Origin of the sequence: Planobispora longispora, from assembly GCF_016863135.1 — a bacterium.
Classification (GTDB): Bacteria; Actinomycetota; Actinomycetes; order Streptosporangiales; family Streptosporangiaceae; genus Planobispora; species Planobispora longispora.
In genome coordinates, this window is record NZ_BOOH01000001.1 from 1 (window position 1) to 57,671 (window position 57,671).

The following is a 57,671-nucleotide window of genomic DNA, read 5'->3' on the forward strand; positions in this document are numbered from 1 at the left end:
GGGAAGAAGGCATTGTCCGGAGAACGCGAAGCTCCTCATTTCGCCGATGGGGCCGCTGCCGGCGTGGAGAGGACGGAATCGGCTCCTTGCCCCTCCATTCGTCGGCGTGATGGAGGAAGAGCCCGGGAGTCGAGTCCATTCGGCCGGTGGCCGGCAACCGGCGGGTGCCGGTGATCCCCTCGATTTGGAGGAGACCGGCGAAGGAGGCGTCACCCTTGCCCGCCTCCTCTTGGAGAAGCCGGAAGCCTCCGCTTGACGGTGCGGCCCGCTCAGGGCAGCAGTGCCAGCTTGCCCACGGTGGCCCGCGCCTCCAGCTCCGCGAGTGCTTTCGGCCCCTCGGCCAGCTCGTAGCCGGTGGGCCGGCCGGGGCCGAGCACTCCGGCCGCCAGGAGGCCGGACATCTCACCCATGACCTCGCCGAAGACCTGCGGTGCGGACTGGATCAGGATGCCGATGTTCAGTCCGATGACGTGGATCTGGTGCTTGTAGACCAGTTCCCAGTTGGTGATCATCGCTTCGCCGCCGGCCATGCCGTAGACGACGACCCGGCCGGTGACCCGCCTGGCCGCGGCGAGGCTGGCGGCGAGGCCGGCGCCGCCGACCGATTCCAGCACCAGGTCGGCGCCCGCGCCGTCGGTCATCCGCAGGACCTCGGCGGCGAGGCCGGGGCTGCGGGAGTCGATGACGTGGTCGGCGCCCAGCATCCGTACCACCTCGTGCTTGCCGGGCGAGGCTGCGGCGATCACCGTCGCGCCGTAGTGCTTGGCCATCCTCACCGCGGCCTGGCCGGTCCCGCCGGCCGCGGCGTGGATCAGCACGGTCTGCCCCGCGGCGAGGCCGCCCAGCGGCTTGAGCGCCGCCAGCGCGGTCGGCCAGTTCACCGCCAGGCCCAGCGCCTGCTCGTCGGCCCAGCCCGCCGGGACCGGCAGCGCGCCGGCCGCGGGCAGCGCCATGTACTCGGCGAAGGCGCCGCCTGCGATGCCGACGCCGACGACGTGGGCGCCCGGCTCCAGATCGGTCACCCCCTCACCGAGGGCGACGACTTCACCGGCGCCCTCGATGCCTGCCAGGTACGGCGGCCGCGGCCCACCCGCGAACACGCCGCGGGCCTGCGAGATGTCGGCGAAGTTGACACCGGCGGCGGTGACCCGGATCAGGACCTCGCCCGGGCCCGGTCGCGGTACCGGCGCGTCGGTGATCAGACGCAGGTCCTGCGGGCCGTTCAGGGACGTCTGCTGCAGGGCGCGCATGGTCGCGGGAACGCTCATGACGGTCGGGCTCCTTTGTTTATCGAACGACAAACAAACCGTGGCACGGCTGTACGACGCAGGTCAAGGTAAACTTGATCGAACGGTAAACAAATGGGGAGACGCATCCCGATGGCTACTCGCGGCAGGCCTCGCACATTCGACCCGGACACCGCCCTGCGCCAGGCGCTGGACCTGTTCTGGGAACGGGGTTACGAGGGCACCTCGCTCAGCGACCTGGCCCAGGCCCTGGGGATCGCCTCGGCCAGCATCTACGCCTGCTTCGGCAGCAAGGAGGACCTGTTCCGCAAGGTCATGGCGCTCTACGGCACGACCTCGGGCGAGCCGCCCAGGCGCGCGCTGCGCGAACAACCGACCGCACGCGCCGCGATCCACGCCATGCTGCGCGCCACCGCCGACGAGATCACCCGCCCCGACGCCCCGCACTACTGCATGCTCGTCCTGGCCGCGCCGACCGGCGCCGTGGAGAACCACGCGGTCCGGGAGTTCCTGGCCGGCCTCCGGCACGACCAGCTCACCGCCATCGGAGACCGGCTCGCCCGCGGCCTCGCCGACGGCGACCTCACCGCGCCGCCCGCCGGCCTCGACGCCGTCGCCCGCTACTACACGACCGTGGTGCAGGGCCTGTCCGTACAAGCCCGCGACGGCGCCACCCGCGCCGAGCTGGAAGAGGTCATCACCTGCGCGATGGCCGCCTGGGACACGCTCACCTGCGCCCCGGCCCGACCGGTCTTCATGGAGGACTCGGCCGAGTCGCCCCGGTGAAGGAGGCCTGGAGCGGGCTCTTCGGCCGGTCGGCCGGAGCCGTCACTCCCCCACCGGAACTTTCGCATGGATTTTCGCCCGCCCCGATGTCGAGAAGCCCTCGGCCGCTCCGACCGACCGGTGAAACGCCGAGAGAGAAGAGGGCTTCGGATATGCGGATCAACCGGGCGTGGCTGGGAGCGGCCCTTCTCATGCTGCCGACATTGATCGTCGCGATGGACGTGACGGCGCTGCTCCTCGCGCTCCCACAGTTGAGCGCCGATCTGGGCGCCACCGGCGTCCAGCAGTTGTGGATCAGTGACGGCTACGGGTTCCTGGTGGCGGGCTTCGTCATCACGATGGGCACTCTCGCCGACCGGATCGGCCACCGGCGGCTGCTGGTCACCGGCGCGGCGGCGTTCGCGGCGCTGTCGGCCGTGGCCGCCTTCGCGACCGACCCGCTGATGCTGATCGTCGCGCGGGCGCTGCTGGGCGTCGCCGGCGCGACCCTGGCGCCGTCCACCCTCGCCCTGCTCACCAACATGTTCCGCGACGAACGACAGCGCGGAAAGGCCATCGCGATCTGGGCGACCTGCCAGTTCACCGGCGGCGCGCTCGGGCCCGTACTCGCCGGACTGCTGCTGCAGCACTTCTGGTGGGGATCGGTGTTCCTGGCCGCCGTACCGGCGATGGCGTTGCTGGCGCTGGCCGGGCCGTTCCTGCTGCCGGAGTTCCGCGGCGACCGGACCGGCCGGCTGGACCCGGCCAGCGTCGGGCTGTCGCTCGCGGCGGTGCTCCTGATGGTGTACGGCATCAAGCAACTGACCGTCGAAAGCGCGCGGGCCGTGCCCACGGCGGCCCTCGTCGCCGGCGCCGTCATCGGCATGCTGTTCGTCCGCCGGCAGCTGCGGCTGGAGACGCCGCTGCTGGACCTGCGGCTGTTCCGCAGCCGGCCGTTCACCGCCGTGATCGTCGCGCTGGTCTGCGCCGGCATCGCCATGGCCGGCACGGGCCTGCTGGTGACCCAGTACCTGCAGAGCGTGCTGGGCTTCTCGCCGGTCGCGTCGGCGGTGCTGTTCGCGCCGATGGGACTGGGAGTGGCGGTCGGCACCATGGCCGCGCCGGCTCTGGCCCGGCGGACGAAGCAGACGACCGCGATCGCCGGCGGGATGGCGGCGTCGGCGCTGGGCAGCCTGCTGCTGGTCGGCGTCGACGGTGCGGGCGCCCTGCCGCTGGTGATGACCGGCATCGCCGTACTGGCGCTGGGCACCGGCCCGCTGTTCGCGCTGGGCACCGGGCTGGTCGTCGGATCCGTGCCCCCGGAGCGCGCCGGCTCGGCGGCGTCGATGTCGGAGACCGGCAACTACTTCGGCGGTTCGCTCGGCTTCGCGCTGCTCGGCGTGGTGGCCGCGGTGGTCTATCGCAGCCGGATGGACGGCAGGTCCGACTCGCTGGCCGACGCGGTCGCCGCCGGCCGGCACCTCCCCGCCGACCAGGGCGCGGAACTGCTGCACACCGCGCGGGAGGCGTTCACCACCAGTCTGCACGTCACCGGGATCATCTCCGCGGTCATCTTCACCGGACTGGCCGTACTCCTCCTGACCGTGCGCCCGGCGACCGCGACCGCCCCGGCCGCGCTCCCCGGCCACGAGACGGCCCGCTCATAGAGCCCTGCCGAAGCCGACGTCGCAGTCGTCGCATCCGGGGTGGATCCGCAACGGATCTCGGCACGTCCATCGCCTGCCGACCGGCGAGCGCATCGCGCGCTCGCCGCGTCATCCGCTCCCCCATGAGTCAGCGGACGGGCAGGCCGGTGACGGCGCGGCCGATGATGAGGCGCTGGATCTCGGAGGTGCCCTCGAAGATGGTGTAGTTCATCGATCCACCCCTGCTCACCTGCGACAACACAGCGATTAGCACTCTGACCAGCGTTTCCGCCTTCGATCGCCGCCCATCGATATGCAGCGTCTTTCACCCTCTGGCGGAACAGCGACGGAATGGAAAGCAACGACGATCTCCGTTCTGGATCCACAGAGGCGGTTACGTAGCGTGATAGTCGGCTACGCTCCACGCGGATCCCCGAGACTTCAGTCTCGCCAGTCACGGTCGCCAAGGTGTTCAGCGCAACTTGAGTGCACAAGCACTATCGGTACCGCAGCTCTCTCAACTTTCGCGCACAAGTGCTTGCACGCGAAAGTTAGTTCGCCTACGGTTGGAGCCTCATCGCCCGTCCGCATCGACGGAACGAGCGACGCGGGAGGAGAGGGTATCTCTGATCATCTGGACCCCAAAGCGCCATGGCCGCGCGCGCCCGCTATGGAAGACCCTCGCCCCCGAGGTCGTCATCGGTCTGGCCCCCTTCGAATCCACCTGAGCGGCATGGCAGCCGTGCTTGCGGTGAAGGAACTCTTCGACCGGCTCAACGTCTCGCCGCTCATCACCACCGAGCCGTGGTTGGCGGTGGACCTGTCCACCGTCCCGCCTGCCGCCGTGGACGAGGCGGCGATGACACTACTGGCCGAACGCACGCAGGTGATCATTGGAGTGCTTCCCGAGGCTCCTACCGAAGCGGCGGTGTCGCTGGCACGTGCCTGCACCGTGACGCTCTCCGCCCAGCCGTTGGCCGAGCGGCAGATCGTGGCCGTTCATGACATCACCACCGCGCTCCGAGCGCTGACGACCGCAGTACACGCAAGCCCAGTCGCAGCCATCAGCTTGAGCCGGCTCCTCCGCCTGCAATCCCGGTTACCCGTCCGGGACGCACTCGTGGCCGAGTCCGCCCTCTACTCAGTCCTGCTCGCGGGCGGAGAGTTCACCAGCTGGCTGGAGAGCAGGAGGGGCCGCCGGCCGCAGGAGACGGCCGATCCGGTCGAGGTGAAGCTCGAGACGCGCACGCTGCGCATCACGCTTTCCCGCCCGGCCCGGCGCAACGCCTTCAACGCCGCCATGCGGGAGGCACTGTGCGATGCGCTGGCGGTAGCGGCCGGAGATCCATCGCTCCGCGTGGAGCTGCGCGGCGGCGGGCCGGACTTCTGCGCGGGCGGCGACCTGGACGAGTTCGGCACGAGCCTGGATCCCGCCTCGGCTCATCTCCTCCGTACGGCCCGCTCGGCAGGGCTCGCGCTGCATCGAGTCGCCGATCGCACCACCGCCTACCTTCAGGGCAACTGCATCGGCGCCGGAATCGAGCTTCCCGCCTTCGCCGGGCGGGTCGTGGCCCGGCCCGATGTGCGCATCCGGCTGCCCGAACTGAGCATGGGGCTCATCCCCGGCGCTGGCGGCACCGTGAGCCTGACGCGCCGCATCGGCCCGTGGCGTACCGCCTGGCTGGCTCTGACGGGGGCAACCCTCACCGCCTCCGAAGCCCTCGGCTGGGGTCTGGTGGACGAGGTGCGGCCATGACGTCCGCCTGGGTCTCGTCGGGGCTGGCCGCGCTGAGCGGGCGCGCAAGCGGCCCGCCGCTCGACCCCGGGCACCGTACGGCGGAAGCCGCCGCGGAGTGGGGAGACCTGCTGGGCGTGGACGGCACCGTCCTGCTCACCGAACGAGCAGCCCTCACCGGGCGCACGCGCGGCGGCAGGATCTCCGTCGGTGGTTCATGCCGCCTGCTGGACACCCACGACGGATGGGTGGCGCTCTCCTGCGCCCGCCCCGACGATCCCGACCTTATCACCGCCCTGATCGGCGAGCCGATGAGCTGGGACAGGCTGGCCCGGTGGTGCCGGGGCCGCGGCGCGGCCGAGGTGAGCGAGCGCGCCCGGCTGCTGGGACTCGCGGCGGCGAGTGTGGGTGAATGGTCCCGGCCCTCTGCGCCACCGGCTCGGGTGCGGGTTCCCGACCTGCGTCACGTGCTCGTCGTCGACTTCAGCGCGCTGTGGGCCGGGCCGCTCTGCGCCCACCTGCTGGGCCTGGCGGGGGCACGGGTCGTGAAGGTCGAGACCCCGGGACGGCCGGACGGCGCACGATCCGGCCATCGGGGCTTCTTCGATCTGCTCCACGCCGGGCACCGGTCCGTCGTGCTGGAGCCGCACGACCCCGCCCTGCACGCGCTGGTCGAGGCGGCCGACGTCGTCATCGAGGCTTCCCGTCCCCGGGCGCTGGCCCGGTGGGGCCTGGACGCCGAGGTCGCGGCGGCGTCGGGGACCGTGTGGCTGTCCATCACCGCCTATGGCCGCGATCACGACCGGGTGGGTTTCGGTGACGATGTGGCCGCCGCGGCAGGCCTGGTGGCCTGGGATGGTGACACCGGAGAGCCGCTGTTCTGCGGTGACGCCATCGCCGATCCGCTCACCGGCCTGTACGCCGCCTGCCGCGTGGTGGCGAGCCTGGAAGCAAGCGGCGGTGAGCTGCTGGACGTCGCCATGGCGGCGGTCGCGGCGAGCACGGTCTCCGGGCGGTCTCCGGCCAAGCCGGTCCAGCACGCTCCGGGCCCCCGATCCCGGGTGGTTCCCACCGCCGCCGGATCGGGACACGGCGGCAATGCGGGCTGACCTGGACCATGCTGATCCGTGACGTCGAGGTCCGCGGGCGACGGACCGATGTACGGCTGGCCGCCGGACGAGTCGGCGAGATCGGCTCGCTGAGCCCTCGTCTCCGGGAGGAAGTGCTGGACGGAGGTGGCGGCGTCCTGCTGCCCGGCCTGACCGATCACCACGTCCACCTGCATGCCTGGGCGGCGGCCATGAGCTCGGTGACATGCGGTCCGCCTGCCGTACGGAACGAACAAGACCTGCGCGAGGTGCTGGCACGGGCGGTGCCTGATGCGGCGGGATGGATCCGGGGCGTCGGCTGCACGTGGTCGCTGGACGCTGGGGCGCTGGACCAGCTGCATCCTCATCGCCCAGTACGGCTGCAGCATCGCGGTGGCTCCCTGTGGATGCTCAACACAGTCGCGATCAAGCTGCTGGGGCTGGATCACCAGGATGACCCGAGCATCGAGAAAGCAGCGGACGGCTCCCCCACCGGACGGCTCTGGCGAGGCGACCACCTGCTCGGCAGGCTCCGGCGTCCGCCCGACCTGAGCCCTGTCGCCGCCATGCTGGCACGCTGGGGCATCACGGCCGTCACCGACGCGACCCCCGGACTGGACGAGGTCAGCGTCCTTCAGCGAGTCCTGCTCTTGGGCTCCTCCCGAGGAAGCGCGCCCAGGAAGATCGTCATCCGCGACGACGCGCTCCCCAGTCTCGGTGATCTCATCGCGGACATCGCCGCCGCCCACGCCAACCGGCGGCCCGTCGCCATGCACTGCCTGACCACGGAGGCGCTGCTGCTGGCCCTGGCCGCGCTCGACGAGGCCGGCTCGCTCGACGGTGATCGGCTGGAACACGCCGCCGTCGTGCCCGCCTGGGGCATCGAACGCATCCACGCGCACGGGTTGCGCGTGGTGACCCAGCCGGGTTTCCTGGCCGATCGCGGCGAGGAGATGGCCCGCGACACGGCACCCGGTGACCTGTACCGCTATGGCAGCCTGCTCAAGGCAGGAGTGATGACCGTGCCGTCCAGCGACGCCCCGTACGGACCGGCCGATCCGTGGCAGGTGATGGCCGCCGCCCGCGACCGGGTCATCGGCCGCCGGGAGCGGGTGAGCGTCCGGGTTGCGCTGGACGGCTATCTCACCCCCGGACACCTGCCCCGATCAGGGCCGGCGGAGGTACGGCCCGGCGCGGCCGGTGATCTGGTGCTCCTGGAGGATTCTCTGCGGGACCTCCTTGAGGAGCCGGACGCCGGGCGGGTCCGCAACACGATCATCGGTGGCCGGATCGTCTACTGACTCGCCGACAGTGCGCTCTCCAGGTCGCTCTTCAGTTCCTCCGACGAGCCTGGGATCAGGTCGACGATCAGGTTGAGGGTGTACGTGGCCGCCTCGGGGGCGGTGCCGTCGAGGGGAATGCCGGGGAAGTGCTTGGCGAACACCTCCGTCAGTGCCCGCCACACCGTCAGGTCGCTGGCGAGCGTCTTCAGCGGAGTGTCCATCGTGTACGGCTCGCGCGAGCCGTACACGGGAGGCAGTGCACACGTGTAGGAGTGGCTGCCGCCGCCCACTTCGGCGCTCTGGCCGTCGGGCAGTTCGACCAGGGCGCAAGTGCCATCGGGGATGGTCACATCGAGGGTGAACCGGTCGGTGATGCGCCAGTTGATGCGAACCTCCCCGTGGACGGTCGAGCGGGTGAGGGTGGCGTGGGTGAGGCCGCCACCGGGCTCGGGGGCGATGCGCATGCGCCGGTAGCCGGGTTCGAGGGAGGTCAGGCCGCCGACGGTCTTGTGCAGCCAGTCGCAGACCGCGCCCAGAGCGTAGTGGTTGAGCGAGGTCATGCCGGTGGAGTTAAGCGTGCCGTCGGGACGGACGGCGTCCCAGCGTTCCCAGATCGTGGTGGCGCCCATGGTGATCGGGTACAGGAAGGAGGGACAGCCGGTCTCCAGAAGCAGGAGATACGCCTCCTCCAGGTGACCGGTCCTGCTGAGCGCCGGCAGGATGAGCGGGGTTCCCGCGAAGCCGGTCGAGATATTGAATCCGGCCCTGGCGACCAGCGCGGCCAGGCGCTGGCCGGCGTGCACCTCTTGCCCGGGGTCCAGCAGATCGAAGCAGATGGCCAGCGCGTAGGCGGTGGCGGTCTCTCCTGCGACCCGCCCGTTGTTGGTCACATATTCGGCCCGGAAGGCTTCTCGCACCTTATCGGCCAACGCCCGGAAATGGTCGGATTCATGGCCGAGGATGTGGGCGGTGTCAGCCATCTCGCGGGTGGTCTTGGCCAGGTAGGCGGTGGCCACCAGATGCCGGTCGGTCTTACCGCCTCCGGCGTTGTCCGGAGGCGCGTCGGGGTCGAGCCAGTCGCCGAACTGGAAGCCGCTGCTCCACAGCCCGTCCTCGTCGAGCCGGGTCTCGACGTCGCGGATGAAGGCGGCCATGGAGTCGTAACAGCGCCTGAGGATCTCCTCGTCGCCGTATTCCTGGTACAGGAGCCACGGCAGGCTGACCGCCACGTCACTCCAGAGCGCGGTGGGGGCAGAGGGGGTGGACAGGATGTCCGGCACCACCCAGGGGACGTAGCCCTTCTCGCGCTGCTCGGCGGCGAGGTCTTCCAGCCAGGAGCCGAGAATGCCGCGCACGTCGTACAGGAAGGCGGCGGTGGGGGCGAAGGCGTTGAGGTCGCCGGTCCAGCCCAGGCGCTCGTCGCGTTGCGGGCAGTCGGTGGGCACGCCGACGAAGTTGCCGCGCATCGACCAGACGGTGTTCGCATGCAGGCGGTTGAGCAGGTCGTGAGAGGTGTCGAACCAGCCGGTGCGGCGCATGTCGCTGTGCACCACCACCGCTCTGACCTCGTCGAAGGGGCCGTCGATCTCGGCGTAGCGGAAGCCGTGGACGGTGAAGCGCGGCTCCCAGACCTCCTGGCCGCCGCCGCGCAGGGTGTAGCGATCGGTGGAGCGGGCTGTGCGCAGGGTCTCGGTGTCGAGTGCGCCGTCCCGCAGGATCTCCGCGTGCCGGATCCTCACGCTCTGCCCGGCCTCGCCGGTGACGGCGAGCCGTACCCAGCCGGAGATGTTCTGCCCGAAGTCGACGATCGTCTTGCCGCCCTCGACGACGGTCGCCACCGGGGTCAGCTCTTCGATCCGGCGGATCGGGGTGTCCATCGTGGGCACCAAGGTCCGCAGATCCCAGTCCAAGGGCTCCACCGGCGACCAGACACCGGTGAAACCGGGCAGATTCCAGCCGTCCGGCTCGAGCCGCGCGTCGTAGGTCTCGCCGTCGTACAGGCCCGCGGCCAGCACGGCACCGGTGCCCGCCGTCCACTGTTCGTCGGTGACGACGATCTCGCTTTGCTCTCCGTACGTGAGCTCCAGCCGCATGTACAAGGCGGGCCGCCGGGTGTAGTGGTGCCGCTTGCCCTCGTAGCCCAGGCGCCCGGCTGCCCAGCCCTCGCCGACGATCGCGCCCAGGGCGTTGGCGCCCGAGCGAATCAGATGGGTGACGTCATACGTGCTGACCTGAATCCGATGCCGATAGGAGGTCCATCCAGGCGCCAGCACCTCATCGCCCACCCGGGCGCCGTTCAGGTACGGCTCGACGATGCCCAGGGCGGTCACCTGGAGCCGGGCACGGTCAGGCGGCGCGTCAGAGGTGAACTCGCGGCGGAAGTAGGGCGCCTCGGCAGGGAACGACGCGGTGACGAACGACATGAAGGCAAGCTCCTCAGCGGGCAGGGTGGGTGCGGTAGGAGACCTGGCGAACCACGGCTTCGCCGGCGATCGGCTCGACGCCGAACGTGCGGCCGGTGAAGCCGCCGGCCACCTCCGTCGACAGATAGCGTCCGTCGAACGCGCCGAGAACCTGGGGCGCGCCGTCGGCGGCGAGGACGGCCAGTTCCACGATGTCGGGCTCCGGCGGCGGCATGGGACCGGACGCGACAGGCTCTCGAACCGAGATGCGCAGCCTCACACCGTCGCCCGGCGGAATCGGCACCCGCGCGGCGATCGTGCTCGCAGGTCCGATGACCACAGTCGCCTCCACTGTCTCGGCGTCGGCCGTCAGCCCGTACCAGTGGGAACCGTCGAGCCGGACGAGGAAGCACCCGGTCCCCCCGGTGGTGTCGAGCTCGACCTCCGCCGTCCACTCGAGGTCTCGTGCCCGCGTTGACAACACATGCCTCGGCTCGCCCAGGGCGGGTGCTGTCAGCACCAGGCGGCCGGGCGCCCCACGCCTGGCGAACGTGTGCGGGAACACGTTGGGCGACATCCAGCGCGGGTCGAGGTCCAGGGAGTCGAACCGATCGACGAACGAGTGGTCCGGCGGGCTGGGGGCGAAGCGTTCCTCATCGACCACAGGCCAGTCGTCGACCCAGTCGACGCCCGCGATGAACGTCTCACGGCCGTTGACATGGAACATCGGGCTCTGGCCACGGGGACGCACCCCGAGATACACCATCGCCCAGGAGCCGTCGGCCAGCTGGACCAGGTCGGCATGGCCGGTGTTCTGCACGCGATGGCTTGAGCTGCGATGAGTGAAGATCGGATTGGTGGGCGCCGCCTCGAAAGGCCCGTGAAATGAGCGGGAACGCGCGATGGTGACCGCGTGCCCCCGCTCCGTGCCGCCTTCCGCGAGCATGAGGTACCACCAGCCGTCGCGCCGGTAAAGGTGAGGGCCCTCCGGAAAGGCCAGCCCCGTCCCGTTCCAGAGCAACCGTGGCGGAGCGAGCATCTTGCCCGTCGCGGGATCGATCGGTGCGCTGGCGATGCCGGTCAGCTCGGGCGCGGCCGACACCCAGGTGAGGTGGCACGTCCCGTCCTCGTCCCAGACCAGGTCGGGATCGATCCCGATAGCGCCGTCCACATGGACCGCCTCGGACCATGGGCCCGCGGGGTCGTCGGCCGAGACGATCAGCTGACCACGATGGAACTCCACCACGTTCGTCGTGACAAGCCAGAACTTCTCCCCGTGGTAGCGGAGCGTCGGTGCGTACACCCCCGTGCTCTCCGGGGCGGCATGGACGTCCAGCTGGTCGGGACGTTGCAGCGCGTTGGTCACCAACGTCCAGGTCACCAGGTCAGTGCTGCGGTGGATCGGCACCCCTGGCGCGAACTCGAAGCTGGAGTTGGCGATGTAGTAGATGTCTCCCACCCGGCAGATGGTCGGGTCGGGGTGGAACCCGGCGATGATGGGTGTCGTCATGCTGCAGCTCCTCTGCTGGCCCTCAGCCGCGAGGTCCGACTGTAGACACCATCACTTTCGCGCGCAAGTACTTGTGCGCGAAAGTTCCGGAAGCTGCGATAACGGCAAGTTTGTAGTCGGAAGTGACGAATCCCCTGGAGCGGCCAGGATGACCTGTCCAAGCCACAGCCAGCCGGCGGCGTCGGCGAGGCCGGCGGCCTGCGCCGCCGTACCCGCCCCTACACGCCGTACTCAGCGGCTGGAAGGTGCCGCGATTCTCCGACTCAGATCTTGTTGGCCTTCGCGACGGCGCCGAGCCAGCTCAGGCTGGGCTTGGGTTGGCGTGCGAAGGTCTGGTGATCGACGGCTACGAGCCCGAAGGTGGGTTCCCAGCGGCCCCATTCATAGTTGTCGAGAAGACTCCAGTGCAGGTATCCGCGGACGTCGATGCCCTCCTCGATGGCATCTCGGAGGTGACCGAGAGCCGCTCGGGTGTAAGCGATTCGGCGTTCGTCATCGTCGGTGGCGAGGCCGTTCTCGGTGATGAGGATGGGCACGTCGCCCACGACCTCGCGGGTGTGGCGTACGGCGATGCCGATGGCGTCAGGCCGGTACGCCCACCCCATCAGGGTGTTGTCGGGATGGTCAGGATGCGGCCGGATTCCGTGCTCGTCGACGACCTGGCTCGTGTAGGTCTGGACGCCGACGAAGTCGTCATGACGGGCGGGTTCGAGGTACATGTCCTCCCAGATCCACTGCACCTCGGCCAGCTTGGCCTCGCCGCCCGGGGCCGCCTGGAACGCCTGGTTGCCGATCGTCCAGCCGACCTTGGCCCCTACCCGGTCACGGATCAGCGGCGCGACTGTCTTGTGTGCGCCGACCAGGGCGGCGCCGATCTCCTCGTCGGGCAACATGCCAGGGGGGAACTCCTGGCCCGCGCCGACTCGCCGGGCGCCGTGCATGAGCGCCACGACGTTGGGCTCGTTGAAGGTGCAGACCCACTCCACACCGTCGAGAATTGAACAGACCTGTTCGGCATAGCGCGCGAACAGATCGGTCGCGTCGGCGGCTAGCCAACCTCCTGCTTCGCCGAACCAGGCCGGGTGCGTGAAGTGATGCAGCGTGACGATCGGTGTCAGGCCCAACCCGCGAGCGGTGTCGATCATCCGCCGATAGTGGGCGAGCAGAGCCCGGGAGAAGTGTCCGCGCGCGGGTTCGATCCTGGCCCACTCGATGCCGAACCGGTAGGCGTTGAACCCGGCCTGCGCGAGCAGGCGCATGTCTTCCTCGAAGCGGTGGTAGCTGTCGAGCGCGTCGCCGCTGGGTTGCATGCCGGGCCGGGAGTGTTCGAGCTGCCACCAGTCGCTGTTGACGTTGTTTCCCTCGATCTGGTGGGCTGCGGTCGAGGCTCCCCACAGGAAATCGGCTGGGAACGGACGCGGCGTGTGCATAGGTGTCTCATTCTTTGTCGGCGGAGTTCACGGAACTCCTGATGCGGTCAGCCCTTGACGCCGGACGCGACGACGCTCCGGACGAAGTAGCGCTGGGCGAACAGGAAGATCAGCATTACGGGAACGACGTAGAGGGCGGCGGCCGCCGCCTGCACGGTCGGCAGGGGGTTGCCGCGGGGGTCCTGGTACCAGGCGGTGATGGCGACGGACAGCGTCGTGTGGTCGACGTCGAGGAGCAGGGCCGGTGCGATGTAGTCGCCCCAGCTCCAGGTGAAGGAGAGCAGGAACGCTGTGATCAGCACCGGGCGGGACAGCGGCAGGAAGATCCCGACGAAGATCCGTCCCCAGCCACAGCCGTCGATGATCGCGGCGTCCTCCAATTCGCGCGGGATCGCCGCGAAGAACTGCCGGAACAGGAACACCAGGAAGGGTGAGGCGGCCAGTCCCCACAGGACCCACGGCCAGTAGGTGTTGACAAGCCCGAGCCGGGCGAACAGTACATACGTCGGCAGGAGCGTCAGCACCTGCGGCAGCATCATCGTCGAGAGCAGCACGAGGAACATGGCCCGTTTGCCGGGGGCTCGCAGCCGCGCGAAGCCGAACCCGACCATCGCACTGGAGATGGTGATGAGCACCGCGTAGACGGTGGCCAGGAACAGCGAGTTCATCGCGTAGGCGGGGAAGTTGATGTCGGTGAGCGCGTGAACGAAGTTGCTCCACTGCGCCTGCTCAGGCAGGACCTTGGTGGGCACCGCCACCCACTCCTCGCGGGTTTTGAGCGCCGCCAGCAGCAGCCAGAGAATCGGGCCGACGAAGACCACGGCCAGCGTCAGGAGGAGGACGTAGACCCCGCCGGCGCTTCGGCGTTTGCGCTTTGACCTGCTGCGATGCGGGTGGGCGCGGTCGGCGTGAGCGGGACGGCGCCTAACGGTCTGCGTCACTGTTCACCTCGTAGTGGACCCACCAGCGGCTAGACCGCTGGACCAGCAGCGTGAAGGCGAGAATGATGACGAAGAAGACCCACAACATCGCCGAGCCGTACCCGAAGCGGTTGCCGAGGAAGAACTCCTCCCACACCTGCACCATGTACAGGTGCGTGCTCTGTGGCACTCCGGCGACGCCCGAGATGCTGTTGGTCTCGGTCAGCAGCATCGGCTGGACGACGATCTGCAGCGTCGCGATGATGCCGGTGACCACCTGGAAGTACAGGACCGGTGAGATCATGGGGATCGTCACGTGGCGGAAGGCCTTCCAGCGGCCGGCGCCGTCCACCCGGGCCGCGTCCTCCAACTCCTTGGGGACTCCCTGGAGCGCGGCGAGCATGATGACCATGCCGCCACCGAGACCCCACAGGGTCAGGATGATGAGCGCGTAGAAGGCCATCGGGTCGATCAGCCAGGCGATCGCGTCCACGCCGAAAGGTTCGAGGATGGTGTTGAGGATCCCGGCGTCACGGTTGAGGACGAGCTTCCACATGATGGCCGTCGCTACGACCGGCACGACTGATGGCAGGTAGAAGACGGTGCGCCAGAGACCCACCGCCTTCAGCCGGCGATTGAGGAGCACGGCCAGACCGAGCGCGCCGGCGACGCTGAGCGGCACCACGATCGCGGTGTAGCCGATCGTCCTGAACAGGGCCGCCCAGGCGTATTCGTCGCCGAGCAGTTCGGTGTAATTGCGGAAGCCGACCCAGCGCCAGCGTGGCGAACTGCCGTCGAAGTTGGTCAGGCTCATGGCGAACGCGTACACCAGCGGTGCGGCGGTCAGGAGCAGGAAGCCCGCTACCCACGGGCCCACGAACAGATAGAAGGTTCTCCTGGGGTAGCGGGACCAGGTGCGTCGAGCCATGTCGGACTCAGCCGATCCGCTCTTTGCCCTGCTTCAGCAGCTTGTTGATCTCGACGGTCACCGCCGCGCAGGCGGCGTCGACGGTCAGCTCCTTCTTGATCGCGCGCTGCAACTGCTTGTCGATCGCGGCGTTGCACGCGTCGGTCGTGATGTACGGCGATTCGGGCAGGGGTGCGGCGTACTGGAGTTCGTTCTGCGCGACGGCGTAGGCCTGCTTCTGGTAGGGCAGGTCCTGCGGCAGTTTGGAGGCCAGTGACTTCAGCCCCGGGATCCCCCACCCGCTCTTGGCTCGTCCCTCGGCGGGCGGGCCGGCCATGAAGTACTCCATCAGCTTCCAGGCGGCGTCCTTGTGCTTGGCCTCCGCCGGGATCCACGCTCCCTGGCCGCCGTAGCTGGGGCTGACCCGCTTGTCTCCCATGATCGGGGCGGGCGCCATCCGGATGTTGCCGTTCATCTTCTTGTCTTCGATGTAGTTGCCGCCGAACCAGTAGCCGTCCTGCGTGATGGCCATCCGCTGGGCGCTGAAGGTTGACATGTCGGAGCCGTCCGGCAGCGGGTTCAGCGAGGTCGGGCCGACGCCTGCCTGAGCGAAGTCGACGTACCACTGGAAGGCGCGGCGGGCGGCGGGCGAGTTGAAATCGATCTCGGTCAGGTCGGCGTTGTACACCTGGCCGCCCTGCTGGAGGATCATCGTCGCCATCGGGCCGATCAGGCTCCACGCCCACTCCAGGCCGAGGCCGAAGACCAGGGTCTTGCCGCCGTCCTTGATGGTCAGCTTCTTGGCGATGGCCAGCAACTCGTCGTAGGGCGTGGGCTCGGTGTCGCTCAGATACGGCACCTTCGCCTTGTCGAACAGGGCGGTGTTGTACCAGAGGGTCGCGTCCTGGCTGAAGTCCTTGACGATGCCGTAGTAGCCACCCTGGCCGATCTTGCTGCCATCCCAGCGGAAGCTGTCGTTGATGGGCTGCAGGTCCTCCTTCTTCAGCACCTGGCTCTTGTCCAGATACGGCGTCAGGTCGGTCGCGAGGCCGCGAGCATTGTTGTTCGAGCTGCCGACAGCCGGGCCGATCACGATGTCCGGCGGGTTGCCGGAGGCGAGCATCGCGTTGAGGCGGGCGGGGTCATTCTCCAGGAACTGGATTTTGATGCCGGGATTCTTCGCCTCGAAGTCGGCGATCTGCTCCTTGGTGAGGTCCTGGATCCCGAACATCATGGTGATGGTCACCGCGCCGGCAGCGGCGGTGTTTCCGCTGCTGGGGGCCTTACTGGACGGTCCCGCGTTGCACGCGCCGAGCAGGGGAACGCCCGCGACAGCTGCGGCGCCTGCGAGCAGTCGGCGCCTGCTGATGGGTTCGGCTCTGGTCATATCGACCTCCTGGCCACGCTGTGATTTGACCCTGCCGAAGGGTCTGGGGGGTGGATTGAGGTGACAGTACAACCAAACCCGTACACATGCTACATTTTGCGTCGCGCCAGTTTCCTTGAGATCAACTCGACGTAACCAGGCGGCCACCCCCACGGAGGACCCGATGACAAGACCGGCAGCCGCGCTATGGTCTGTACTGTGACCACGGCGAAACCCGTCCGAGTTCGAGGCCCCTATGCGAAGTCGGCACAACGCTGGACGGAGATCCTCGAAGCGGCCACAACCGTGTTCGCGACCCACGGGTACCGCGGCGGGTCGTTGCGAGACATCTCGCGGCAGCTCAATCTGAGCTTGACCAGCATCGTTCATCACTTCGGGACCAAGTACGAGCTGCTCGAAGCGGTGCTGGAGCGGGCCGACAAGACCGTCGGCACGGGCTTCGCCGCCTTCGACTTCGAGGCGGACTGCGCCGAGCGCGGGGTGGCCGTCGCGACCATGGAGAGGGTACGGACCAACCTCGAACGACCAGAGCTCCTCAGGCTCCTGGCGATTCTGGCCGCCGAGTCCTCCGCCCCGGAACATCCCGCCCACGGGTGGTTCGTCAACAGATACCGGAGCAAGAGAGCGGCGCTCGCCGAGGCGTTCGCCTTCGACCAGGCGAAAGGCCGCATCGATGCTGTACGCGACCCCGAGCTGCTGAGCGGGTCGCTCATCGCCACCTGGGACGGACTCCAGCTGCAGTGGCTCATCGATCCGTCCACGGACATGGAGCGCGGCATGCGCGCGTTCTTCGAGTGGGCGATTCCGGAGGCACTGCCGCGTGGCGACGAGGCCACGAGCTGACTTCGGATTTCGCCGGACCTGCTTTGCGCGTCACTTCGGCATGCAAATTTTGGGAAGAATATACATATTCGCAAATCTCCTTGCGGCGTTGACAGCACGGAATGCCCGTGTTTCGATGTGCGACTACATCGGGGATTTCACCTCTCAGGACTGGAGAAAATCCGTTGGAGCGCCATCGCTTACGAAACATCAGGCAGTTCAGAGCGTTTACGGCGACAGCCGTTCTCACCCTCGTCGCCAGCGTTCTCATTCCGGCTACGGCGGCCGACGCGTCGGTTCTCAGCCTGCGGCAGAAAGCCGCGGAAGCGGGAATTCTCATCGGTTCCGGAGCGGTCAACCCCGCGTATCTCGATGATCCGAAGTTCGCACAGATTCTCCCGCAACAATTCAACAGCCTGTCGCCGGAGAACGAACTCAAGTGGTCCTTCGTGCAGCCGGAGCAGGGCGTCTTCGACTTCACGAAGCTCGACCGGCTCGTCGACTTCGCGGAAGATCACGACATGGCCGTGAAGGGCCACGGCCTCATCTCCGGCTGCTGCAATCCGGCCTGGCTGGAACAGATCGTGGACCCGAACCAGCTGCGCGCCGCGATGACCACCCACTTCACCACGGTCATGTCCCGCTACGCGGGAAAGATGGACCGGTGGGACGTCGCCACAGAGGTGTTCTCCACCTTCGGCGGCACCGGGCTCGCGCCGAACTATTTCTACCGGGTCCTCGGCCCGGACTATCTCGCCGAGGTGTTCCGCATCGCGCACGCGGCGGACCCCGACGCCAAGCTGTTCATCAACGAATCGCTGGTCGAATATTACCCGGCGAAGCGCCAGGAGCTCTACGACCTCGTTTCCGACCTGGTCTCCAGAGGTGTACCCATCCACGGTGTGGGGCTCGAAACGCACCTGACCCTCTCCCCGCCCGACGCCGGCGTCATCACCGAAATCGTGAATTCGTACAAGGCGCTCGGGCTGGAAGTCGCCATCACCGAGATGGACGTTCACCTGAACCCCGATGCGAACCACGACACGACCCAGGCGCAGATCTACTGGAACGTCGTCTCCGAGGCGCTGGCAGCCGGAATCCGGGACATCAGTTTCTGGGGCTTCACCGATAAGTACTCCTATACGTGGATCCCAGGCGCCAGACCGCTCATGTTCGACGCGAACTACAACCCGAAGCCGGCCTTCTTCGCCACCTGGGCCGCGCTGGCGCTTCACACATGCGTCTCGCGCCGGGGAGGTTCGGCCGGGGACGTCGCGCACGCGCTCGTCACCACCGGTGCCGTCGGCACCGGAGACGCTCCCAAGCTGAGGAACATGCTCACGTCCGCCGCGAACGACCTGGGCACGGGCAACGCCAAGAGCGCCGTCACCAGGGTCCAGTGGAACCAGATCCGACAGCGGTGATCCGTCACAGCTGATCAGAGCCACCGGATCGAGGGACGATCCGGTGGCTCCGCCCATGGCGTCTGTCAGATGGCGTTGGCGCGGGCGATGCCGCCGAGCCACGCGAGGCTCGGCTTGGGCCGGCGTTCGAAGGTCTCCCGGTCCACGGCGATGAGGCCGAAGGTGGGCTCCCACCGCCCCCACTCGAAGTTGTCCAGCAGGCTCCAGTGCAGGTAGCCGCGGACGTCGATGCCGTCGTCCATCGCATCCCGCAGGTGCCTCAGGGCTTCCTCGGTGTAGGCGATGCGCCGCCGGTCGTCAGGGGTGGCGATGCCGTTCTCGGTGACGACGATCGGCACGTTCCCCACGACCTCGCGGGTATGGCGTACGGCGATGCCGAGCGCGTCCGGGCGGTAGGCCCATCCCATCAGTGTGTTGTCGGGGTGGGGCGGATGCGGGACGACGCCCTTCTCGTCGATGGGCTGGCTGGTGTAGGACTGCACGCCGACGAAGTCGTCGTCTCGGGCCGCTTCGAGATACATGTCCTCCCAGATGTGCTGCACCTCGGCATACTTCTCCTCCGCACCAGGCGTCATGACAAACGCTTGATTGGCGACGGTCCAGCCCACCTTCGCCCCCGTGGCCCCTCGCACGAGCGGAGCAGCCGCACGATGCGCCGCGATCAACGACTCTCCGATCTCGGCATCGGGCAGCGCCCCCACCAACTGGTACTCCTCGCCACGGGCGACGCGGCGGAGCTGACCGTGGTTGACCGCGACGACGTTCGGTTCGTTGATGGTGCACACCCACTCGACGCCGTCGAGGATCGTGCAGGCCTGCTCCACGTAGCGCGCAAAAGCCTCGACCGCGCCTTCGCCGAGCCAGGCCCCCTTGTCGCCGAACCAGATCGGGTGCGTGAAGTGGTGCAGAGTGACCACCGGGGTGACGCCCAGACCCAGTGCGGTGTCGATCATGCGGCGGTAGTGGGCGAGTTCCGCTCGCGAGAACTTGCCGGGACTGGGCTCGATGCGGGACCACTCCAGGCTGAAGCGGTAGGCGGTGAGGCCCGCTCCGGCCAGCAGCCGCATGTCCTCCTCGTAGCGGTGGTAGCTGTCCAGGGCATCGCCGCTGAACTGCACGCCGTGGTCGGCGGCGACGTGTTCGAGCTGCCACCAGTCGTTGTTGAGGTTGTTGCCCTCGACCTGGTGCGCGGCGGTGGCGGCGCCCCACAGGAAGCCGTCGGGGAAGGGGCGGGTCATGAGTGATCTCCGATCTTCGTCAGCAGGTCGTCAAGCAGCGACTGCGGGAACTGCCCGCCGCTGTAGGCGACCAGCTGTCTCAAGGTGAGGTCCAAGGCCGGGGCGAGCACGTCCTCGTCCAGGCCGCCGAGTGCTTCGCGGAACAGCCCTCCGCCGACGGGGTGGTCCAGCCATTCACGAACCGTGTTGTCTTGCGTGACCGGCGGCGCCGAGGGACGAACCGCCTGTGGCACCGGCGCGGCAGAGGCTGCGGCCCCGGCGGTGACGGTGACGGTGCTGGTCAGCGCTCGGTCCGGGCCGGGGAAGTGGTCCGTGCCCGTGAGGGTGGCCTCACCGCGTAGCTTGGTGGCGGCCGAGGAGCCGCCGACGAAGAACTTGATCACGCCGGGCTCCACCACCCAGCCTTCGTCGACGTCCCAGAGCGCGAACATGTCGGCCGGAACGTCGGCCGTGACTCGCGCCGCCGTACCGGGCTCGAGGTGAACGCGGTGGAAGGCGACCAGCGTGCGCGCGCGCCTTGCCGTACGCCCGATGACGTCGCGTCCGTATACCTGGACGACCTCGTCTCCCGCCCGGTCGCCGACGTTGGCCACGGTGAACGACAGCCGCACCACGCCGTCCGTCGGCGCCTCCGCGGAGATCTCCAGGTCGCGGTAGTCGAAGCTGGTGTAGCTGAGCCCGTGGCCGAAGGGGAAGACCGCGCCGATCGAGCCGTCCACGTACGTCGGGTGCTGGAGGGTCCGCCAGTACGGCAGCGGCGCCGCGCCGGCTGAGCGCAGCATCGCGATGGGCAGGCGCCCAGCGGGGTTGACGTCGCCGAACAGCACGGACGCGACGGCGTTTCCGGCCTCCTCACCCCCGAAGAACGAGCTCACGATCGCGGGAACCGAATCGGCCATCCACCCGAGGACGTAGGGGCGGCCGTGGCTGAGGACCACGACGGTCGGCGTCCCGGTCGCCACGACGGCCTCGACCAGTTCGCGCTGCACGCCGGGGAGCGCGCACTCGGTGCTGTCCAGGCCCTCGCCGACCGTGCCGTACCCGTTGATCCCCGACTGGTCGCCGACGACGATCACGGCCACCTCCGCGGCGCTCGCCGCGCGCACCGCGGCCTCGAAGCCGGACCGGTCTTCGGTGGCGACCGGGCAGCCGGGCTCGTGCAGCACGCTCACGCCGTCTCCGGCACGTCGCCGGACACCCTCCAGGAAGGTCACGACCGGCACCGATTCGACCAGCAGCCGCGCATCGTCCGGGCTGCCCTTGCCTGCGAGGTCCTCGATGTCCTCGGGGCGCGCCTGCGGGTCGGCGGCGAGGTGGAAGCGCGTGGTCATGCTGTCGAGAACCTGGTAGCTGTAGTTCCCGAGCTGGCCCAGCGGGCGATCCGCGTTCGGGCCGATCACGGCGATGGTCCGCAGCGAAGGGCTCAGGGGAAGCAGCGGCGCGTCGCCGACCGCTTCGTTGCGCAGGAGGATGACGGACTTTTCCGCGATCTTTCGCGCGAGCGCCCGCTCCCGGTCCGAGTCGAACGTCTCGGGCACCCGCTCCGCGTCGGCGTAGGGGTTCTCGAACAGCCCGAGGCGGAACTTGGCGAGCAGCACGCTGGACACGGCCCGGTCGAGGTCGGCCTCGTCCAGGACACCCGACCGGACGGCTTCGACGACCTGGTCTGCCGTGGCCTTGTTGTCGAGGTTCAGATCGACCCCGGCGCGCAGGGCCTGTGCGAGCGCGTGGGCGTCGTCCTCGGCGACGCCGTGCTTGGTGTGCAGCTGTCCCACCGCGGCGAGGTCGGAGATCACCAGTCCGTCGAAGCCGAACTCCTCACGCAGCAGGCCGGTCAGGTACGCCTTCGACCCGGAGACCGGCACGCCGTCGATGGCGTTGTACGAGGGCATCACGCCACGCGCGCCACCGAGCCGGATCGCCATTTCGAAGGGCACGCCGTGGATCTCTCGCAGCTCTCGCGGGCCGAGCTGCGCCGGTTCGGTGTTGCGGCCGCCGTCGCTCGCGCTGTAGCCGAGGAAATGCTTCAGCGTGGCGATGACGGGGACATCGGCGTCGGCGTTCTGGAGCCCGCGCACGAAGGCGGTCGCCATCGAGCCGACCAGGTACGGCTCCTCACCGTACGTCTCCTCGACGCGACCCCACCTGGGGTCGCGGGCGACGTCGGCGAGCGGAGACAGTGCCTGGCGCACCCCGAGCCGGGCCATCTGCGTGCCGATCGCCTCGGCCATCTCCTCGATCAGCTCCGGATCCCAGGTGGCCGCCTGGGCGATCGCGTCCGGGAAGGTGGTGGCGTCACGGATCTTGAAGCCGATCAGTGCCTCCTCCGAGAGCAGGACGGGGATGCCCAGCCGGGTCTCTTCGACGTGCTTGCGCTGCAGTTCGTTCGCCTTGTGCACCGCCTCGCGGGGCGGCAGCCCGAGCGTGGACAGGCCCGCCGTCGCGTTGCCCCACCCGGCCTCGGGCGGCGTGTGCACGTCGACGGCCGATCCGAAGGGCGCCGCCGTCTGGGCGGCCTTCTCTTCGAGCGTCATCCTGCTCAGGAGGTCGCGCACCCGCTCCTCCGCGGGGAGGGACGGGTCGCGATATGCCTCAGGGGATTCCATGTGCCTTCTCTTTCGGGTTTCTACTGGTGAGCGCCGCCGTCGATGCGGATCTCGGTGCCGGTGATGAACGAGCCGTCATCCGAGACCACCATCGCCACCACTCCGGCGATCTTCTCCGGACCGGGAAGCCCGCCCGGCAGGGGCGCGGTGAGCTTGCCCAGCAGCTTCCAGTCGGTGTCCTCCGGCATGAGGCGGTCGATGTTGTCGGTGATGCCGCTGCTGATGCCGCCCGGCACGATGTTCACCGCGCGCAGTCCCCGCTCGCCGTATTCCTGGGCGATGCTGTGGGTGAAGGAGGCGACGCCACCCTTGCTGGCCGCGTAGGCGGCCATGAAGGGGTGGGCGAAGAACGCGGCGGTGGAGCTGAAGTTGACCACCACTCCCCTGCCGGTCTCCAGCAGGTACGGCAGAGCGGCGCGGGTCATCAGGAAGGTGCCGGTCAGGTTGACGGCGATCATGCGGTTCCACAGCTCCAGCGAGCAGTCGTGGGTGTGCGCGCCCCGCAGGATGCCCGCCGCGTTGACCAGGGCGTCCAGCCCGCCCAGGTCCGCGGCGGCCGTCCTGACCATGGTGCCGGCCGACGCCTCGTCGGCGACGTCCACGGTGGCGATGGCGAGCCGGTCGCTGGCCGCGAGGGAGGCGGTCTCCTTCAGCCCCTCCTCGGAGACGTCGGCGGCGACCACCCGGGCGCCCTCGGCCACGAGTCGCAGGGCCGTCGCCCGGCCGATGCCGGATCCGGCACCGGTGATCACGATACGCCGGTCGGTGAGCCGTTCCATGGACATGACCTCCAGAGATGACGAGGGCTTGGTTACCGGACGCCGCGGATGCGCCAGGCGGTGACGACGGCGCCGAGAGCGCACAGGGCGCCGGAAAGGAAGAGCACGGTGTAGTTGCCGCCTCCGCCGATCATGAGGATGACCGGCGCCAGGACGGGAGCGAGCGCCGACGCACCGGCGCCTGAGAGGTAGTAGATGCTCATGTACTTGCCCGCCTTCTCCTTCTCGGGCAGGACGTCGCTGCAGAGGGCGAGGTCGACGCTGCTGAACGCGCCGGTGCCGAGCATCAGGAGCACCGTGCCGAGCACGTACGCGGGGATGGAGGGGGCGAAGGCCGCGGTGGCCAGTCCGGCGGCGATGAAGCTCGCCGACAGGTAGATGAACGGCTTACGGCGCTTCAGCCGGTCGGAGAAGAGTCCCCCGAGGACCGCGGAGCTCATCATGGAGACCAGTCCGAGGCCGCCGGCCAGGGCGAGCTGGCGGCCGGCATCCTCCGGGGTGAGCCCGAGCCGGTCGAGCATGAAGTAGAGCTGGTAGGTGGAGAAGAAGGCCGTCCCCACCGAGAGGGCGAACTTCCCGGCCACGACCAGGGAGAAGTCGACGTGGGTGCGGGGGTTGAACAGCAGGTCCTTGAAGGCGTCCCGAATCGATCCGGTCGCCGGGTCCGCTCTGGCGGGCCGGTCGGGGACAGTGAGGAGGAACAGCGGGACGGTGACCGCGAAGGCCAGGACCGGCACGAGGAACAGGAGCAGGAGGCTGCCCGTCAGCATGCTCCCCAGCAGGGTGGCTCCGACGCCGGCGAGCGCTGACGCGACTCCCCCCAGCCCGCCGATCTTGCCGCGTTGCGATTCCGGCACCCATTCCGCGATCACCGGGTTGAACCCGGCGGAGACGCAGGCGATGGCGATCTGCACGATCGCGTTCCCGACGATCGTCACCGGAACCGAGGGAGCAACGACGATCACGAGCGCCCCGGCGAAGGAGATCACCAGCCCGGCGACGAGGAACGGCCGGCGCCGGCCCCAGCGCAGGCGAGTGCGGTCGCTGAGCGTTCCGGCGACCGGCCCCGCGACGAGGCCGACCAGCGATCCGATTCCGACGATGAGCCCCAGGCTGGACTCCTTGCCCGCGGGGTCGATCAGCTGGACCTTGTAGGCGAGGCTGAACAGGGCGGGCACCATGATCGTCAGGTAGAACCCGAAGCAGGTCAGGGCGTAGACGGTGATGAACCATCCGCTGACCCGGGCGGGTTCCGGCTCGACGACCGTCGCGACGCGCTCGGCGGGGGCGTTGTCGGGGGGTGTGCTCATCGCGGGGACTCTCTACTCGTCCAGGTGGGTGCGGGATCACTCCCACGCTTCGCACTGCTTTCGCGCGCAAGCTGTTGGACGTACGGTAGCTACGTCAACTTTCGCGCACAAGTACTTGCGCGCGAAAGTTAGTCTGCCTACAGTGAGGGCCCCATCCGCCTGCCCCGTGAAGCACCTCCAGCAGGCCCGTCATCAGTTCGGAAGGATCCCTCCTCCATGCCCTCGATCGATATCGGCTCCCTGTCGCTGGAGCAGAAGGCTTCCCTGTTGTCGGGGGCGGACATGTGGTCGACGCGCCCCCTGCCGGAGGCCGGGCTGCGGCCGGTCATGCTCTACGACGGGCCGCACGGGCTGCGCCACCTGGAAGACCGGTCGGACACCGCCGACATCTACGGCAGCGCTCCGGCGACGTGTTTTCCCCCGGCGGTCGCGGTCGGCGCGAGCTGGGACCCGGAGGTGGCGGCCCAGGTCGGCGCCGCGCTCGGCCGTGAGGCCAGGGCGCTGGGCGTGCATGTGGTGCTCGGGCCCGGGGTGAACATCAAGCGCTCGCCGCTGTGCGGCCGCAACTTCGAGTACTACTCGGAGGACCCGCTGCTGTCCGGCGTGCTCGGCTCCGCCCATGTACGCGGCGTGCAGGCCGAGGGTCCGGGGGCGTCGGTCAAGCACTTCGCGGCCAACAACCAGGAGACCGAGCGGACCCGGATCAGCGCCGACATCGACGAGCGGACGCTGCGGGAGATCTACCTGCCCGCCTTCGAGCGGGTCGTGACCGAGGCCCGCCCGGTGACGGTGATGGCGGCCTACAACAAGGTCAACGGCGTGTACGCGGCACAGAGTCCCTGGCTGCTCACCGAGGTGCTGCGCCAGGAGTGGGGCTTCACCGGTGCCGTGATCTCCGACTGGGGGGCGGTCCACGACCGGGTGGCCGCGCTCGCGGCGGGTCTGGACCTGGAGATGCCCGGCGGCGACGGCACGGGCGTGGCCCGGATCGTCGCCGCGGTGCGGGCGGGTGCGCTGGACGAGGCGCTGGTGGACCAGGCGGTCGCGCGGATCGTCGCGCTGGCCGAGCGGGTCGCCCCGGCGACCGGCGACCTGGACGTGGACGGCGGCCACGCCCTGGCGCGGAAGCTGGCGGCCGAGTGCGTGGTGCTGCTGAAGAATGACGCCCAGGTGCTCCCGCTGGAAGGGGTCACCCGCCTGGCAGTGATCGGTGCGTTCGCGACCGCGCCGCGTTTCCAGGGCGGCGGCAGCTCGCGGGTCAACCCCACGCGGGTCGACACCGCGCTGGACGCGATCCGGCAGCACACCGCTGAGCGCGGCCAGACGGTGACGTACGCCCAGACGGCGGAGGAAGCCGCATCTGCCGAGGTGGCTGTGGTCTTCGCCGGGCTGGGTGACCATGAAGAGTCGGAGGGCTACGACCGGGAGAGCATCGACCTGCCCGCCGATCAGATCGCCCTGATCCGCGCCGTGGCTCAGGCCGCTCCCCGCACGGTCGTGGTGCTGTCCCACGGCGGCGTGGTGTCCCTGGAAGACTGGCACGACGACGTGGACGCCATCCTCGACGGCGGGCTGCTCGGCCAGGCAGGCGGCGGCGCGCTCGCCGACGTCCTGTTCGGGGTCGTCAACCCGTCCGGGCGGCTGGCGGAGACGATCCCGCTACGCCTGCAGGACAACCCCAGCTACCTCAACTTCCCCGGGGAAGCGGGCCACGTCCGCTACGGCGAGGGCGTCATGGTCGGATACCGCTACTACACCAGCGCGGAACGGGCGGTCCGCTACCCGTTCGGGCACGGCCTGTCCTACACCACCTTCGACACCGGCGACCTGACCGTGACGCCGACCGGCGAGGACACCGCACGCGCGGCGGTCACCGTGACCAACACCGGCACCCGGTACGGCAAGCACGTCGTGCAGGTCTACGTCGCCACCACCGCGGGCAAGGTCCGCCGCCCCGCCCGCGAGCTGCGCGCCTTCACCAAGGTCGCCCTGGAGCCCGGCGAGTCCCGCACGGTCACCTTCGACCTGGACCGCAGGGCGTTCGCCTACTACGACATCACCCGGTCCGGCTGGGTGGTCGCACCCGGCGAGTACCGCGTCCAGATCGGCGCCGACGCCCACCACGTCCTGGACGAGGCGGCGATCACCCTCACCGGCGACAAGGGCCTGATGCCGCTGACCCTGGAGTCCACCGTCGGCGACTGGCTCGATCACCCGATCGCAGGGCCGGCGCTGGTGAAGAAGATGAACGACCGCCTGCGGGACCTGTCCCCCGAGGAGGCCGCGTTGGCCGCGCAACACCCCGACGGCCTGCGCATGGCCGCCGCATTGCCGATGAGCAAACTCATCACCTTCACCGGCGACACCTTCCCCGCCGACTTCCTGGACAAGCTGATCCGCGAGAGCAGGGTCGTATGAACCGCCTGCCCATGCACTCGCTGCGTCGCGCGCCCGAAGTCGACCTCGACGGCACGTGGGAGTTCCGGCTCCTGCCGTACCAGGAGGAGTGGAAGAGCGTCCAGGTGCCCGACCTGTGGACGATGCGGGAGAAGGACGACCCGCCGCACTACCTGAACGTCGCGATGCCGTTCGAGGAGGTGCCGCCCACCGTCCCCGCGCACAATCCGACCGGCCAGTACCGCCGGACCGTGGAGCTGGCAGCGCAACCGGGACGCCGGACGATCCTGCACGTCGGCGCGGCCGAGGGCCACCTGAACGTCATCGTCAACGACCAGGCCGTCGGCGACAGCACGGACTCGCATCTGGCGGCCGAGTTCGACATCACCGAGGCCGTGACCTCGGGCGTCAACACGATCGAGCTCACGGTCGCCAAGTGGTCGGCGGCCACCTACCTGGAAGACCAGGACCACTGGTGGCAATCGGGCCTGTCCCGGTCGGTGTTCCTGTACACGGTGCCGGAGGTGCGGCTGGGTGACGTGGCCGTGGTGACGGACTACGCGGACGGTCGCGGCAGCCTGAACGTGACCGTTTCCACCATCGGGCTGGATCACCTTCACGAGGTCGGATGGTCGGCGCGGATCGGCGTGCTGGGCCGTACGGAGAGCCGCCTGATCGCTCCGCGAGTCGTCGAGCCCGCTTTCCCCGACTCGACAGTCGATCGGTCCACCCGTCCGGAGCCGGTCGGCATTCCCGACGGCGTGATGAATCTGCTCAGCCTGCATGCCGCCGGCGCGCCGATCGTCGGCGAACTGCGGCCGATCGCCGACATCATGACGGTACGGCCTGGCAAGGCGGGCAGCGCGGTGTTCGCCCTCGACGTGCTCGACGTCGCCCCCTGGACGGCGGAGACGCCGCACCTGGAGGACCTCCTGGTCGAGCTGGTCTCCCCGGAGGGCGAGGTCGCGGATGCGGCGAACTTCAGGATCGGCTTCCGGCGGGTCCGGATCGAGGGCCGGGACCTGCTGGTCAACGGCGAACGCGTGCTCATCCAGGGCGTCAACCGGCACGACGTGAACCCCCGCACCGGCCGCGTCATCACCCGCGATCAGATGCTGGCCGAGCTGTCCCTGCTCAAGAGGTTCAACGTCAACGCGATCCGCACCTCGCACTATCCCAACGATCCGGTCTTCCTCGACCTGTGCGACGAGATCGGCTTCTACGTCGTGGACGAGGCCGACATCGAGGGGCACGCCTTCACCACCACCCTCGCCCACGACCCGCGCTACCTGTCGGAGTTCGTCGAGCGGGTCTCCCGGATGGTGCTGCGGGACCGCAACCACCCCTCGGTGATCATCTGGTCGCTCGGCAACGAGACCGGCTACGGTCCCAACCACGACGCCGCCGCCGCGTGGGTGCGCCGGGTGGATCCAGGCCGTCCGCTGCACTACGAGGGCGCCATCGCGCACGACTGGCACGGCGGCCACGCGGCGAGTGACCTGGTCTGCCCGATGTACCCCTCCTTCGAGGCCCTCACCGCGTTCTCGGCCGACCCGCGCGCAGATCGGCCGGTGATCCTGTGCGAGTACGCCTACTCGCAGGGGAACTCGACGGGCGGCCTGGCTCACTACTGGGAACTGTTCGAGAGCCTGCCCGGCCTGCAGGGCGGCTTCATCTGGGAGTTCAAGGACCATGCCCTCGACCCGGACGGCGACGGCCGCTATCGCTACGGCGGCGACTTCGGCGACGAGCCCAACGACGGCACCACGCTCCTCAACGGCGTGGTCTTCACCGACCTCACGCCGAAACCGGCGCTGTACGAGGCGCGTGGCCTGTTCAGCCCGATCCGCGTGTCCATGGACGGCGGCAGGCTGCGGATCCGCAACCGGCAGAGCTTCGCCGATCTCAGCGCCTACGACCTGAACCTGCGGGTGGAGACCGAGGCCGGGCCGGTGGGCGCTCTCACGCTCCCCGCGCCGCGGGTGGCCGCGGGCGAGGAGGTCACAATCGACCTGCCCGGTTCCATCGTGGCGCTGCTCGGCACCGCGCTCGCGCTCACGGTGAGCCTGCGCACCCGCGAGGACGCCCTCTGGGCCCCCGCCGGAACGGAGATCGCCGCACACCAGATCACCTTCCCGCGCCCGCTGCCGCAGCTCCCCAGGGCTTCCACCGGTGGGGAAGTCCGTCATCCGCTGCTGCGGCGCGTGCCCCGGCTGTGCCTGTGGCGGGCGCTGACCGACAACGACGGCTCCTTCATGCTGGACCACCGGTTCGTCCGCTCCGGCTTCTTCCGGATCACCCCCGTGGACGTCGATGGAGCCATCACCCGCTACGCCACGGCCTACGGTGACGAGGTCGTCCACACCCGGACCGTCACCCGGGTCGGCGAGGGCGACTACGTGCTCGACGAGCACGTAGTGCTGCCTTCCGGCGAGGCTCTGCGGGTGGGCATGGAGTTCGAGCTCGCCGACGGCTTCGACCACGCCCGCTGGGTCGGGCTCGGCCCGTGGGAGAACTACCCGGACCGGCGGTCCTCCGCCCTGCTCGGCGCCTGGGAGAACCGCATCGACGACCTCTCCGTGCCGTACCTGAAACCGCAGGAGAACGGCGGCCGCGGCGAGGTCACCGAGCTCGTGCTGTCCGGGCCCGCCGGGACGGTGCGGACGACTCACGCCACACCGCTGCACATGACCGTGAGCCGCCACACGATCGAGGAACTGGAGACGGCGACGCACTGGTGGGAGCTTCCGCCCTCCGCCAGGACCGTCGTCCACCTCGACATCGCACAGCGCGGCGTCGGCACAGCCATGTTGGGGCCGGACACCCGGCCCGCGTATCGTCTCACCGAGCGTGAGTACGCCTGGCAGTGGCGGCTGACACTCACCAGCCCGTGAGATAGTGGTACGGCTTGCGCGTGCAAGCTGTACCATCCCCGGAGGGAAGCTGCGTGTCGGAGCGAACAAGGCGGGTCACCGCGGCGGACGTCGCCCGCTCACTCGGGGTGTCCCGCGCCACCGTGGGATACGTGCTCAACAACACCCCGGGCCAGACCATCTCCGCCGCCACGCGCGAGCGGGTGCTGGCCGAGGCCGAGCGCTTGGGCTATCGACCGCACCGGACCGCACAGGCACTGGCCAGCGGGCGCAGCATGATCGTCATGCTGCTTCTGCCCGACTGGCCCATGGAGTACTCCCTGCGCCAGCACCTGGAGACAGCCTCACGGGTGCTCGACGAGGCAGGCTACTCCCTGGTCACCCACACCCGGCACGGCGGCGGCCACGCCCGGCCGCTGTGGGAGCTGCTCAGCCCGGACGTGGTCATCGCCTGGACGCCTATCACGGCCGCCGAGCGCGCCTCCATGAAAGCGAGCGGCATCACCAGGATCCTGCCGCCGCCCCGGCAGAGCCGCTCCTTCCTCGCCTCCCCCACGCTCAACGCGGGCGCCCGCCTGCAGATCGACTATCTCCATGAGCTGGGTCATCGCCGGATCGGCTACGCGGCCAGCGGCGACAAGCGTCTCGCCCTCCTGTCGCGGGGCCGGGTGGCGGGTGCGCGGGAAGCAGCGGAACGGCTCGGGCTCGGCCTCCTCGACGTCCGCCCGGTCGATCACCGCGGCGGCAGCGCCGCCAAGGCCCTACGGCACTGGCGGCAGGAGGGCGTGACCGCCATCGCCGCCTTCAACGACAACCTGGCGGCGATGACCATGGCGGCGGCCCTTCGCGCCGGTCTGGCGGTCCCCGGCGATCTGGCCGTCATCGGGCACGACGACACCCCGCTGGCGGGCATGCTCTACCCGTCCCTGTCCAGCGTGAGCATCGACAACGTCGGGCTGGGCCACTACTTCGCCGACCTCGCCCTGCGCGCCGCCCGGGACGAGCCACCGCCGGAGAAGGCGCCGGACCTGCACGCACGGGTGGTGCCCCGCGAGTCGACCATCCGGTAGAGCGTCAGATCATGCCTTTGAGCTGCTGACGGAGCAGCTTGCCCAGGTCGTTGCGTGGCAGGGCGTCCCGGAACACGATGTGCGCGGGGACGCGGCTGGAGCGCAGCCGCTCGCCCACCCAGCTCCGCAGGTCCTCCGCGCCGGGGGCGGCACCGGGACGAAGGACGACAGCGGCTGCCACGGCCTCGCCCCACTGGTCGTCCGGGATGCCGTACACCGCCGCCTCGGCGACGTCGGGGTGGCTGATCAGCGCGTCCTCGATCTCCCCGGGCGAGAGGTTCTCTCCGCCGCGCACGATCACGTCGTCCAGACGACCCTCGACGAACACGTAGCCGTCCTCGTCGATCCAGCCGCCGTCCCGGGTGCGGAACCAGCCGTCGGCGTCGGTCAGGGCGCCGTGCGCGTACTCCCCCGACACCTGCGGCCCGCGTACCCACAATTCGCCACGCTCCGCCTCCTTGCCGTCGGAGTCGCGCACGACGATCTCCACGGTGGGCAGCGGCCTGCCGACGGAGCCGAGGCGGCGGCGGATCGCCGGGTCCCCGGAGGTGAGCGCCTGCCGGTGGTCCTCCGGGCCGAGCACGGCGATGGAGGAGGAGGTCTCGGTCAGGCCGTAGGCGTTGACGAAGCCGACGTGCGGCAGCAGGCGCAGCGCCTGCTCGATGACCGGCGCGGGCATTCGGCCGCCGCCGTAGGACAGATGCCTCAGGTACGGCAGGCCGCCACCGGCTTCCTCCAGCACGGCGACGATGCGGGCGAGCATGGTCGGGACCACCATGGCGTGGGTGATCCGCTGCTCGCGCGCCAGCCGTACCCACTCGGCCGCCTCGAAGTTGGGCAACTGGACGATCCGGCGGCCCGCGTAGAGAGCGGTGAGCAGGCCGGCGATCCCAGCGATGTGGTACGGCGGGACGCTGATGAGCGTGGCCTCATCGGGGCCGGCGGACAGGAAGTCGACCGAGCCGAGCACGTAAGAGGTCAGGTGCCGGTGGCGTAGCACGGCGACCTTGGGGGCGGCGGTGGTGCCGCTGGTGTGCAGCAGCACGCAGGGCAGGTCGGGATCCTGCACGGGCTCCGGCGCTTGGCCGGTGGCGGCCAGGGCCTCATCGGGGGCGATGATCTGCAGCCCGTCGACGGTGGCGGCCACCTCGGCGGGCCGCCCCTCGGCGAGCAGCACGGCCGGAGCCTGGCCGCCAAGCAGGGCACGGAGCGGCTCGTCGGCCAGGCGGTAGCTGACCGGGACGAAGGGGCGGCCGGTCCACGCGGCGGCGAACAGCGCCACCGGCAGGGCCGGGGTGCCCACCGCCGCGTAGGCGACGGCAGGCGGCGCTCCGGCCCACTGCCCGGCCAGCCGGGAGGTGGCCGCCAGCAGGTCGGCATAGGTGGTGCCGGTGCCCAGAGCGACCCGGCCGGGGTCGGCGGAGGCGGCCATCTCCAGGAAGGTGACGATGTTCACGGGTCAGTCCGAGGAGGGCAGGGCCTTGGCGGCCTTGATGGTCAGGGCCTGCCCGCCGAGCGTCAGCTGCCCGGTGCCCGCCTTGGTGACCAGCACCTCCAGGTCGCCGGAGGCGTCGCTGTAGCGCTTGCCGATGAGCAGGTCGTGCCCGTCCCCCGGGCCGGGGGTGGCGAGCTGGTCGTGGGGGATCATCGGGACGCCGCCGCAGCGCAGGTCCACCTCGTCGCCCGGCGCGCGGATGACGATGATCTCCGCTTCGGAGACGGCGCTGCGCAGCCGTATACCCGGATGCAGTTTCACGGATAACCTCCTGACCGGTGATCGGCCACCTCGGGGAAGGACGGGCCGAGCGAGGCGCCCCGCGCGGGCAGCCGTACGGTGGCCAGGCCGGTCGCGGTGACCGACCCGGCCTGGTTGACGTTCTCGAGCTCGATCTGGATCTCGTCGCCGTCGATCCTGGTGACCGAACCCCTCACGGTGTTGGTGTCGCCGACCAGGTTGGGACGGCGGAGCCTGGCGTCCAGCCGCAGCAGGGTGCCGTGGTCGCCCATCCAGTCGGTGACGGCCTGGATGAGCCAGCAGATGCGCTGCGGACCGTAGTCGAAGCTGGCGGCCTGGGCGCGGTTGCTCCGCGCGTACTCGGGGTCGGCCCGGCCGCCAGCGCCCAGGTCGATCGCCCCGTCCTCGACGTGGCGCGAGCGGTGCGGGCTGAGCGCGGCGTGAGCGAACAGGTAGAGCTCGGTGGTCGTGTAGGTGCCCCTGGGCAATTCGGGGATGGGCTCGCCCACGCGCACGTCCTCGTGGTAGCGGGGCTCGGGACCGCGGCGCACCCGCTCCCATACGAGCGGGTCGGGGGCGATGCGCGGACCGGGCTCGCGAGTGGAGCCGACTCCTCGCCCGGGGTTGGCGAAGCGCAGCATGTCGGTGCGCATGGTGGCGACCAGTTCCTCGCGGGAGTTCCAGTACTCGGTGCGGCCGGTGCACACGCATGCCTCGCCGATCTGCGGCATGGTCACCCGTTTGATCGACTCCGGCGTCTCGACACCGCGCACCCGGTCGCCGATCCAGATCCGCCGGTGCCACTCGATGCGAGAGCCCAGGTAGAGCATGGTGAGGTCGCGGGTGGCGATGTCCTCGTGCGGGATGTGCCCCCAGATGGCGGCGTTGGCCCCGAACTCGATCGAGAATAGGAACGCCGGGGAGGCCACGACCTCACGAAAGCGCGGGTTGTAATCGCCCGCCCCTTCACTGAAGCGCCAGAGCCATTCGTCGGTGACGGTCCGCCAGGATCTGCCGGGAATCGGGGTGCCGAGCCCTTCCTGGTAGGCATTCTCGAACTCGTCCAGTGTCGTGATCTTCACCATGTGACCGGCAACTCCGTCATGCCGCCGGTGAGCACGCCTTCCAGGTACACCGGATCACCGGCGAGGGCGAGGCCGGGCAGCCGCTTGAGCAGAACACCGATGCCCACCTGCAGCTCCATGGTCGCCAGCGCGGCGCCGATGCAGCGGTGCAGGCCGTGGCTGAAGGTCAGATGCGGGTTGTGCTTGCGGGCCAGGTCGAACCGGCCGGGGTCGTCGAAGGCACGGTCGTCGTGGTTGGCGGAGCCGAGATCGACCATGACGGCCTCGCCCTGCTTGATCATGACTCCGGCGAGCTCGACGTCCTCGGCGGCGGCGAACGGCACCAGCCCGACCCTGCCCTCGACCTCCTTGCCCATCTCCATGCCCGCGTGCCGGAGGATCTCCTCCACCGCCGGGCCGATCCTGGCCTCGACGTCCTCGGCGAGGTAGGCCCGGTGCTCCGGATTGAGCAGCAACGACATCACTCCCTGCTCCATGAAGTTGGCGGTGTTGTCGAAACCGCCGAGCACGAGCAGCATCGCGATCTCGACGATCTCCCCGTCGGTGAGCCGGTCGTCGGCTTCCTGCGCCGCAGCCAGAGCACTGAGCAGGTCGTCCTGCGGCTGGCTCCGCCTGGCCGTGATCAGCTCAGACAGGTACATGAACAAGGACGCCGCGTGCTCGATCACGGTCTCCTCGGCCATCCCCGAGGTCGAGAGCAGGGCGTGGCTCCACTTCACGAAGTCCGTCCGCCCTTCGGGGGGAACGCCGAGCAGGTCGCCGATGACCTGGATCGGCAGCGGCAAGGCATAGGCCTCGACCAGGTTCGCGCTGGCACGCCCGGCCGTCATCTCGTCGATGAGCCGGTGGGCCAGTGCCTCAGTCGAGGGGCGCAGCTTCTCCACACGCCGCATGGTGAACGCCTTGGCCACCAGCCTGCGCAGCCGGGTGTGGTCGGGTGGGTCCATGAACTGCAGGGTCTTGGTGAGGAACTCGGGGAACTCGATGGCGTACGGCACGACCCGCCCGTCGTGGAAGGGTTTGCGGACGAAGCGCCGGTCCTCCAGCATCTGACGGCACGCCTCGTAGCCGTGGATGACCCAGGCGTCGCCGCCGTACTCGAAGCTCACCCTGGTCATCGGCCGGTCGGCGTGCAGGGCTCGGATGATCTCCATTCCCTCCGCCGCGGAGACCGGCCCGAAGGGGAAGGTGGCGGTCACGGCTTGGCTCCTGTCAGGTCGGTGATCTCGGCCAGCCGCTCGGCCACCGTCTCGGGGGTCAGCTTGGGATCGTGGATGCCCGGCGTGTTGACCACGACCATGCGCGAGACGTAGCCTCCGGCGGCGTTGAGCACCTCGCCGGTGATGGCGCAGTCCGGATGCGCCAGGTACGCGGCGACCGGCGCGACCAGGTCGGGCGGCATGTGCTCGTGCATGAACTCGGCCGTGCCGGGCGGCAGTGCCGGACCGGCCAGGTCCATCAGGCGGGTTCCGGCGCCAGGTGAGACGGCATTGACCTTGATGCCGTGCTCCTCGCCCGCGATGGCCAGGTTCCGGGTCAGCCCGTAGACGGCCCCCTTGGCCGCGCCGTAGTGGACCATCTGCGGCTGACCGGTCATCGCACCGGAGATCGTGTTGACGATCCGGCCGCTGCCCGAGGCGACCAGGTACGGCCACGCCGTACGGCTGAGCATGAGGCTGCCCAAGTAGTGCACGTCCAGGAAGTCCTGGTAGACCGCCGGGTCCAGCTCGCGGAAATCGCCGAGACGATAGGTGCCGGCATTGTTGACGACGGCGTCGAGGCGGCCGAACGTCTCGACAGCAAGCGAGACGATGGCCTCGGCTCCGTCGGTGACGGAGTCCGCGCTCGCCACCGCCGTACCACCGTCGGCTTTGATCTCGGCGACGACGGCTTCGGCGACCTCGCTGGAGGGACCCTTGCCCTCGGGGTCGCCGCCCAGGTCGTTGACGACGACGTGGGCACCGCGCGCGGCGAGCAGTTTGGCATACGCGCGGCCTATACCGCGCCCCGCGCCCGTCACGATGACGACGCGGCCGGTGAAGTCCAGCATGGTGGTCTCCTCAGTGGGTGGTCGGCACTTGGATCCCGGCGGGCTTCATGGGCGTGCCTCCCCTCCGGACACGTCGACCTCGGCGACCCAGATCGAGCCCCGGCCCTCCTGGCGGGACTTCTCGTGGTCGAAGACCTCGAAGCCACAGGCCAGGTAGAGGGTGCGGCGGCCGGGTCCGCCCAGGCCGCAGGCGGTGCTGATGCCTGCCTCCGCCTGTGGCACGGCGATCTCGGCGAGGATCTCGCCGCCCTCCGCGACGCGGATCGCCCGACCGGTGATGACCATGGCCACCCAGGCGGCGCCCTCGGCGTCCAGGCACATGCCGTCGGGCATGTCGCCGAGGTCGGCGAAGACGCGGTGGCCGGACAGGTCGCCGGAGACCTCGACGTCGAAGGCGGCCAGCCGGTTGGCGAAGGCCTCCGCGGTGACCAGCATGCCGCCGTCCGCGGACAGGGCGATGCCGTTGGCACCCATCAGGTGCTCGGAGCCCTTGGCGACCCTGGCGGAGCCGTCCGGCTCGACGATGATGATGGGCGAGGGGACGGGCTGCTCCCCCGCCCACAGGTCGAAGCCGAGCTGGGTGACGTAGGCGCGGCCGGTCGCGTCGACGACCATGTCGTTGATCGGGCCGATGGCCAGCTCGCGCAGGTCGGCGTGGAGGCTCGCGATGCCGTCCTCAACGACGAGCACGACCTTCTCGAACATCGAGTTGACCAGCATCCGGGCATCGGGCAGGAAGCCGGTGCCGACCGGGACGATCTCGGCGCCGTCCAGGGCTCGGCGGCCGTTCAGATCGAGGAGCGTTTCGGCGTTGCCGCTCTCGTCCAGGGCGGTGATGCGGCGGTTGTACATGTCGGTGAAGTGGAAGCGGCCCTCGTGCCAGCGGGGGCATTCGGTCCAGCTGAAGCCGGTGGCCAGCCTGGTGACGTTCATGGGGTCCTCACAGGTGGGCGGGGCGGGTGCCGATGACGCCGCGGGTGGCGAGGGCTTCGACCTGGTCGGGCGTGAGGTCGAGCACCTCGGCGTTGTGCTGGCCGAGGGTGGGTGGCGGCAGGTACGACCACCGCTCGATGCCCGAGTAGCGGTACGGCACGACGGGGAGGCGGATCGGGCCGGTGACCGGGTGGTCGACCTCTTCGAACAGGCGCGTCAGGCTCTCGTGGATGAACCGGGGATCGGCGAGCTCGGCGGCCGGGATGTCGCGCTCCCGCAGCGCGGCGACCAGCTCGCCCGCGTCCTGACCGGCTGTCCACTCGGCCAGTTCTCGATCCATCAGGTCGTGCTGGGCTTCGCGGCCCGCGAGGCGGTCCAGGTCGGAATCGGTGAGCCAGCGGGGCAGCTTGGCGAGGTCACGCAGCGAGGCCCACTGGTCATCGGTCATCACGGAGATCGCCACCCAGCTCTCGGTGCCCGCGCAGGGGTAGGCGCCCTGAGGGGCGATGCCCGGGGTGCGATTTCCGATTCTCCCCTCCACCGAGCTCTCCGCCGAGCCGGTGGCCATGGTGATCGCCGCCTCGACCAGCGGCGCCTCCACCAGGACCCCCCTTCCCAGGCGGAGCGCGGCCAGCAGGGCGAAGACCGCGTTCGCGCCGCCCATGGGATCAGAGGGGCCGCTGGGGTTGGTGGGCGGCCCGCCGGGATAGCCGGTCGTCCAGCACAGGCCGGAGTACTGCTCGACGGTCTGGGCGTAGCCGACCCGCTCACGCAGCGGACCTGTCAGCCCGAAGGCGGGCATCCGCAGCATGACCAGCGCGGGGTTGAGGGCGTGCACGCCCTCCCAGTCCAGGCCGAGATTGTCCAGCACGCGGGGCGCGAAGTTCTCCAGCAGCACGTCGGACTCGGCGATCAGCCGCTTGAGCAGGCTGAGCCCTTCCGGGTCTGTGAGGTCGAGCGTGATGCCCTTCTTGTTGTGGTTGGCGCCCAGGTAGAACGGGCCGCGTTCCCACCACAGCTCCTGGCGCGGATCGCCGTTGAGCAGCCGCGCGCCGTCCACCCGCCGCGTCGATTCGACCTTCAGGACATCCGCGCCGAGCGAGCCGAGCAGGGTGGCGGCGAACGAGCCCGCCCACCAGGTGCCGAGGTCGAGCACGCGCAGTCCGGACAGAGGCCGCTGCCCTGTCTTCGTCTCACGGTGCCGAAGGGGCGGGCCGCCGGGGCGCGGCCGCCGGCCGTCGATGAGGAAGGGCACGTCGGGGCGGCCCTCGCGGAAGAATCCGCGCTCGATCATGTGCGGGTCGTTCACCACTGTCGTGGCGCTGTGCACGGGCGAACAAGGGATCCGCAGCAGCGCGGCCTGCTCCAGGATGTGGGCGGTGGTGTGGCGCCTGGTCCAGCTCTGGACGATCTCGTTCCACTCCTCGGCGCGCCGGTAACGGCCGTAGTGAGTGGTCAGTTCCTCATCGGCGAGCAGGTCGGGCCGCTCAATGAGGATCATGAAGTCCTGGAGGTTCTGCGCGGAGGCGAGGTTGAAGCCCACCCAGCCGTCGAGCGTGGGCTCCACTGACGGGCTGAGTCGGTGCCGCAGGATCGCCGGTTCCCGCGAATCGCCGCGCAGGGCGGCCGCGGCGTCCACGAACAGGTTCGTCACGTAGGCGTGCACGTCCAGCAACGCCACGTCCACGTGCGCCGACTGGCCGCCGAGAACCGCGGCCAGCGCGCCGCCCGCCGCCAGCGCCCCGGCCACCCACTCCGCCGGACGGCCCCCCGCCATCAGCGGATAGGAGTCCGGCAGGCCGCGCAGGCGCAGCGACCCGCTCTCCGCCTGCAGGGTGAAGTCCGTCCATGGACGCCGGGGTCCTCCTCGCCCATAGGGCGAGATGTCCACCGTGATCGGCGCGTCCGCGGGTTCGTCGGTCTCCCTGATGAGCACGTCGGCGGGCGGAAGGCTGCTCACCACGCGCTTGCCGTACGACAGGAAGCCATCCAGCCTGCCGGTGGTGAAGACCTCCGCGCCGCAGTCGGCGAACAGCTTGCCCGCGTAGGCGCCCGCGATGGTCCGCGAGTCCTCCGCGACGCGCAGTCCCGCCAACGGGGCGCTCATGATCGGCTCACCGCGAGCAGCTCGCCCAGCCCCAGCAGCCGGGCCGAGGCGCCGCCGAGGATGAGCTCGGTGCGCTTGCCCTCCAGGAAGTAGCGGTGCAGCGGATAGTCCAGGTCGGTTCCCAGTCCCCCGTGCAGGTGCTGGGCGGTGTGCAGGACCCGGGGACCGGCGTCGCAGGCCCACCAGGCGGCGATCTCCACCTCCTCGGCGGCGTCCCGCCCTTCGGTCAGCCGCCACGCCGCCTGCCAGGCGGTCAGCCGCATGCCTTCCACGTCGATGTAGGCGTCGGCGATGCGCTGGCGGGCGGCCTGGAAGGCGCCGAGCGGACGGCCGAACTGCTCACGGGTGCGGAGATGTTCGGCGGTCAGGTCCAGCGCCGCCGCGGCGCATCCCGCCTGCTGGACGCAGTACGCGGCGGTGATGCGAGGCAGCAGCCACTCCAGCACCTGGGCGCTCTCGCCCGGAGGGCGTAGCACGTCGGCGACGGTGATCACGGCGTCGTCCAGGCGCAGCGCGAACTCCGGCTCGCCGGTCAGGGTGTCCTGACGCCGGAGCTCCACCCCATGGCCGGCGGGATCGACCAGGAACAGGCCGTCGTCCGCGGCCACGAGGATGCGCTGGGCACGGTCGGCCTGTGGGACGAAGAGATGCTCGCCGCTCAGTCGCCACCCGTCCTTGTCCGGTACGGCTTGCGCACGGCCCGGTTCGAGTGCCGCGGGAAGTGCGCTGTCCCCCGCGCAGACCGGCGGGATCAGGCGTGCTCGCTGCTCGCGCGTCCCGAACTCGGCGACCAGCAGGACGCGTTCGATCAGCGGAACTCCGGCCTCGACCAGCAGGCAGAACTCCGTGAAGGAGGCGCCGGAGCCGCCCAGCTCCTCGGGCAGGGCGATGCCGATGAGGCCGGTCTCGGCGAGAGCGGGCCACAGACGCTCCCGCGGCCCGGAGAGGATGTCGTTGGCCAGCTGCCGCACGCTCAGCTGATCCTCGTCGAAGGTGAAGTCCATGGTGGCTCCTAGCGCTTGGCGCGTGGCATGCCCAGACCGAGCTGGGCGATGAGGTCGCGCTGGATCTCGTTGGCTCCCCCGATGAAGGTCATGACGTGGACGGACCGGTACGACTTGGGCAGCGAACCGTCCAGGACCGCGCCGGGCGACTCGCGGGTCAGGTAGCCGCGCCGTCCGGCCAGTTCCATGAGCACCTCGGTCAGCTCGACGTGGAGCTGGCTGCCGAAGACCTTGGCGGCCGAGGCGTCGGCGGCGGCCAGCCGCCCGGCATCGACAGCGGCGGCGGCCTTGGCGTTGAGCAGCCGCAAGAATTCGATCTTGGCGTGCATCCTGGCCAGGTGCATCCGCGTGTGCGGCTGGTCCAGCAAGCCTTCCCGGGCAGCCCAGCGAACGGCCCGCTCCAGTTGCGCGGCCAGACCCGCCGAGGGCGCGAGCGCGATCCGCTCGAAGTTGAGCTGGCCGGTCACCAGTGGCCAACCCTTGTTCTCTCCCCCGATACAGGCGTCGATCGGTACCCGGACCTCGTCGAAGCCGACGGAGGCGACCGAGTGGTCGCCCATGGTGCGCAGCCGGGTGGAGCTGATGCCATCCGCGTGGCGGGGCACCAGGAAGACCGAGATGCCCCTGTGTTTGGGCGCTTCGGGGTCGGTCCTGGCGGCGAGCCAGATGTAGTCGGCGGCCTCCATCATCCCGGTCCACAACTTCTGCCCGGTGATGACATAGGAGTCGCCGTCCTTGACGGCGCGGGTGCATAGTGAGGCGAGGTCGGTGCCCGCCTCGGGCTCGGAGTAGCCGATGGCGAAGTGGATCTCACCTGCGAAGATGCCGGGCAGCAGGGTGGCCCTTTGCTCGTCTGTGCCGTGGGCGGCGATGGCCGGTCCCACGCTGTTGATCGTCAGCAGCGGGGTGGGCACGCTGTAGCGCGCCGCCTCCTCGGCGAAGATGGCCTGCTCCATCATCGTCCTGCCCTGCCCGCCCAGCTCGCGTGGCCAGCCGATGCCCAGCCAGCCGTCCCGTCCAAGCTGCCGGATCACCGCCCGGTAGGTGGGGGTGGCCTCCGGCGCCGAGGTGCCATTGCGTAATTCATGGCGGATCTCGGGGGTCATCAGGCGTTCGAAGTAGGCCCGCAGTTCGTCGCGGAGGGCAAGCTGGTCAGCGGTGTAGTCGAGATACATTCAGACGTCCGTCCGCCGGCGATATACTGTCGCTTGGAAACAATGTCGTAGAGACAGCGTAATCTCGTCGGCCTGTCGAGGGAAGAGCTCCAGCGAACATGACTTCAGACCCGAGCCTCACCCGCGTCCTCGACGCGTTCGGCATGATCGTCGGCCGGTGGACCGCGGTGGGGATGCAGGACCTCATCCTGGAGAGGGCCGGCGTCGAAGCGGACGCCGCCTCGATGACGCTGCTGTGGGAGCTGGCACGGGCGGGGGGTACGGCACGGCCGTCGTACCTGGCGCAGATCACCCACACCAGCGCCTCGAACATCAGCAAGGTCCTGGCCAGGATGACGGCCTGGGGACTGGTCGAGCGGACGACCGAGCCGGGTGACCTGCGCGCGGTCGCCATCACGTTGACGCCTGCCGGGCAACGGGCTGTGGAGGCGATCAACCGGGCCAGTGTGGACATGCTCGGCGAGGTCATGAAGGACTGGCCGGAGCAGGACATCGACCAGTTCGGCGACCTGCTGAACCGTTTCGCCCAGTCGGTCCGGGCGTCCTTCCTCGGGTGAGGCTCTCATGACCGGAGGGCTGCGAACGCGTCGATCTGCTCGCCGACATAGGCGATCTGGTCGTCGCTCAGCCCGTGGCTGCAGGAGATGAGGACGCCGCGCTCCAGCACCGCGTCCGCGCCCGGCAGCCCCGCCGCGGGCTGACGGAACCTCGCGTTCTTCATGAACGGCTGGCGGGCCGCGTTGCCGGTCCAGACGGTACGGGTGTCGACGCCGCGCGGCTCCAGGAAGGCCTGAAGGTCCGAGCGGTCGAAACCCGCGCCGGGATGGATGAGGAAGCAGTAGCAGAGCCAGGCGGTGTCCAGGCCTTCGGTCTGGCGGGGCGGGATGAAGCAGTCCGGGTGACGGGCGAGGATCTCGGTGTATCGGGCGAAGATCTCCTGGCGGCGCGCGATGTTCCCGGGCAGCTTGCGAAGCTGTTCCACGCCGAAGGCCGCGCAGAGCTCGGTGGGCAGGAAGTTCCAGCCCGCCTCGTCGAAGATGAACATGTCGTCGTAGCGCACGCCGTCCAGATCGGCTCGCAGGTTGCGCTCCCCGCCTCGGCGTGAGCCGTACAGCTGGATCTCCGAACGCCTGCCCCAGCCGCGCAGGGTCAGGCAGCGGTCGATCCACTCGGGGTCGTCGAGCAGGACCATGCCCCCCTGACCGGCCGCGGTGACGATGTGCGACAGCGAGAAGCTGGTGACGGAGATGTCCGCGCGCAGGCCGGTCGGGGTGCCGCGCAGCGTGGCGCCCAGGGCGTCGCAGGAGTCCTCGATCAGCTTCAGGCCGTGCCGGTCGGCGATGCGCCGGAGCCCGTCCCAGTCGGGGGCGTTGCCTGCGAGGTTCGGGATCAGCATCGCCCCGGTGTCCGGGCCGATCATCTCCTCCACCTTGGTGACGTCGATCTGGAAGGTGTCGGGCTCCACATCGGCGAAGACGGGCACCAGCCCGGCGCGCAGCAGCGCCGTCAGGTCGGTGGAGAAGGTCAGCGGGCTGGTGACGACCTCGGCGCCCGGCGGCAGGTCCAGCAGTTCCACGGCGAGCGTCAGCGCGGTCGAGCCGGAGCTGACCATCACCCCGCGCCGTTTGCCGAACAGCTCCGCCACGAGGCGCTCCATCTCCTCGACGTGCGGACCGATGCGTAACGCGTTCTGGCCCTGGGCCAGGACTCCGGCGACGGCGTCGATCTCACTCTGGTCGTACACGGCGGCGGAGTAGGTCACCCGTTGCATCGCACCGGCCTTCCGTCAAGGACTTGCTTATAGCCTATAAGCAAGAGTAAATATCACCTAGGTTAAGGACGAACAAGCCTTAAGAGATGAGGCGCCATGAAGTTCGCCGTCTTCTTGAACCCCCAGATTCCCGGCTCCGGCTACGCCGCCGAGGCCAACGCCCTGGCCAAGCGCCCGATCGGCCGCGACACCGACTCCTACCAGGCACTGCTGCACGAGGTGCGGGAGATCGCCGTGCACGCCGATCGGACCGGCTTCGATGCGCTGATGATGACCGAGCACCATTTCCACTCGGAGGGCATGGAGTTCTCGGTCAACCCGCTGATGTTCCTGACGGACCTGGCGGCGCGGACCGAGCGGATCCTGCTGGCGCCGCTGGGCCTGGTGCTGCCCGCGTGGGATCCGATCCGGGCGGCCGAGGACGTGGCGCTGCTCGACCAGTTCTCCAAGGGGCGGCTGCGCCTCGGCGTGGCGCGCGGCTACCAGAACCGGTGGATGAACGTGCTGGGCCAGCGCTGGCACGCCGCCGCGGCCCGCTCGGACGGCTCGTCCGCGGACAACCGCAACTTCGACGTCTTCGGCGAGGTGCTGAAGATCATGAAGATGGCGTGGACGTCCGAAACGCTGCATTACAAATCCGATGTCCTGGACTATGAGGTGCCTTATCCGCACGAGGGCATCGAGGGCTGGCCCGCCGTCGAGTGGACGCGGACCTTCGGCGCGCCGGGCGAGCTCGACGAGGACGGGAAGGTCCAGGCGGTCTCGGTCTGCCCGCGACCGTACCAGAACCCGCATCCGGAGCTCTGGCAGCCGTTCACCGTCTCCGACCGGTCAGTCATCCGAGCCGCGCAGGAGGACATCCTGCCGTGGATGTTCACCCCCAACCCCGACGAGCACGCGGCCAAGGCGCGGTTGTACCAGGAGGAGTCGGCCAAGCACGGACGGCGATACAAGCTGGGCGAGCACACCGGCATCCTCAAAGTGGTCGGCATCGCCGACACCCGGGAAGAGGCGATGGCCCGCTACGGCGGGGGCGTGCCCAAGGACTTCGCCGCCTTCTTCGGTCCGTTCGGCTACCTGGAGGTGCTCCGCACCAAGGAGGACCCCTCCCACGTGCCGATCTCCCCCGACAAGGGCGACATCAAGCGCATGCACCAGGTCGAGATGGCGCTGTTCGGCTCCCCCGACGACGTCAAGCGGGGCATCCAGCGCATGCTCGACCGCATGCCGGACCTGGAGTGGTTCGGCCTGTACCTGCAAGGCCAGCAGGGCGTACTCCCGCTCGACACGGTCAAGCGCAACCTGGAGCTGTTCGCCACCAAGGTCATCCCCGAGTTCGGCGGCTGAGGAGACATGGACGCTGCACTGAACGGTCTGCGCGTCGTGGACGCCGACACGCACATCACCGAACCGCACGACCTGTGGACCTCCCGCGCGCCGAAGGACTACCGGGATCGGGTCCCCCGCGTCCTCGAGGTCGACGGCGGCCCCAAGTGGGTCGTCGACGGCGCCGTTCTCGGCCGGGCCGGCGCGTCGGGCGTCGTCACCCGGGACGGCGAGCGCATCCGGGGCACCGAGTTCATCGGCTGGACGTTCGACGATGTCACCCCGGCCGCCTACCAGGTGGAGGCCCGCCTGGAGCTGATGGACCGGCTCGGTGTGTGGGCGCACATCATCTACCCCAACACCGCGGGATTCGGCGGCCAGCGCTTCGGCGACATCAAGGACCCCGTGCTGAAGCTGCTGTGCGCGACCCTCTACAACGACGCCATGGCCGAGATGCAGGAGGCCTCCGGCAGGAGGCTCTTCCCCATGGGGCTGATCCCGTGGTGGGACATCGACGCCTCGGTGGCCGAAGTGCGGCGGATGAACAGCCTGGGGTTGCGCGGCGTGAACACCACCAGCGACCCCCAGCAGGCCGGGCTGCCCGACTTCGCCGACCGCGCCTGGGATCCGCTGTGGGAGGTGTGCGCCGACCTCGGCATGCCGGTCAACTTCCACATCGGAGCCGCGCACGACAGTCTCAGCTGGTTCGGCTCCTCCCCCTGGCCGGGCCTGGGTCCCGAGCAGAAGCTCGCGGTGGGCTCGGCCATGATGTACCTGACCAACGCGCGGGTGCTGGCCAATTTCATCTACTCGGGTGTGCTGGAACGCCATCCCCGGCTGAAGATCGTCTCGGTGGAGAGCGGCATCGGCTGGATCCCGTTCTTCCTGGAGGCTCTGGAGCACCAGCTGGGTGAGACGGCTCCGGGCAGCATGGACTACCTCAGCCTGTCGCCGCGCGAGTACTTCCGGCGGCAGATCCACGCCTGCTTCTGGTTCGAGAGCGACGACATCTCCCACACAATCGACCGCGTGGGGCCGGACAACGTGCTGTTCGAGACCGATTTCCCGCATCCGACCTGCCTGTACCCCGACAGCCTGGACATCGTCGGCCCGGCCGTGGCCCAGCTGCGTCCCGAGGTGGTGCGCCGGGTGATGCAGGACAACGCCGCCCGCCTCTACAACCTGCCGCTGCCGTCGTGAGCCTGCGCGTCATGGAGGTCACCCGCACGGTCGCGGGCGGCTACTGCGGCAAGCTGCTGCGCGATGCGGGCGCCGAGGTCACCAGGACCTCCCAGGACGAGGAACGCTCGCCCTTCTGGCACTACCTGCACTCCGGTAAGGCGACCGGCCGCGCCGCCGAGGCGGACGTGCTCATCGAGGACGTCGGGATGGATCTGGACACCGTGGAGGCCGGTGTGACGGTGGTCTCCCTGTCTGCCTTCGGCCGCACCGGGCCGTGGGCGGGACGGCCCGCCGACGAATTCACCCTGCAGGCATGGTGCGGCTCGATGGGCTCGCGCGGGTTGGACGCGCCCGTATGCGCAGGCGGCAGGCTGGGCGAGTACGCGGCCGGGGCCTACGCGGCGATCGCCGCTCTCACGTCGGGGCCCTGCGCTCGCGTGGATGTCTCGATGCTGGAGGCGATGCTGCTCACGCAGAACACCTTCGGCTACCTGTTTCCCCAGCTGGGCGCGCCGGGGCCGTCCAGATCGGTGGAGCTGCCGTCGGTCGAGCCCGCCAAAGATGGATATATCGGCTTCTGTACGGTCACCGCGCAGCAGTTCCAGAGCTTCCTGCTCATGATCGGACGACCCGACTGGATGGACGACGCCGAGCTGGCCACCGCTGCGGGCAGGCGGCGCCGCCGTACCGAATTTCTTCAGGCGGTTCACGCGTGGACCACCCAAAGGACGGTCGCGGAGATCCTTGAGCTGGCCGAGGCCCTGCGCATTCCCGCCGCCCCGGTGACGTCACCCGCGTCCGTGCTGGAGGTCGAGCATTTCCGGGACTGCTTCGTTCCGGGTCATAACGGAATCCGCTGGCCCCGCATGCCGTACCGGCCTACGGGAAAGGCCGGATTCGTCGACGTACGGGGCGTCCGGGTCGTGGACATGACCGCGTTCTGGGCGGGCCCGTCGGCGACCCACCTGCTCGCCGCGCTCGGCGCCGACGTCATCAAGGTCGAGTCTCCCAGCCGTCCCGACCCCATGCGCTTCACCACCGCCCGGCCGGGCGCCGAGAACTGGTGGGAGTTTGGGCCGATCTTCCATGGCACGAATACCGGCAAGCGCGGCATCGCCCTGGATCTGCCCGCCGGGCGTGACCTGCTGCGCCGGTTGGTCGAGGTCAGCGATGTGCTGGTCGAGAACTTCACGCCGCGGGTGCTTGAGCAGCTGGATCTCACGCCGGGCCGGCTGCTCGCCTGGAATCCCGACCTGATCATCGTCCGTATGCCGGCCTTCGGCCTGAACGGACCGTGGCGTGACAAGCCCGGCTTCGCGCAGACGATGGAGCAGGTCTCCAGCCTGGCCTGGATCACCGGCGAGCCGGACCTGCCGCCCATGACGCCGAAGGCGAGCGACCCGATCGCGGGCCTGCACGCCGCCTTCGCCACCCTGGTCGCGCTCAACGGGCCGAAAGGCGTCGTGGTCGAAGCGCCGATGATCGAGGCGATCCTGAACGTCGCCGCCGAAGCCATCATCGACACCGCGGCCACCGGCGTGGTCCGCTCCCGCACTTCGCAAGGCATCTACCCGTGCGCGGGCACGGATCAGTGGCTGGCGGTCAGCGCGCAATCCGAAGAGCAGCTCGTAGGTCTCGGGCTCGGTGATCGCCCCGACCGGGACACCACGGTCGAGAGGTTGCTCGCGCACGGCATCCCGGCGGCGCCCGTGCTCACCCCAGCCGAGGCCGCCCGCAACCCGCAGCTGGAGCACCGTCGTTTCCTGCAGCGCCTCACGCACCCGATCGCCGGCCCGCTCGACCTGCCCGGCCTGCCGTACCCGCGAGGCCGGCCCTGGCTCAGCCGTCCGGCGCCGACCCTCGGACAGCACAACGACGAGATCCTCTGCGATCTCCTCGGCCAGGACCTCACCGAGCCACGCGCCCGCGGCCTGATCGGCGAAAGGCCACGGTCATGACCTGGGGCCACAGCGAACCCCTCGGCGACCTGGCGACCGGCGTCGCGATCGCCGGGATCGGAGAGGCGCCGCACACTCGCGCCTCCGGGCGCACCGCCGCCGAGATGGCCGCCGAGGCCGTGGCCGCCGCCATCGCGGACGCCGGGCTCACCCCCGCCGACATCGACGGCCTCATGTGGCATCCCGCCTTCGTCGGCCAGCTGGACGCCGACGCCTTCAGACGGCACTACCGGCACGACGGCCCCCTGTGGACCTCGGCCCAGGGCGGCGGGATGGTGTGGGCGGGAACCGCGCCGCACACGGCCGCACGCGCGCTCGCCGACGGCTCGGCCCGCCACATCGTCAACTCCTTCGCCGTCGCCTGGGCCACCCAGCGCTCCGCGATGGAGGGCGGCCCCGGCCAGAGTCACGCCCAGAAGGTCACCAAGCGACAGCTCGAGGTCCCCTTCGGCTGGTTTCCCCAGCCGGTCTACTTCGCCACCATCGCCCGCAGGCACATGCACGAGTACGGCACCACCGTCGAGCAGCTCGGACACGTGGCCGTCACCACCCGCCACCACGCCACCCTCACCCCCGGCGCGGTGATGCGCGATCGGCCGCTCACCCTCGACGCCTATCTCGCCTCGCCGCCGGTCGCCGAGCCGTTCCGCAAGGAGGACTGCTCGCTCATCTCCGACGGCGCGGGCGCCTACGTGATGACCACGGTCGAACGCGCACGAGACCTCCGGCGGCCCGTCGTCGAGGTCGCCGGAGTCGGGCTCGGCACCAGTCACACCGGCAGCCACTGGGCCCAGCAGCCCGCCTTCACCAGCACTCCGCAGGTCTTCGCCGGACCGGACGCCTTCGCGATGGCGGGGATCACCCCGTCCGAGGTCGATGTCCTGGAGCTCTACGACCCGTTCACGATCGTGACGCTCATGCAGCTGGAAGACCTCGGCTTCTGCGCGAAGGGCGAGGCCGGTCCCCTCGCGGAGAGCGGAGCGCTGAGGATCGGCGCGCGCCTGCCGACCAACACCCATGGCGGGCTGCTGTCCCACTCCTACGTTCTGGGGATCGCCCACGTCACCGAGCTGGTCCGCCGACTACGCGGGCCGGGCGCCGAGATCGGCCTCTACGGCGGCTACACCGGCGCCCAGGCCAGCACCCTCATTCTGCGGAGAGCACGATGATCTTTCCTCTGCCCGATCTCGACGAGCCCCTGACCGGCGGCTTCTGGCACGCCGCCGCGCGAGACCTTCTTGCCTTCCCTCAGTGCGCGTCATGTGAGCGCTTCTGCTGGTATCCCGAGCCGCGCTGTCCTGCCTGCGGCGGGCCCGATCTGCCGTGGACCGAGGTACGGCCGGCCGGAACGCTGTACTCCTGGAGCGTCGTGCACCATGCGTTCCTGCCCGCCTTCGCCGCCCAGGTCCCCTTCGTCGCCGCGGTCGCCGCCATCGACTCCGCGCCCGGTGTCCGCCTGGTCAGCCGCCTGCTCGGTGGCGATCCGGCGATGGACGCCCCGGTGCGGGTGGAGTTCGGCTGGCTCCGGCTCGGCGAGGACCGGGTCCGCGCTCCCTTCCTCAGGCGGGTGCCGTGACGCTTCCCTGCTCGGGCAGGCTCGCGCTGATCACCGGCGCCAGCCGCGGCATCGGCCAGGCTCTCGCGGTACGACTGGCCGCCGAGGGAGCCTTCGTGGCCGCCGTCGGCCGTACCGCGCGCCCTGGCGACGGCGCCTATCCCGGCTCACTGACGGAGACCGTCCAGCTGATCGGCGACTCCGCTCTGGCTGTCGTGGCCGACATCGCCACCGCGGAGGGCCGCAGGCGCGCGGTCGCGGAGGCGGAGCGGCACTTCGGGTTGCCCGTGACGCTCCTGGTCAACAACGCCGCCGCACCTCGCGCCTTCGACCTGCCGTTCCACCAGATGACCGAAGCCGCGTTCCGCACGGCCATGGAGGTCAACGTGTGGGCCGCATGGGACCTCGCGCGCCTGGTCATCCCGGCCATGATCTCCGGTGGTGCAGGGTGGATCCTCAACATCACCTCGGCGCAGGCCCGTCACCGCGCCGGCCCGCCGTACCGGATCACCAGATCGGGCGGCGCGTGCCTGTACGGCGGGACCAAGGCGATGGTGGATCGGCTGACCACCGGCGCGGCGATGGACCTGTACGGCAGCGGCATCGCGATCAACGCCCTGGCCCCCGAGGGAGCGGTGCTCACCGATCACGCGGCGGCGGTCGCCGATCTGCCTCCGCACCGGACCGAGCCCGTCGAAGCCTTCGTCGAGGCGGCTCTTGCCCTGCTCACCGGTCGGCTGACCGGGCGGGTCACCACGAGCCTGTCGTTGATCGTGGAGCTCGGCCTGGCCGTGCGCTCCCTCGACGGGAGCGCGCTGGTGGCCGGGTGGCAGCCGAACGAGATCGACCCGGTGCGGCTCAACGGCTCGTGAGGTCACGGCTCAGCGGCTCGTGAGTCTCCGGAAGTTCTTCGCGGCCACCGCGGCCAGTTCCTCCTCGGTCAGGGGCAGTCGGAGGAACGCCCGCAGAGAGCTCTCCGTGCGCGCGAGCTGGGGACGCTCCGCCTCGGCGACCGGCTGGAGCAGCTCGGCGAGGACGAAGTTGCTGCCGTAGAGCACACGATCCACGCCGATGCGTCGGATGTGCGCCGCCATCCGCTCCGGATCCACCGTGCCGTCGGCCACCTCCAGCAGGCGCAGCGACAGGTCGGCGTGCACGTTCTCGAACCGGCCCGCCAGCTCGACCACCTCGGCGTCGGCTCCTTCGCCGAACACCGGGCTGTGCCCGCAGTGCGCGAAGACCAGCTTCAGCGTGGGGAACTCGGTCAGCGGCTTCTCGAACCCGGCCGGGCGGCCGAACGCCGCGCCGTGACCGGAGGACTCGGTGAGGACGGGCACGCCTCGGCTGGCGCACCAGTCGAACAGCGGGCGCAACCGGGGATCGTCGCCCCGGATCCGCATGTCCCTGGGCACGATCTTCACTCCGCTCGCGCCGTCGGCTATCCGGGACTCCACCTCCGCCAGCATGGTCTCCTCATCCATGAGGACCGCGTCGACGCCGCAGAAGTACGTGAGGTCTTTGTGCGCGGCCGCCCAGGCGTTGTTGTCGCGAATCCGGTCCACGATGCGCCGCCGCAGCTCCTCCGCCGCGCTCGCCCGCCGTACTCCATCGTCGGGCAGCGTGAACTGGCCGTCGCGCCAGTACTGGCCTGACCAGGTGAACATGAGGATGTTCGCGCCGGAGACGCCGTTGCGCGTCATCATCCGCCGCAGCTCCTCGACGGTGCCGTAGGCCACCGGCTCTGCGGGATGACCGGATCTGGGGTTGCGGCTCAGGAAGTAGCCGAAGGCCTCCCGGCCGTGCTCGCGGGAGCGGAAGACGTGGGTGTGCGCGTCGATGATCTCCATCAGAGCCGCTTCACCGCCTCGGCCTCGCGGTCCATGCCGACCGGCGGCCGGGCCGTGGTGTGCACGACCCCGCCGTCGGAGACCACAGTGTGGCCGGTCATGTAGCTCGACAGGTCCGAGGCCAGGAACAAGGCGACGCCGGCCGTCTCCCGCGCCTCGCCCAGCCTGCGCAACACCGGCGCCTCGGCGGCGCGGCGCCGGAACTCGGCGATCCTCTCGTCGGCGGGCGGCCGTTGGGCCGGGTTGACGTGGGTGCCCGGCACCACGCAGTTCACCCGGATGCCGTACCTGGCCAGCTCCATCGAGGCTGACGTGGTGAAGTGCGCGACCGCCGCCTTGGCCGCGCCGTACCCGCTGATGTTGGGCGCTCCGACCATGCCGCTGGAGGAGCCGAAGTTGACGATCGCCCCGGACACGCCGTCCTCGATCATCGCCAGCGCTTCGGTCTGGCAGCAGAGGAAGGCGGTCAGGAAGTTCAGCTCCCACCGGTCCCGCACGTCCTGCTCGGTCATGTCGAGGAAGGGCTTCACTCCGGCCGCGCCGCCGGGATTGCCCACCACGTTGACCGCCACGTGCAGCGGCCTCGCGACTCGCACCGCCGCATCGACCTCGGCCTTCTGGCGCGCGTCCGCCGGCACGTAGACGGCCTCGCCGCCGCGTTCCCGCAGCTCAGCGACGAGCTTCTCGCCTGCGTCATGCGCGACGTCGGCCACGGTGACGCGGCATCCCGCCTCGGCCAGCCGCTCCGTCACCGCCGCACCCAGCCCCGCTGCCCCTCCGACCACGAGGGCACTCTTACCACTGAGGCCTAATAAGTCCCTATCCACAACTACTTAATAGCTATAAGCAGAGGCGCACACAAGTCCTACTTCGCCCTCCGCCTCAGCATCTCCGCGAAGTTCTCCAGGAAGTACTCGAAGCCAGCGTCCGCGCTGCCGTCCACGTCCAGGGCGACGAAGCCGGAGATCGCCGCGCGGAAGAACTGGTGCGCGGCGGGCACCTCCGCCTCGGGAAGCCCGAAGGAACGCAACACGGCCCGGACCGCCTCCGCCGCCCGCTCCCCCACCTCGTGGTACTCCTCGGTTCGCGGCGCCCGCTGCTGCAGCGTGTAGCGGTGCGGATGGCGGCGGACGTAGTCGCGATAGGCCTCGGCGAGTGCCCGGAGGGCCGAGTCGCCCGACCGGCCCAGCACCGCGGTGCGCAACTCCTCGCTCATCTGGCGCATGCCGTACAGGCCGACTGCCCGCTGAACGGCTGCCAGGTTGTCCACGTGGGCGTACAGGGCGGGCTGGGTCACGCCCAATCGGCGAGCGAGATGAGTCATGGTCAGCGCCTCGACACCCTCGGCATCGACGAGCTCAACCGCAGCCTTGGCGACCGTCTCCGCGTCCAAGCCCACTCTGCGGCGCCTGCGCGTCGAGCCCGGGACGACTTTGGACGCCTCCACGGCAGCTCCTCTCCTCCACCTGGAGCTTAGAGCCTATAAGCACGACTCGCATGACAGTAGGCGAGCGCGTCATTCTCTGTAGCCATTCGATGCAGAGGCTGGATTACCGGGTCAACACTTCGAGCGTTTCTCACGGACCAGCCACGGACCAGAGATCAGATAGACCGTCGAGGACACCTTCCCAGAATCGGACATCATCAGCGAACCTGCAGCCCGGTGACGGCGCGGCCGATGATGAGGCGCTGGATCTCGGAGGTGCCCTCGAAGATGGTGTAGATCTTGGCGTCGCGGTGGAAGCGCTCGACCGGGTGTTCGCGTGTGTAGCCGGCGCCGCCCAGGATCTGGATCGCCTGCTCGGTCACCCACACCGCGGTCTCCCCCGCCACCAGCTTGCACATCGAGCCCTCGGCCTGGTTGAAGGACTTGCCGTTGCGGGCCATCCAGGCCGCGCGCCAGGTCATCAGGCGGGCGACGTCGACGCGGGTCGCCATGTCGGCCAGGAGGAAGGCGATGGCCTGGTTCTGGCCGATCTTGCGGCCGAACTGCTCGCGCTCGCGGGCGTAGTCGCGGGCGTACTCGAAGCCGGCGCGGGCGATGCCGACGGCCATGGCGGCGACCGAGGGGCGCGTCGTCTCGAAGGTGCGCATGGCCGCCTGCTCTCCGGAGCGGCCGCCCTCGCGCACCCGGGCCAGGCGGGCGTCGAGTTTCTCCTTGCCGCCGAGCAGGCACGAGCCGGGCAGGCGGACGTCGTCGAGGACGACCTCGGCGGTGTGGGAGGCCCGGATGCCGTGCTTCTTGAACTTCTGGCCCATCGACAGGCCGGGCGTGCCCGGGGGGACGACGAAGGTGGCCTGGCCCCGGGTGCCGAGCGAGGGGTCGACCGAGGCCACGACGACGTGCACGTTGGCGATGCCGCCGTTGGTGGCCCAGGTCTTCACGCCGTTGAGGATCCAGTCGCCGGAGGCCTCGTCGTAGACGGCCCGGGTGCGGATGGCGCCCACGTCGGACCCGGCGTCGGGCTCGGAGGCGCAGAACGCGCCGACCTTGATGTCGTCGGGGGTGCCGAACATCTGCGGCAGCCACTCCCCCATCTGCTCGGGGGTGCCGCTGGCGGACAGGGCCGCGGCGGCCAGACCGGTGCCGACGATGGACAGGCCGATCCCGGCGTCGCCCCAGAAGAGCTCCTCGAACGCCACGATCAGGCCCAGGCCGCTGGGCTCGAACCACTGCTGGGCGAAGAAGTCGAGCGAGTACAGGCCGATCTTGGCGGCCTCCTGGATGACCGGCCAGGGAGTCTCCTCCCGCTCGTCCCACTCGGCACCGGCGGGACGGACCACCGTCGCGGCGAACTCGTGCACCCAGTCGCGCACTTCACGCACGTCGGCGCTCAGCTCCGGGCAGAAGCCGGTCTCGCTCATTCTTTCACTCCTCCAGAAGCGGGTTACCAAGGGTAACACCCCCACCCTACCGGCCGGTACGGCAGGCCGCGCAACCCGGACCCCGGCTCCCCGCGCCTCCCGCGGTCCCTATCTGCCCCGGGACGAGGCGAGGATTCCGGCGGCGCCCACCGCGAGCAGTGCGGCGAGGCCGTACAGCAGGGTACGGAAGTCGCCGAGGAGGGTGGCGATCTGCGGGCCGACGCTGCCGCCCAGGAAGAGGGCGAAGGTGAACAGGGCCAGGGCCGTACCGCGCGACTCCCCCGCGAGCCGGGCCACCGACTCGTTCAGCGCGGGCCCGCCCGCGCTGATGCCGGCCACGTAGACGGCGAGCAGCAGGGCCAGGCCGGTCGCCCCGGGCGTGGTCACGCCGACGGCGACGAGGGTGAGGGCGCACAGGATCAGGGCGCCCGCCGCACGGGGCAGCGCCGGGATCTTGACCAGCCAGGGCGTGAGCAGCGGAACAAGGATCATCGAGGGCAGCCCGCCGGCCCGCAGCGCCAGCAGCGCTTCCGGGGTGCCGGCGGCGCCGGTGACCTGCAGGCCGGTGTAGACCGCGACGAAGCTCGCGAGCACGGTGACGGTCGCGGCGTAGCGCAGCAGCAGGGCGGGCCTGCCGAGCAGGGCGGGCACGGCCCGGTAGGCCGACAGGAAGGAGCCCGTGATCTCGCGCGCGGGATCGGGCAGCATGACGGCCCGCACGGCCGCCGCCGCTACCGCGAAGGCGAGCGCCGAGGCCAGGAACATCCCCCGCCAGCCCAGCACGCCTCCGAGGACCTGCGCCGCGACCTGGAGCAGGACGGCCGCCGCGAGGAAACCGCTGGTCACCGAGGTGATCGCGACCATCCTGCGGCGGGGCTCGACCCGCTCGGCGAGGTAGGCCATCGCGGCCGGGGGGAACGTCGCGACGGCCACGCCCTGGACCGCCCGCAGCGCGATCGCCGTCCCGAGGTCCGGGCTCGCCGCGACGAGGGCGGTGGCGGCCGCCGCGATCGGCAGGCCGTAGGAGAGCAGGCGCCTGCGGCCGTAGCGGTCGGAGAGCGGGCCGAAGAGCAGGAACCCCGCCGCGTAGCCGGCGCCGAAGGCGGTGACGAGCCAGGTCAGCCCGTCGGCGGGAACGCCCCAGCCGGCGGCCATGGCGTCGAGGAGGGGGATCACCATGTAGAGCTGGCCGCTGGCGAGCACGGCGGTGAGCACGAAGACGGAGACCGTACGGCCCAGCGGGGCGAGGGCCGCGGCGGGCGGGGAGACGGAGGCCGGGGAGAGAGTTTGCGCCATGGCGAGGACGGTAGCCAACCAACTAGTTGGAAGTCAACCAAATAGTTGGTTAGAGTGACTCGAAGAGACCAACCGGTCGGTGGTTAAAATCGGTCCATGTCGAAGGAAGCCACCAAGGACGCCCTGCTCGCCGCCGCCCGCACCGAGTTCGCCGCGTACGGCATCGCGGGGGCCCGCGTCGACCGCATCGCCGAGCGCGCCGGGGTCAACAAGGAGCGCATCTACGGCTACTTCGGCAGCAAGGAGAAGCTGTTCGACCAGGTCGTCGCCACCGCCCTGGACGAGGTGGTCGAAGCGGTGGCGATGATGCCCGGCGACGACCCCGCCGAATACGTCGGCAAGCTCCACGACTTCCACATCGCGCACCCGGATCTGACCCGGCTGCTGATGTGGGAGTCGCTGCACTACCGCGACGGCGACCTGGAGGGTCAGGAGGGGCGTGTCGCCTCCTGGACCAAGAAGGCCGACTCCCTGGCCGCCGGTCTGGGCACCGAGTCGTCACGCGAGACGGCGCGCACGATGCTGACGCTCGTCGGCCTGGCGGTGTGGCCGACGGCCATGCCCCGGCTCGGCCGGCTCGCCCTCGGCGAGGAGGCGACGACCGAGGAGGGCAGGGCGGCGATGCGCGAGCACCTCATCGCGTTCACGCGGGCGGCGCTCGGCCGGTGACCTCGCCATGGCGTTCACACGCGCGGCGCCCGGCCGGTGACCTCGCCGGATCAGCCTCCCGTACGGGCGATGCCCGGCCGGTGACCTCGCCGGATCAGCCTCCCGTACGGGCGATGCCCGGCCGGTGACCTCGGCGGGTCAGCCTCCGGCAGGGGCGGCGTAGCCGGGGACCGTGATCATGGGCGGGCGTTCGGCCACGGCCACGTCCCGCACCGTCACCTGGTGCCCGTCCGCCCCCCTGCGGAACTGGGCCAGCCGGGGAGACGGATCGTGCAGGGGGATCATCTTGTCCTGGCGTTCCAGCCTGGACCACGCGGTCTGCAGGATCTGCGCGGCCATGCCGCCCAGGGCGTCGGTCGACTGGTGGGAGTGGACGCGGCGGCCCAGGTCCACCTGGGCGAGCGCGTCCAGGCCGTGGAGCTCCAGCAGGTCGATCAGGAGCCCGAGCTCCACCCCGTAGCCGGTGACGAACGGGACCCGCTCCAGCGCCGAGCGACGCCCGGCGTACTCCCCGGCGAGGGGCTGGACGAACCCGGCCAGCAGCGGCCAGTGCAGGTTCAGCAGGGGGCGCGCGACCAGCTCGGTGACCCGGCCGCCGCCGTTGCCGACGCCGCGCAGCGGCCGGTCGTAACAGCCCTTGACGTAGACGACGCCGGGGTCGCCGAACAGCGGGCCGAGCAGTCCCGTCACGAACGACGTGCGGAACTCGCGCAGGTCGGCGTCGATGAAGACCAGCACGTCACCGGAGGTCGCGGCGAGGGACTTCCACAGCGCCTCCCCCTTGCCGTCCAGGGGTTTCAGGTCCGGCAGGACCTCGTCCTGCGCGACCACCCGCGCCCCGGCCGCCGCGGCGCGGGCGGCGGTGTCGTCGGTCGAGCGGGAGTCGATGACCACCAGCTCGTCGACGAGCGGCGCCGCGTCCATCAGCTCACGCCGGATCGCGGAGACTATCTCTCCGACGGTCTGGCCCTCGTCGCGGGCCGGGAGCACCACGCTGACTCTCGTGTCCGCCTTGGCCTCCAGCAGCCGGGGCAGGGGCCAGTCCTCCGACGATGATGTACGGCCGCGCAGCCATGCCTCCGTCTCAGGCAGCACAGCCCATCCTTCCATCACCTCGGAATCCACAGATATCACCCTATGGTGCATCAATTCACGCTCGGTCCCGGCTCCCCTCCCCGTCCCGCGAGTGGGAAGATCAGTTCAGACCCGAGCGGGAGGAGACGGTATGGACCCGGTGGCCGTACTGCGGGCCGCACGGATCGTCAGCGCCGAGCTCGACGGGTTGCTGGGCGAGGCGGCGGACACGCTGCGCGGCACGCTCGACCCGCTGCTCGCCGAGGAGGGGAGCCGGGACCCCGAGGGACTGGCGAACACCGTCGTGATGGTGCTCGCGCAGTACGGTCCCGCCTGGGACCGGCTCGCCACGCTCCTGCACCTCGACGGGCAGACCCCGTTTCCGGCTCCCGCCTCCACGGCCGCTCCGGCCACCGGGGACTGGGCCCCCGCCCCGGCGCAGGCCCCGGTGCAGCCCTCGGTGCAGGCTCCGGTCCCGGCTCCGGTCCCGGCTCCCGCGCGGCGGAAGGGACCTTCGGTGCTGAACCGGCTGACCGGGGCCTTCCGGAGGCGGCGCGGCGAGCGGGCGGAGCCCGTGTCCTGGGAGGCGTTCCCGCTGATCGAGACGGTCGGCGAGACCGTGGCGGGCTGGAGGACGGAGATCAGGGTCGGGCTCGCGGCCGGGGTGACCGGAACGGCTGAGGCGGCGGGGAGAGCGGAGGCGGCGGGACGGGCCGGGGAGTCCGCCGGCACTCCGGCGGCCGCGGCCCCGCCCGAGCCGTTCGACCTGGACGTGCAGATCGTCGCCGAGGGATTCGAGGCGCCGGCCGGATGGCGGGTACGGCTCCGCGTGGACGAGGCGTCGCCGTACCCCACCGCGATCATGAGCCTGGTCGCCCTCCCGCCGGACGGGCCGGAGCGGCGGGAGGAGCCGCGTCCCCGGGACGCCTCCCGGCCGCAGAGTCTCGCGGCATCCCGGATCGCGGGGCCCCAGGACGTGACGGAGCCCCAGGGCATGGCGAGACCCCGGGAGGAGCCGGGCCTCCGGGAGGAGCCGGGGCCGCGGAACGAACCGGGACCGCGGAACGAACCGGGACGACACGCCAAGCCGGAACGGCAGGAGGGACCGGGCCCTCAGGACGGACCGGGACGGGGGGACGTGCGGCCGGTCGCCCGGCGGATCCAGGCGATCTGCACCGTGCGCGGTCAGGTGGTCGGCTA

At 70.0% G+C, this 57,671-nt stretch carries 46 protein-coding genes (1 of these 46 running past the window's edge); 19 read left to right on the top strand and 27 right to left on the bottom strand.

Annotated elements, in window-relative coordinates; genetic code table 11:
- Positions 1-269: 269 nt before the first annotated feature.
- The gene (locus tag Plo01_RS00005; protein WP_203888333.1) at positions 270-1,268 is read right to left on the bottom strand and encodes a zinc-binding dehydrogenase; all 999 of its coding nucleotides are present in this window, start codon (positions 1,266-1,268) and stop codon (positions 270-272) included.
- Between the two features lie 111 nt (positions 1,269-1,379).
- Between Plo01_RS00005 and Plo01_RS00010 the strand changes: the two genes are divergently transcribed.
- The 5 genes from Plo01_RS00010 (at position 1,380) to Plo01_RS00035 (ending at position 7,782) form a co-directional block, all read left to right on the top strand.
- Positions 1,380-2,033, top strand: coding sequence for a TetR/AcrR family transcriptional regulator (locus Plo01_RS00010; protein WP_203888334.1), 654 nt, complete (start codon positions 1,380-1,382; stop codon positions 2,031-2,033).
- 191 nt (positions 2,034-2,224) lie between these two features.
- Entirely contained in the window at positions 2,225-3,679 is a 1,455-nt protein-coding gene (locus Plo01_RS00015; protein WP_239315706.1) for an MFS transporter, read from the top strand.
- A gap of 712 nt (positions 3,680-4,391) precedes the next feature.
- Entirely contained in the window at positions 4,392-5,414 is a 1,023-nt protein-coding gene (locus Plo01_RS00025) for an enoyl-CoA hydratase/isomerase family protein (RefSeq protein WP_203888336.1), read from the top strand.
- Positions 5,411-6,502: a CoA transferase gene (locus Plo01_RS00030; RefSeq protein WP_203888337.1), complete on the top strand. Its 1,092-nt coding sequence runs from the start codon at positions 5,411-5,413 to the stop codon at positions 6,500-6,502. Before Plo01_RS00025 ends, Plo01_RS00030 begins: the two co-directional genes overlap by 4 nt.
- An 8-nt stretch (positions 6,503-6,510) precedes the next feature.
- Entirely contained in the window at positions 6,511-7,782 is a 1,272-nt protein-coding gene (locus tag Plo01_RS00035) for an amidohydrolase family protein (RefSeq protein ID WP_203888338.1), read from the top strand.
- Here Plo01_RS00035 and Plo01_RS00040 read toward each other — a convergent pair.
- The 6 genes from Plo01_RS00040 to Plo01_RS00065 all read right to left on the bottom strand — a co-directional run bounded on the left by Plo01_RS00040 (position 7,776) and on the right by Plo01_RS00065 (position 16,320).
- Positions 7,776-10,187 carry an alpha-L-rhamnosidase gene (locus tag Plo01_RS00040; protein ID WP_203888339.1) on the bottom strand — a complete coding sequence of 804 codons (2,412 nt, stop codon included), beginning with the start codon at positions 10,185-10,187 and terminating at the stop codon, positions 7,776-7,778. The two genes, Plo01_RS00035 and Plo01_RS00040, sit on opposite strands and share 7 nt — an antisense overlap.
- Positions 10,188-10,200: 13 nt before the next feature.
- Complete coding sequence (locus Plo01_RS00045; RefSeq protein WP_203888340.1) at positions 10,201-11,676, bottom strand: glycoside hydrolase family 43 protein; 1,476 nt, start codon at positions 11,674-11,676, stop codon at positions 10,201-10,203.
- 263 nt (positions 11,677-11,939) lie between these two features.
- On the bottom strand, positions 11,940-13,106 hold the full coding sequence (locus Plo01_RS00050) for a glycoside hydrolase family 1 protein (protein WP_203888341.1): 1,167 nt from the start codon (positions 13,104-13,106) through the stop codon (positions 11,940-11,942).
- A gap of 47 nt (positions 13,107-13,153) precedes the next feature.
- A complete protein-coding gene (locus Plo01_RS00055) occupies positions 13,154-14,047 on the bottom strand; it encodes a carbohydrate ABC transporter permease (RefSeq protein ID WP_203888342.1) in 894 nt (297 codons plus the stop codon).
- On the bottom strand, positions 14,031-14,954 hold the full coding sequence (locus Plo01_RS00060; protein WP_203888343.1) for a carbohydrate ABC transporter permease: 924 nt from the start codon (positions 14,952-14,954) through the stop codon (positions 14,031-14,033). Before Plo01_RS00060 ends, Plo01_RS00055 begins: the two co-directional genes overlap by 17 nt.
- A gap of 7 nt (positions 14,955-14,961) precedes the next feature.
- Complete coding sequence (locus Plo01_RS00065) at positions 14,962-16,320, bottom strand: ABC transporter substrate-binding protein (protein WP_203888344.1); 1,359 nt, start codon at positions 16,318-16,320, stop codon at positions 14,962-14,964.
- 186 nt (positions 16,321-16,506) lie between these two features.
- On the opposite strand from Plo01_RS00065, the gene Plo01_RS00070 reads away from it, so the two are divergent.
- Positions 16,507-17,163: a TetR/AcrR family transcriptional regulator gene (locus Plo01_RS00070; RefSeq protein ID WP_275415344.1), complete on the top strand. Its 657-nt coding sequence runs from the start codon at positions 16,507-16,509 to the stop codon at positions 17,161-17,163.
- A gap of 164 nt (positions 17,164-17,327) precedes the next feature.
- Positions 17,328-18,566 carry an endo-1,4-beta-xylanase gene (locus Plo01_RS00075; protein ID WP_203888346.1) on the top strand — a complete coding sequence of 413 codons (1,239 nt, stop codon included), beginning with the start codon at positions 17,328-17,330 and terminating at the stop codon, positions 18,564-18,566.
- A 65-nt stretch (positions 18,567-18,631) separates the two neighbouring features.
- On the opposite strand, the gene Plo01_RS00080 is transcribed toward Plo01_RS00075, so the two are convergent.
- The 4 genes from Plo01_RS00080 to Plo01_RS00095 are packed head-to-tail and all read right to left on the bottom strand — an operon-like array spanning position 18,632 to position 24,499.
- Positions 18,632-19,804: a glycoside hydrolase family 1 protein gene (locus Plo01_RS00080; RefSeq protein ID WP_203888347.1), complete on the bottom strand. Its 1,173-nt coding sequence runs from the start codon at positions 19,802-19,804 to the stop codon at positions 18,632-18,634.
- Positions 19,801-22,410 (bottom strand): beta-glucosidase family protein, encoded by a 2,610-nt coding sequence (locus tag Plo01_RS00085; RefSeq protein WP_203888348.1) that lies wholly within the window; start codon positions 22,408-22,410, stop codon positions 19,801-19,803. The genes Plo01_RS00080 and Plo01_RS00085 overlap by 4 nt, the downstream gene beginning before the upstream one ends.
- 20 nt (positions 22,411-22,430) lie before the next feature.
- Complete coding sequence (locus Plo01_RS00090; RefSeq protein WP_203888349.1) at positions 22,431-23,189, bottom strand: SDR family NAD(P)-dependent oxidoreductase; 759 nt, start codon at positions 23,187-23,189, stop codon at positions 22,431-22,433.
- Positions 23,190-23,221: 32 nt separating this feature from the next.
- Positions 23,222-24,499, bottom strand: a complete 1,278-nt coding sequence (locus Plo01_RS00095) for an MFS transporter (RefSeq protein WP_203888350.1) — start codon at positions 24,497-24,499, stop codon at positions 23,222-23,224.
- Positions 24,500-24,715: 216 nt separating this feature from the next.
- Between Plo01_RS00095 and Plo01_RS00100 the strand changes: the two genes are divergently transcribed.
- The 3 genes from Plo01_RS00100 to Plo01_RS00110 are packed head-to-tail and all read left to right on the top strand — an operon-like array spanning position 24,716 to position 30,839.
- A complete protein-coding gene (locus Plo01_RS00100) occupies positions 24,716-26,917 on the top strand; it encodes a glycoside hydrolase family 3 C-terminal domain-containing protein (protein ID WP_203888351.1) in 2,202 nt (733 codons plus the stop codon).
- On the top strand, positions 26,914-29,790 hold the full coding sequence (locus tag Plo01_RS00105; protein WP_203888352.1) for a glycoside hydrolase family 2 TIM barrel-domain containing protein: 2,877 nt from the start codon (positions 26,914-26,916) through the stop codon (positions 29,788-29,790). The genes Plo01_RS00100 and Plo01_RS00105 overlap by 4 nt, the downstream gene beginning before the upstream one ends.
- 53 nt (positions 29,791-29,843) lie before the next feature.
- Complete coding sequence (locus Plo01_RS00110) at positions 29,844-30,839, top strand: LacI family DNA-binding transcriptional regulator (protein ID WP_203888353.1); 996 nt, start codon at positions 29,844-29,846, stop codon at positions 30,837-30,839.
- A gap of 4 nt (positions 30,840-30,843) precedes the next feature.
- On the opposite strand, the gene Plo01_RS00115 is transcribed toward Plo01_RS00110, so the two are convergent.
- The 9 genes from Plo01_RS00115 to Plo01_RS00155 are packed head-to-tail and all read right to left on the bottom strand — an operon-like array spanning position 30,844 to position 40,928.
- Positions 30,844-32,295, bottom strand: coding sequence for a class I adenylate-forming enzyme family protein (locus Plo01_RS00115; RefSeq protein WP_203888354.1), 1,452 nt, complete (start codon positions 32,293-32,295; stop codon positions 30,844-30,846).
- Positions 32,296-32,298: 3 nt separating this feature from the next.
- A complete protein-coding gene (locus tag Plo01_RS00120) occupies positions 32,299-32,595 on the bottom strand; it encodes a hypothetical protein (protein WP_203888355.1) in 297 nt (98 codons plus the stop codon).
- Positions 32,592-33,659 carry an FAS1-like dehydratase domain-containing protein gene (locus tag Plo01_RS00125; RefSeq protein ID WP_203888356.1) on the bottom strand — a complete coding sequence of 356 codons (1,068 nt, stop codon included), beginning with the start codon at positions 33,657-33,659 and terminating at the stop codon, positions 32,592-32,594. The genes Plo01_RS00120 and Plo01_RS00125 overlap by 4 nt, the downstream gene beginning before the upstream one ends.
- The gene (locus Plo01_RS00130; protein ID WP_203888357.1) at positions 33,653-34,858 is read right to left on the bottom strand and encodes a cytochrome P450; all 1,206 of its coding nucleotides are present in this window, start codon (positions 34,856-34,858) and stop codon (positions 33,653-33,655) included. The genes Plo01_RS00125 and Plo01_RS00130 overlap by 7 nt, the downstream gene beginning before the upstream one ends.
- Positions 34,855-35,709 (bottom strand): SDR family NAD(P)-dependent oxidoreductase, encoded by an 855-nt coding sequence (locus Plo01_RS00135; RefSeq protein ID WP_203888358.1) that lies wholly within the window; start codon positions 35,707-35,709, stop codon positions 34,855-34,857. Before Plo01_RS00135 ends, Plo01_RS00130 begins: the two co-directional genes overlap by 4 nt.
- Positions 35,710-35,754: 45 nt before the next feature.
- A complete protein-coding gene (locus tag Plo01_RS00140) occupies positions 35,755-36,642 on the bottom strand; it encodes an SMP-30/gluconolactonase/LRE family protein (RefSeq protein ID WP_203888359.1) in 888 nt (295 codons plus the stop codon).
- 7 nt (positions 36,643-36,649) lie between these two features.
- Complete coding sequence (locus Plo01_RS00145; RefSeq protein ID WP_203888360.1) at positions 36,650-38,749, bottom strand: CaiB/BaiF CoA-transferase family protein; 2,100 nt, start codon at positions 38,747-38,749, stop codon at positions 36,650-36,652.
- The gene (locus tag Plo01_RS00150) at positions 38,746-39,753 is read right to left on the bottom strand and encodes an acyl-CoA dehydrogenase family protein (RefSeq protein ID WP_203888361.1); all 1,008 of its coding nucleotides are present in this window, start codon (positions 39,751-39,753) and stop codon (positions 38,746-38,748) included. Before Plo01_RS00150 ends, Plo01_RS00145 begins: the two co-directional genes overlap by 4 nt.
- An 8-nt stretch (positions 39,754-39,761) precedes the next feature.
- The gene (locus tag Plo01_RS00155; RefSeq protein WP_203888362.1) at positions 39,762-40,928 is read right to left on the bottom strand and encodes an acyl-CoA dehydrogenase family protein; all 1,167 of its coding nucleotides are present in this window, start codon (positions 40,926-40,928) and stop codon (positions 39,762-39,764) included.
- A 98-nt stretch (positions 40,929-41,026) separates the two neighbouring features.
- Here Plo01_RS00155 and Plo01_RS00160 point away from each other — a divergent pair, with 98 nt between their 5' ends.
- On the top strand, positions 41,027-41,485 hold the full coding sequence (locus Plo01_RS00160; RefSeq protein WP_203888363.1) for a MarR family winged helix-turn-helix transcriptional regulator: 459 nt from the start codon (positions 41,027-41,029) through the stop codon (positions 41,483-41,485).
- Positions 41,486-41,490: 5 nt separating this feature from the next.
- On the opposite strand, the gene Plo01_RS00165 is transcribed toward Plo01_RS00160, so the two are convergent.
- Positions 41,491-42,690 carry a DegT/DnrJ/EryC1/StrS family aminotransferase gene (locus Plo01_RS00165; RefSeq protein WP_203888364.1) on the bottom strand — a complete coding sequence of 400 codons (1,200 nt, stop codon included), beginning with the start codon at positions 42,688-42,690 and terminating at the stop codon, positions 41,491-41,493.
- A gap of 105 nt (positions 42,691-42,795) precedes the next feature.
- Here Plo01_RS00165 and Plo01_RS00170 point away from each other — a divergent pair, with 105 nt between their 5' ends.
- The 6 genes from Plo01_RS00170 to Plo01_RS00195 are packed head-to-tail and all read left to right on the top strand — an operon-like array spanning position 42,796 to position 49,592.
- On the top strand, positions 42,796-44,046 hold the full coding sequence (locus tag Plo01_RS00170; protein WP_203888365.1) for an LLM class flavin-dependent oxidoreductase: 1,251 nt from the start codon (positions 42,796-42,798) through the stop codon (positions 44,044-44,046).
- Between the two features lie 6 nt (positions 44,047-44,052).
- A complete protein-coding gene (locus tag Plo01_RS00175) occupies positions 44,053-45,225 on the top strand; it encodes an amidohydrolase family protein (protein ID WP_203888366.1) in 1,173 nt (390 codons plus the stop codon).
- Entirely contained in the window at positions 45,222-47,165 is a 1,944-nt protein-coding gene (locus tag Plo01_RS00180) for a CaiB/BaiF CoA-transferase family protein (protein WP_203888367.1), read from the top strand. Before Plo01_RS00175 ends, Plo01_RS00180 begins: the two co-directional genes overlap by 4 nt.
- A complete protein-coding gene (locus Plo01_RS00185) occupies positions 47,162-48,334 on the top strand; it encodes a thiolase family protein (protein WP_203888368.1) in 1,173 nt (390 codons plus the stop codon). Before Plo01_RS00180 ends, Plo01_RS00185 begins: the two co-directional genes overlap by 4 nt.
- A complete protein-coding gene (locus Plo01_RS00190) occupies positions 48,331-48,741 on the top strand; it encodes a Zn-ribbon domain-containing OB-fold protein (RefSeq protein ID WP_203888369.1) in 411 nt (136 codons plus the stop codon). Before Plo01_RS00185 ends, Plo01_RS00190 begins: the two co-directional genes overlap by 4 nt.
- Positions 48,738-49,592 carry an SDR family NAD(P)-dependent oxidoreductase gene (locus Plo01_RS00195; RefSeq protein ID WP_203888370.1) on the top strand — a complete coding sequence of 285 codons (855 nt, stop codon included), beginning with the start codon at positions 48,738-48,740 and terminating at the stop codon, positions 49,590-49,592. The genes Plo01_RS00190 and Plo01_RS00195 overlap by 4 nt, the downstream gene beginning before the upstream one ends.
- Before the next feature lie 9 nt (positions 49,593-49,601).
- Here Plo01_RS00195 and Plo01_RS00200 read toward each other — a convergent pair whose 3' ends face one another.
- The 5 genes from Plo01_RS00200 to Plo01_RS00220 form a co-directional block, all read right to left on the bottom strand.
- Positions 49,602-50,567, bottom strand: coding sequence for an amidohydrolase family protein (locus Plo01_RS00200; protein ID WP_203888371.1), 966 nt, complete (start codon positions 50,565-50,567; stop codon positions 49,602-49,604).
- Positions 50,567-51,352 carry an SDR family NAD(P)-dependent oxidoreductase gene (locus Plo01_RS00205; protein WP_203888372.1) on the bottom strand — a complete coding sequence of 262 codons (786 nt, stop codon included), beginning with the start codon at positions 51,350-51,352 and terminating at the stop codon, positions 50,567-50,569. The genes Plo01_RS00200 and Plo01_RS00205 overlap by 1 nt, the downstream gene beginning before the upstream one ends.
- 80 nt (positions 51,353-51,432) lie before the next feature.
- Positions 51,433-52,014: a TetR/AcrR family transcriptional regulator gene (locus Plo01_RS00210; RefSeq protein WP_203888373.1), complete on the bottom strand. Its 582-nt coding sequence runs from the start codon at positions 52,012-52,014 to the stop codon at positions 51,433-51,435.
- Positions 52,015-52,211: 197 nt separating this feature from the next.
- Positions 52,212-53,432, bottom strand: coding sequence for an acyl-CoA dehydrogenase family protein (locus Plo01_RS00215; RefSeq protein ID WP_203888374.1), 1,221 nt, complete (start codon positions 53,430-53,432; stop codon positions 52,212-52,214).
- 108 nt (positions 53,433-53,540) lie between these two features.
- The gene (locus Plo01_RS00220; RefSeq protein ID WP_203888375.1) at positions 53,541-54,728 is read right to left on the bottom strand and encodes an MFS transporter; all 1,188 of its coding nucleotides are present in this window, start codon (positions 54,726-54,728) and stop codon (positions 53,541-53,543) included.
- Between the two features lie 96 nt (positions 54,729-54,824).
- On the opposite strand from Plo01_RS00220, the gene Plo01_RS00225 reads away from it, so the two are divergent.
- Positions 54,825-55,397: a TetR/AcrR family transcriptional regulator gene (locus Plo01_RS00225; RefSeq protein ID WP_203888376.1), complete on the top strand. Its 573-nt coding sequence runs from the start codon at positions 54,825-54,827 to the stop codon at positions 55,395-55,397.
- Between the two features lie 138 nt (positions 55,398-55,535).
- On the opposite strand, the gene Plo01_RS00230 is transcribed toward Plo01_RS00225, so the two are convergent.
- Positions 55,536-56,492: a glucosyl-3-phosphoglycerate synthase gene (locus Plo01_RS00230; protein WP_203888377.1), complete on the bottom strand. Its 957-nt coding sequence runs from the start codon at positions 56,490-56,492 to the stop codon at positions 55,536-55,538.
- 130 nt (positions 56,493-56,622) lie between these two features.
- On the opposite strand from Plo01_RS00230, the gene Plo01_RS00235 reads away from it, so the two are divergent.
- Positions 56,623-57,671: the 5' end (the start) of a CHAT domain-containing protein gene (locus Plo01_RS00235; RefSeq protein ID WP_203888378.1), read on the top strand. It continues 1,081 nt past the right edge of the window; only the first 1,049 of its 2,130 coding nucleotides appear in the window; it begins with the start codon at positions 56,623-56,625; its stop codon lies off the right edge, out of view.

What these genes read in the sequence shown, in the direction of transcription:
- Plo01_RS00010 (WP_203888334.1), top strand. Translation starts at nt 1,380, where the DNA reads ATGGCTACTCGCGGCAGGCCTCGCACATTCGACCCGGACACCGCCCTG.
- Plo01_RS00225 (WP_203888376.1), top strand. Translation starts at nt 54,825, where the DNA reads ATGTCGAAGGAAGCCACCAAGGACGCCCTGCTCGCCGCCGCCCGCACC.
- Plo01_RS00215 (WP_203888374.1), bottom strand. Translation starts at nt 53,432, where the DNA reads ATGAGCGAGACCGGCTTCTGCCCGGAGCTGAGCGCCGACGTGCGTGAA.
- Plo01_RS00155 (WP_203888362.1), bottom strand. Translation starts at nt 40,928, where the DNA reads ATGTATCTCGACTACACCGCTGACCAGCTTGCCCTCCGCGACGAACTG.
- Plo01_RS00025 (WP_203888336.1), top strand. Translation starts at nt 4,392, where the DNA reads ATGGCAGCCGTGCTTGCGGTGAAGGAACTCTTCGACCGGCTCAACGTC.
- Plo01_RS00070 (WP_275415344.1), top strand. Translation starts at nt 16,507, where the DNA reads ATGGTCTGTACTGTGACCACGGCGAAACCCGTCCGAGTTCGAGGCCCC.
- Plo01_RS00040 (WP_203888339.1), bottom strand. Translation starts at nt 10,187, where the DNA reads ATGTCGTTCGTCACCGCGTCGTTCCCTGCCGAGGCGCCCTACTTCCGC.
- Plo01_RS00045 (WP_203888340.1), bottom strand. Translation starts at nt 11,676, where the DNA reads ATGACGACACCCATCATCGCCGGGTTCCACCCCGACCCGACCATCTGC.
- Plo01_RS00105 (WP_203888352.1), top strand. Translation starts at nt 26,914, where the DNA reads ATGAACCGCCTGCCCATGCACTCGCTGCGTCGCGCGCCCGAAGTCGAC.
- Plo01_RS00160 (WP_203888363.1), top strand. Translation starts at nt 41,027, where the DNA reads ATGACTTCAGACCCGAGCCTCACCCGCGTCCTCGACGCGTTCGGCATG.
- Plo01_RS00220 (WP_203888375.1), bottom strand. Translation starts at nt 54,728, where the DNA reads ATGGCGCAAACTCTCTCCCCGGCCTCCGTCTCCCCGCCCGCCGCGGCC.
- Plo01_RS00085 (WP_203888348.1), bottom strand. Translation starts at nt 22,410, where the DNA reads ATGGAATCCCCTGAGGCATATCGCGACCCGTCCCTCCCCGCGGAGGAG.
- Plo01_RS00030 (WP_203888337.1), top strand. Translation starts at nt 5,411, where the DNA reads ATGACGTCCGCCTGGGTCTCGTCGGGGCTGGCCGCGCTGAGCGGGCGC.
- Plo01_RS00175 (WP_203888366.1), top strand. Translation starts at nt 44,053, where the DNA reads ATGGACGCTGCACTGAACGGTCTGCGCGTCGTGGACGCCGACACGCAC.
- Plo01_RS00035 (WP_203888338.1), top strand. Translation starts at nt 6,511, where the DNA reads ATGCTGATCCGTGACGTCGAGGTCCGCGGGCGACGGACCGATGTACGG.
- Plo01_RS00140 (WP_203888359.1), bottom strand. Translation starts at nt 36,642, where the DNA reads ATGAACGTCACCAGGCTGGCCACCGGCTTCAGCTGGACCGAATGCCCC.
- Plo01_RS00185 (WP_203888368.1), top strand. Translation starts at nt 47,162, where the DNA reads ATGACCTGGGGCCACAGCGAACCCCTCGGCGACCTGGCGACCGGCGTC.
- Plo01_RS00150 (WP_203888361.1), bottom strand. Translation starts at nt 39,753, where the DNA reads ATGGACTTCACCTTCGACGAGGATCAGCTGAGCGTGCGGCAGCTGGCC.
- Plo01_RS00190 (WP_203888369.1), top strand. Translation starts at nt 48,331, where the DNA reads ATGATCTTTCCTCTGCCCGATCTCGACGAGCCCCTGACCGGCGGCTTC.
- Plo01_RS00170 (WP_203888365.1), top strand. Translation starts at nt 42,796, where the DNA reads ATGAAGTTCGCCGTCTTCTTGAACCCCCAGATTCCCGGCTCCGGCTAC.
- Plo01_RS00050 (WP_203888341.1), bottom strand. Translation starts at nt 13,106, where the DNA reads ATGCACACGCCGCGTCCGTTCCCAGCCGATTTCCTGTGGGGAGCCTCG.
- Plo01_RS00145 (WP_203888360.1), bottom strand. Translation starts at nt 38,749, where the DNA reads ATGAGCGCCCCGTTGGCGGGACTGCGCGTCGCGGAGGACTCGCGGACC.
- Plo01_RS00100 (WP_203888351.1), top strand. Translation starts at nt 24,716, where the DNA reads ATGCCCTCGATCGATATCGGCTCCCTGTCGCTGGAGCAGAAGGCTTCC.
- Plo01_RS00090 (WP_203888349.1), bottom strand. Translation starts at nt 23,189, where the DNA reads ATGGAACGGCTCACCGACCGGCGTATCGTGATCACCGGTGCCGGATCC.
- Plo01_RS00125 (WP_203888356.1), bottom strand. Translation starts at nt 33,659, where the DNA reads ATGGTGAAGATCACGACACTGGACGAGTTCGAGAATGCCTACCAGGAA.
- Plo01_RS00065 (WP_203888344.1), bottom strand. Translation starts at nt 16,320, where the DNA reads ATGACCAGAGCCGAACCCATCAGCAGGCGCCGACTGCTCGCAGGCGCC.
- Plo01_RS00015 (WP_239315706.1), top strand. Translation starts at nt 2,225, where the DNA reads ATGCTGCCGACATTGATCGTCGCGATGGACGTGACGGCGCTGCTCCTC.
- Plo01_RS00200 (WP_203888371.1), bottom strand. Translation starts at nt 50,567, where the DNA reads ATGGAGATCATCGACGCGCACACCCACGTCTTCCGCTCCCGCGAGCAC.
- Plo01_RS00095 (WP_203888350.1), bottom strand. Translation starts at nt 24,499, where the DNA reads ATGAGCACACCCCCCGACAACGCCCCCGCCGAGCGCGTCGCGACGGTC.
- Plo01_RS00060 (WP_203888343.1), bottom strand. Translation starts at nt 14,954, where the DNA reads ATGGCTCGACGCACCTGGTCCCGCTACCCCAGGAGAACCTTCTATCTG.
- Plo01_RS00135 (WP_203888358.1), bottom strand. Translation starts at nt 35,709, where the DNA reads ATGCTGGACTTCACCGGCCGCGTCGTCATCGTGACGGGCGCGGGGCGC.
- Plo01_RS00005 (WP_203888333.1), bottom strand. Translation starts at nt 1,268, where the DNA reads ATGAGCGTTCCCGCGACCATGCGCGCCCTGCAGCAGACGTCCCTGAAC.
- Plo01_RS00080 (WP_203888347.1), bottom strand. Translation starts at nt 19,804, where the DNA reads ATGACCCGCCCCTTCCCCGACGGCTTCCTGTGGGGCGCCGCCACCGCC.